This window comes from Bacteroidetes Order II. bacterium (genome assembly GCA_016788705.1).
Taxonomy (GTDB): domain Bacteria; phylum Bacteroidota; class Rhodothermia; order Rhodothermales; family UBA2364; genus UBA2364.
Genome location: JAEUSQ010000027.1, coordinates 57,672 through 115,342 on the forward strand (window position 1 = coordinate 57,672; position 57,671 = coordinate 115,342).

Here is a 57,671-nt window from a genome sequence, read left to right on the forward strand (position 1 = left end):
CGTGGAAATACCATAATATGTGGTTTGCTTTTTAAACAGGTAACATCCCGAGAATGATCCCAATAAAATGAATAGAACTAATAACTTACGCATAACAACCTCCCCTATAGTTTAATGATGAAATGAGATTCGATGGTGGTTTGCACTACTTTAATCAACGACAATACAGCATGAAACGGACAGGCATTCTCGTTAAGTTACCATGAATCTATTAATCATGTAACCTTTTCGTAAGACAGGCCGTTACTTCCGCGAACTGCACCCTAAACCCTATGCTTAGACAACGGCAAAAATTCCAGAAATTGGTTGAACGGCATAAGAACCGCGTGTTTTCCTTTGCGCGGTATTACTTAGGCAATGCCGAAGACGCCGAAGATGTTACACAAGAAGTTTTGTTGCGTCTGTGGCATCATGGGATGGATCTGGAAGAAACGGTTTTAGCCGCTTGGCTAACCCGTGTAACCAAGAATGCTTGTGTGGATGCTTTGCGAAAGCGTCAAACATATCAGGCAGCCGTCACAACCGATACGGAGCATGTTGCCCATTTGTTGATTGCCGACGAAGCACCTGCGCCGGATAAGATGTTGGAGGCAAAGCAAATCCGACAACGGATTGAAGGGGCGCTCCAGAAAATCGGAGAACCGTATCGCTCCATTGTGGTTTGCCGAGAAATCCAAGACATGGCATATGAACAAATCGCTGAGTCATTGGATATTCCCCTGAACACCGTAAAAGTATATTTACATCGTGCCCGCAAAATGCTCCGAGAACACCTAACCACCCAATTGCCCTATGAAACCGTTAACTCTTGAACAATTGGAACAGATGGACGCTTACCTTGCAGGAGCCCTGTCCGATGCCGAACACAAGCATTTTGAACACTTACTGGCCGATTCCCAGGCACTGCGTGATGAATTGCAACTGATACAGGACATGCGGCTTGCATTTACCCGTTTACCGGAAATGACCTGCCCAGACCGGGTAACCACACAAGTAATGGCGGCAGTAGATCAGGAGTTAAAAGCGCATTATCAGCAACGCTTAAGGGCTTTCTGGCATGTTTTAGTTGTACCGACGTGGCGGCCAGCCTTGGCAGTTGCCGCTTTGGGCCTACTTGTCGTTGCTGTTTTGGTGTTCCGTAACCCCGCTTTTGGACCTACTTCGCCTAAAGTAGCGCAACAATCGGGCAAACTTACCCCCAAAACTTCTGATAATGAAGCGCATCGGAAACGTATTGCTCCGATGCCCACCGAAGAACTTGCGGCCAACCTTCCCCCAACAACGGAAGCCCCAGGTCCTACAATACGTCCGACCTCGTTAGGTCATACGAAGCGCACCGTTCGCCGCGCAACACGTAAAGCCAAAGACGTCCTCGTAACACCATCACCCCGTGCTGATGAAACATTTTCGGATGAAGATATTGCTCTTGCAAAAGACCAAGCGCAATGGATCATGGCGTTCCTCGGTACGGTTGCCAAAAAATCAGAATCCATCCAAGCACAATATATGGAAGACCATGTGGTGGAACCCGTAAGACTGGCCGCTGCCGCTCCTTTCGAAGTGCTCAATCAATAATATCTTGAACAAAGAACGTGGTACCCGTTTTTTGTGATGGCTCCATTTTACGGCACGCAAAGCGATGCCAACCATTTTTAGCGTTCCTTCAAAACAAAATACAATCATGAAAATCTTTAAAAACCGCCTCGTGCATCTGGTTGTTTGGCTAATTCCCTTGCTCGTTTTTGGCAGCACCACTCATGCACAACCCATTGATTTTGACGCTTTAGATCGGTTTTTCGACGAAGAACCCAAAATTGAAGTAACCCTAAAGGGTGCGCTCCTGAGAATGGGCGCCCGCGCTGCCGAAGCAGAAGATCCCGAAGCAGCGGCCATGATGCGCGATATTCGTGGCATTTATGTGCGTGGCTATCCAGTCAAGGGCCGTTCTATGGAAGATATCGGACGTAAAATGACCGGAATCTCGCGGAACCTAAAAGGCGAAGGATGGGATGTCGTAACCCGTGTACGCGACGAGGAAAGTAATGTGTATGTGATGGTGAAAGAAGGCCGAAACGACGATGTTCTTGGCATGTTGGTGATGGTGTTGGATATGGATGACAAGGAGCCTATGGCAATGTTCGTTCACATTGATGGCAAAGTGGATCCGGATAAAATCGGACGTCTAACGGGCAACTTGAACATCAATGGTATGGAATATTTCTCTTCCAGCGGTAGGAGATCACATAACAGATCCCCTTATGTCCGCAATGTTTGCCCCGACGACGATGAAGACTGCATAGAGGCACCCAAAGTCCCTAAAATGAAGGAACATTGCGAAGAGGACGAGGAGGGCTGCGTGCAAATGCCGAGACTGCCAAAATTCAAAGAAACCTGTAAAGACGACGAAGAAGATTGTATAGAAACTCCCAAACCAATCAGATTTAAGGTTTCGTGTGGAGATGACGAAGAAGACTGTGTACCCATGCCCGTTGCCGCTCCCAAACCGCCGTCGGGGGTCATGCCACCCAAGGCGCCAATGCCACCAGATAGTGCTTGCCCCGCTCCAGGAAAACCAGGATACAAAGCCTGCATGAAAGCCAAACGCGAGGTAGATCGTTCGCCCCTTAATGACAAGAAGCCCAAAGATCGGGGACAAAACATGAACTTTAATGACAACGACTGGGATCATCCCGCCGTTCAAAAAGCCCTACGATATGCCGGAATGGCCCTCAATATTGAAGATGGCTTCGATAAATTGCTACACTTGGCGGGGTCCCCGCTTTCCAACATGGCACAAGCCCCATCCCTGACAAATTTGCCCTATCTGCAATATTCCGACGTTTTATCGGAAGTGCTAGTACCCCAAGTCCGGCTGAATACCAGACCGGATGTACAGGTGCTGGAAGGGCTGAATGGCAATGTGAAGGTGCGGGTGGTTTATGATAAAAAGGACCGCACCATTACAATAGACCAATAATAAACCAGCCCTAATCTATGAAATTACGTTATTTAACTTTGGCTTTGCTGCTTCCTCTTCTTTCGGGCTGTTTGGGTTCTTCCCATATGCAACAGGTTCGTTGGGATTTAGAGCGCCAACAAGAGAGTGGGTCTTACCGCAAAATAGTGGGTGTCCATGCCGGACCTGCACTCTTGGGCTTGGCCCGTTGGATCGTTTCATGGACCGATCAGGAAGATGATTGGGATGCTCGGCGGATTATGCAGCACTTTCACCGCGCTTACGTCCGCGTTTATGAATTCCGAGGACGCCCCACGCAAGCCTCGCTACGAATGCCCAAGGCTTTACGCGACCTCCAACATGACGGCTGGGAAACAGCCCTCAGTGTTCGGGAAGAAGGCAGCAATGTCTGGATGCTGTATAAAGAACGGTATGGAAATGTCCGCGATTTGTATATGGTGGTAGTAGATGAAGAAGACTTGGTTATGATACGGGCCAAAGGAAATTTCAACGAATTGGTAGAAGAAGCCATTGCGACACAAAACCCTGCTTTTCGTCTTAAACGAAAGCAGTAATCAAAACTCCCAAAAGGCATTTTTGCCTCCTCAAAAGGATGTATGGCGAGACAGTACATCCTTTTTTTATGCTAAGACGAGAAGTCTCATCAATTCAACTTTTAGATCTTTCCATATTGCAGCCAAAAGCCCTCAACATATCGCTATCCTTTTTTATATATTGATCAGGCTTTCGAATCACCTTTAAGCTTGTAACCACATGAAATGGTGTCTCTTTCTCCTCGGCCTTTTATCCCTGCATTGCAACCAAGCCAACACTCCCAAATCCATTGGACAAACGAAGATAAAATTACCGGAGGGCTTTGAAATTAATGTATTTGCAGACAACGTGATCAATGCCCGCTCCCTGAGCCAGTCTCCTGATGGAACGTTGTTTGTGGGGACTAAGTCTGAAGGCAAGGTATATGCCCTACGCGACGAAGATGGCGACGGCGTTGCAGAAAAGCGGTACACCATTGCCAAAAACATGAATACGCCAAATGGTGTTGCGTATCACGACGGTGCATTATTTGTGGCGGAAATAGACAAGATTTGGAGATTCGATCATATCATTTCTCACCTTACCAATCCTCCGAAACCTGTTTTGGTGACGGACGAATTACCCGAAGAAACCCATCACGGCTGGAAGTTTATTGCGTTTGGACCAGACGGGAAGCTATACGTACCTGTTGGTGCACCCTGCAATGTTTGTAAAGAAGACGATCCTGTTTTTTCCAGCATCCTACGCATGAATCCTGATGGAACTGGCCGCGAGATTTTTGCAAGTGGCGTCCGAAACTCCGTTGGTTTTAGTTGGCATCCGGTTACAGGCCATCTATGGTTTACGGATAACGGGCGTGATATGCTGGGAGACGACTTGCCACCCGATGAACTTAATCATGCTCCTGTGGCGGGCCTTCATTTTGGTTTTCCTTTCTGCCATGCGGGTGAAATTAATGACCCAGAGTTTGGGAAAGAAAAACCCTGTGGTCCATCTTTTACTCGGCCCGTCCAGAAACTCGGCCCTCACGTCGCGGCCCTTGGGATGCGATTTTATACAGGGAACCTTTTTCCCAAAACCTATAAAAAACAAATATTTATAGCAGAACATGGTTCTTGGAACCGAAGCAACAAGATCGGTTATCGGATCTCTCTTGTCCGTTTAGATGAACGGGGGCAAGCACATTCCTACGAAACGTTTGCCGAAGGTTGGTTGTCGGATGATGTCGTCAGTGGACGCCCGGTAGATGTACTCGTTTGGCGGGACGGCAGCCTATTGGTCTCCGACGACTTTGGGGATAAAATTTACCGAATTATGTGGCGCGGATAATTCATCCTGCCAAAAACCTCGTTTCTAAAGCCCAAACTCCGCCTTAACCTCGGCAAAAGCCGCGAGGGCCAAATCGAGGTCTTCGTGGGTGTGGGCCGCAGAAACCTGCGTACGAATCCGTGCACTTCCACGAGGAACAACCGGAAAGAAAAACCCAATCACATAGACACCTTTTTCCAGCATCCGATTAGCCACCCGCTGCGAGAGGGCTGCATCACCCAGCATCACAGGGACAATGGGATGAACACCTGGAATAATGTTTAGTCCAATCTTTTCAAGCCCTTGTCTAAAATAACGTGTATTGTTTTCCAAACGATCCCGAAGTTCAGTGGAGGCTTCCAGAAGATCAAGCACCTTCAGCGAGGCAGTTGTAATGGCGGGCGCGAGCGTGTTGGAGAACAAATACGGACGCGACCGCTGGCGAAGTATTTCCACAATTTCCTTCCGACCACTCGTATAACCTCCGCTTGCTCCACCGAGTGCTTTGCCCAACGTACCTGTAATCACATCCACCCGATCCATCACTCCACAATGTTCGTGTGTTCCTCTGCCCATTTTTCCCATAAAACCAACGGCATGGCTATCATCCACCATAACCAAAGCATTGTATTGATCTGCCAAGTCACAAATGGCCGCTAAATTCGCCACAATGCCATCCATCGAGAATACCCCATCGGTTGCAATGAGTTTAAAGCGTGCCTGACTGGCTTCTTTTAATTTCGTCTCCAAATCATCCATTCGGTTATTTTCATACCGAAATCGCTGTGCTTTACAAAGCCGAATACCATCAATAATGCTGGCATGGTTTAAGGCATCCGAAATAATCGCATCTTCTTCTCCCAAAAGCGTCTCGAACAACCCGCCATTGGCATCAAAGCAAGAAGAGTATAAAATTGTGTCTTCGGTTCCCAGAAACTGTGAAAGACGGTTTTCTAATGTTTTATGGATGTCTTGTGTCCCACAAATAAACCGCACCGAAGCCATGCCATAGCCATGTGCATCGAAACTTTCCCTTGCGGCTGACACTACTTCGGGGTGATTCGCCAATCCTAAATAGTTATTTGCACACATATTCAGGACTTCCCGTCCATCGGCCGTCGTAATGCGGTTATTTTGTGGGCTTGTAATCACCCGTTCCCGTTTAAATAATCCAGCGTCATCTATTTCGGCCAGATTTTTTCTAAGGTGTTCAAAAAATGCTGTTCGCATGTTATGCCTCCCAATTAAGGATTACTTTTCCACTCAGACCAGCCTTCATTAAGTCGAACCCTTGTTGAAATTCGGTATAATGGAAGCGGTGGGTAATAATTCCAGAAATATCCAATCCACTTTGAAGCATTGCCGTAGTTTTATACCATGTTTCATAAATTTTGCGCCCATAAATGCCCTGAATGGTGAGGCTATTAAAAATCACCTTATCCCAATCTATGACGGTATGGTTTGGTAGAATACCCAAGAGGGCAATTTTTCCACCGTGCATCAGGTTGTCCACCATTTGCGAAAATCCAGCAGGGCTTCCACTCATTTCCAAGCCTACATCAAACCCCTCGCGCATGTCCAGCTCCTGTTGAACATCGGCTAAACTTTCGTTCCGTACATCCACAACTCGGGTAGCACCCAGTTTTTCAGCAAGAGACAACCGATACGGATTGATGTCTGTGACCACCACATGACGTGCGCCAGCGTGGCGAGCAATTGCAGCCGCCATACACCCGATGGGTCCAGCGCCTGTGATCAGCACATCCTCTCCTAACAATTCAAATGTTAGGGCGGTATGAACGGCATTCCCCAACGGATCAAAGCAAGAAAGCACATCAAGATCTAGCCCGTCGGCTGCATGCCAGACATTTGCCGAGGGAATGGCAATATACTCTGCAAAGGCACCGGTACGGTTCACTCCTACGCCCATCGTATTTTTACACAAATGGCGTCGGCCTGCTAAACAATTCCGGCACGTACCACAGACGATATGACCTTCTCCAACCACCACCTCTCCTACCGAAAAATGTTCCACATTGTCGCCACAATCTACGATACACCCAACAAACTCGTGCCCAATGGTCATGGGTGGTTTTATGGTTCGCTGTGCCCATTCATCCCATTTCTCAATATGCACATCGGTCCCACATATCGAAGACTTCATCACACGGATCAACACGTCGTTATCCCCCATCTGGGGCTTTTTCACCGTTGCAAGGGCAACTCCCGGAGCAGCGGTTGGCTTGATGATGGCTTTCATATTTTTCAGCACATTGGTTTAACCTATCCGGATGATTCCGGTGTTATAGGAAGATACAACATTTTATAAAAGCGCTTCCAGAACATCTTTGGAAGTTTTCTGGAACCAGCAAGGTATGTCAAAACCAGCAAAGTATGTCAAACAGCGGAAGAAAAAAACCAGCCCTTTATGAAAGAACTGGCTGAGAACTGTATGGAAAAGCCTCCCTCTGCTTACCAAACACCATGAGTACTCAAGGAACAACGGGTAAATTGGCCCGTTTCCAGCGTTGAAGTCCACCCTGAACGCTCATAACATTACTATACCCCCAAGCCACCGCCTGACGGGCTGCCGAGCCTGCACGAGAGCCTGTTTGACAGATAAACATGATGGGTGTATTGGTGTTGAGTGGTAAGCGTTTAGGGGAGATTTCGCGCAAGGGCAATGGACGTGCCCCTTGAATTTCTCCATGGGATTTTCGGTCAAACTCTTCGCGGATATCGAATAGGATGGTACCGGATTTTAATAATTCATAAGCATCGTGTACTGAAACTTCTTTTACCCTAAAAACCGTGAGTTTCAGGTTTTTGGGTTTGCTTGGTGGCTCTTTTGTTTTGAACCAATCAAAGATAGACATGGTATTGATGAAGGTTAGCGTGAAGGTATATAAATAAACCACAAATTGGGATTCAAAATTAACCGGGTTTACGCGCTTGTAAGACCCCATATCGCAAAAGCCCGGTCCGGTGCCCGCTCCATAAAAGCCGGAGCATCAACAGATGCCGAACAAAAGGCCACCCGGAGTGGACAGCCAGTTTAATGCTGCGCCAGCGCAGTGCAGGCCGCACAAAAGACACACCAAAAGGTGCAATAGCTTGGGTCCAATCTTCGGTCTGCACGTCCATCAGCCCTACGGTTTTTGCATGGGCGGCATATGTGGAAAGGGTTTCAAACGAAGGGGCAAAAAAACCCTTAGACAACTTTTCCAAAAGCCGCTGATCAGACCGGGCCAGTTGTGTATGGGCTTCTCTATGGGTCCACATAGACATCAGCAACATACCGCCGGGCACAAGCATTCTTGCACAGGATTCCATAAATTTTCGTTTATCCGTTGCATGTTCTACACTTTCTATGGCCCAAACAAGATCAAACTGACCTGGCAAATAAGGAGGATCCAATGCATCTCCTACATCAAATCGTACTTGATTTGCAAACCGCAACGAGGTGGCACGTTCTTGTGCCCGTTCCGCTTGGCGTTCACTGATTGTAAGACCCGTTACAAACGTCGCATTTAATTTTGTCAGCAAATAAATACTGCCCCCGCCAATTCCACATCCCAAATCCAACACCATTTTTGCTTGCGAGACCCCACCCCAATTCAGAATGCGTTCCATCATTTGCTCTTGTGCCGTCGCCACATCGGTACGATCCTGCTCAATGGGATCAAACCACGCTTGGTGCATGTGTTCACCATATACCCCTTCCCAAACAGAGGAAGTTGCATCATAAAATTGCGCAATTTGCCGATTTATTGGTTCATCGCCCATGCTCAAAGGGATAAGCGCGTTCAAACAAAAAAAACCACCAAGTAGGCAGACGGGCAGATGACGCCCACATCTAAGATCAGGTGATGTTAAAAAAGACTGACAGGCGCTAAAATACGGGAAACAGGTCTTATTCCCAACTTTCAAACATGCTTTTTGGGCTAATAGACCTCAATTTCATCTGCAAAAATCCATGCTTTTTCCCCCTCCCCTGGATGTCCGGGTGGGCAAGTTCCGATATTGGCTGCGCGAACACGAATATATCGGGTTCGACTTTGAACGTCTAGCTGAAAAGGAACCGAAGAAGCGACTCCGCTTTCTCCATCTTGGAGGTGTGAGAGTCCGGGCAATTCTCGAAAATGCTGACCATCTTCCGAAATGGAAAAAACAACCTGACGTGGCAGAAAAATCCAACTTGCCTCGTCTTTAAAAAAATGCATGGTCACCGACTGTATCAATTGTTCAGCACCAAGGTCTATGATTACCTCCAAATCATCCCCCAAAAATCCTTGCCAGCGGGCATCTTGCACCAACGAATGCGCTTTTTCCCCATCTACCAAGGCAGTCAAGCCACTACCCGGGTATTGTGAACTAAAGGGTCTGGTATAGGTTGTATTGCGCATAAACGCTTTATGAACCATAATGGATTTTGTGGCTTCATTCACCAATAGGCCATTCATAACCACCCCACTCCGTAAAGTCATACTTTGTGTCACGGGAATAGGTGCCATATAAGGCGGGCTGTTTTCTCCAAGCGTCGTGCCATCAGTGGTATAAACCAATTTGCCTTGTCCCAAGACGGATACGACTTTAAGGGTCAATCCACCTGGCTCTGGTGTTGGCTCTGGAATGATTTGTGGATCGGGATGTACTTGAATCAAATCGAACCAAGCCGTACCTGCCGAAGACAACGATAAGAACGCATCCTCCCGAACAAACCGAACACTATCTTCAGGCAAACGGATGGGCATCACATATTTTTGCCACAACGAAGAAAGGCGAAACGTCTGTACTCTGTCTCCCATTCCTAAACGAAATATACCTCCATTGCCCGCAAGACGATCGCCTTTGGCCCATATACTGAGCAGATAACTTTGTCCACGTTCAATTCTAACAGGAAAAAAGCGAAACGTTATCCCTTTTCCCGTTTTTGGGGTAGTAACCCGGAACGACCGATCCCCGTGGAGTGCGGTTCGGGTATCCAGAAAATACGGACTGCCTCGTTCTTCGCCTACTTGTGCATACAACGCATCCGGAGTAGCCGGATTGGTTGCGGTTTCAAAACTTGGATCAACCATAAGATTTCCCGGATGCAACCCAATTTGCTCCGTTTTTTCGGCTAAGGGCAATAAATAAACCCTGGTTCCATAAGCATCTATCATATCTTCCAACACAGCATCCTGAAATACCACTTCGCGATGCGCAAACAATACTTTGGCTTTTCCGTTCCACATAATTTGGGGAATCCGAATACGCATATTTTTGGGTTTATTCTCCAAATTCACGACCAACACCAACCATTTTCCTTGATGACGGATCGTACGGATAGCCAACTGAGGGTCTTGGGTTGCAACCTCGGCAGGCGCTAAATCGGAGAGTAGAAACGGGGTCAATTCCATTACCTCTCGTGCCACAGCTCCTGCTTCGCTCCAGACATCGGTAGATTTCGGAAAACCATTCAATCCATGCCGGATAAAGTACTGAATACCCGTTGCACCACTGATAAGGGCTAAATACGTCATGGCGCGTAATTCTTGGCGGGTAGGCTCTCGCTGCCACCACTCTCCCCCACCAAACGACTGCGGCACCATCCACACAGGTTTCTGATACCGGAAATCCCGGATAAGTTTGTCGGCAAAATCTCGCACCTGTGTAATAGGCTGATTGGGAATGGGGTAAGGGTCCGCCATCACGATGTCCATCGCAGCAGCATATTCAATAGGCTTATTTACTTCATTAAATACAATAGAAACAGGATGATATGGATCTATAGATTTGATGAACTCATATAACTCTTCTAGTGGTTCCGGTGGGATTTGTACAGCAGAAGGTTCATCGGCAATATACCATCCCAATAAGGCCGGGTGTTTCCGGAACGCTTCGATTTCGGCCCGGAGTATTGCTTTTTTTTCTGCTGCCGATGGTGTATCTCCGCCCAAGCCCACACCGCCACCGCCAGCCACCGATAGTAAGTTGTAATGTACTTTCATTCCGAGTTGGGCGGCACGGTCCATATATGCCTTGCGTTCTTCCCTGGTTGCCCGCTCAATTTTTTGGTATGGCGAAATCATGTTGAACCCTTTTACCGCTTCTTCCTCAGCCAAAGTGGGCTGTACCGGAGAATACAAATAAAACCCAAACGGAAACATTGGAAGTCCCTCACTCCAAACAGCCCCTGTCAGGCGATCAATTTGTACAGCATTAGGCTCATAGGGCAATTTGGTCAATGTGGTCTTACGCACCAGACGGCGACGGTCGGCAAGCGTAATCGTGACATTCAATTCCGTTTTTGTTGTGGGAGAATACGCCAAGACCAAGTTTACTTGTAACACTTCTGGCCGGATCCGCTGTGAACCACGAGACAAAACCCGCCCCTCGGCAACAACAGACACGGTTTGAATCTGCACCGTTGTATCCGGCATTACCACCAACAAATGTCCTTCCGGCTCGTTCATATAAAATGAATAACGTGTAAAGACCTGTAAAACAGGCTCGGCGGCGGATTGAGCCAATACAGTTCCACCCCAGAAAAGACAAAAAAGAATGTATTTAAACATGTGGCCTACAAAAGACAGTTGGTAAAAATGTGGTTGGTGGGTTTTGATGCCCAAAACAGGCGGTAGGTCAAACGGAATACCGGGTAACCCACTAATATATAATCCACAGCAGCATGATCATGACTGTAGCCTTAAAAAAACAACCTATTTTCTTCTTCTGGTGTTTTCTGCCCTCGTGGTGCGCATTGCATAAAACCACCCAATTAGCTTAAACTGTTGATATAAAAACTTATACTGTCGGATTTTCCCTCCCTTCTGGTCGTATCTACCCCTAATGCGTTGCATTATCATTCATGTGGGTTAAACATTGAGCACTCTCACACTTCAGGAGGCTCGATCTCGAATGACTAAAGTGGCGAATACGTCACCGCATCCTATCTCGGGCAATCACTTCCGCTCCAGTAGTAAGTTAGTGGGAAAGGCTGTTCTTTATTGAGCAGCCTTTTATTTTTTTGTGAGAGGTTATGTTTGCACATCCATTGGTGTCGCACAGAAGACACTTCCCCAAAAACACCTTTCTACATTTGAATTAAGTGGGTTAAGAAGTCCAGAGCCGCTTTGGTTCCGGACTTATTTTTTTACCTTTAACTAAGATTCGCAAAACCTGATTACGCCGTTGGTTACTTTTAAGACATGAACAAAGATTTTAAGGAATGGCCAGGCGTTTCCATCATTATTCTGAATTGGAATGGGCAAACATTGATGGAAACTTGCTTACCCGCTGTTTTGCAGACGGATTATCCGGCATTTGAAGTGGTGGTGGTAGATAACGCCTCCACCGATGATTCGCTCAGTTGGTTACTTCGCACATATCCGGACGTGAAGATTATTGGAAATCCCGAAAACTGGGGCTATGCACGGGGTAATAATGTCGCCATCTACCAAACAGAAAAGCCATTTTTGGTATTATTGAACAATGACGTTGAAGTACACCCTCAGTGGCTCCGAGAGATGATGGTGGTGATGCGCCAAAGTCCAGATATTGCCGCAGTGCAACCTAAATTGCTCCATTTTCACAACCGGGGGCAATTTGAATATGCGGGAGCTGCTGGTGGCCATTTGGATGATCTTGGCATCCCGTTCACTCGTGGACGCATTTTATCGTTCATGGAAGAAGATAGGGGTCAATACAACGATATTTCGGAAATTTTTTGGGCTTCCGGAGCAGCCTTGCTATTACGTCGGGCGGCCTTGGCGCAATCTGGTTTATTGGATGAAGCATTTTACATGCACATGGAGGAAATTGATCTATGTTGGCGGCTAAAGCGTTCTGGATTCCGAATTATGGTTGCACCTAAGGGGGAAGTTTACCACATTGGAGGCGCAAGCCTGCCGCAAGGGAGTCCAAGGAAGTTGTATTATAACTTCAGGAATAGTTTGTTGATGCTCTACAAGAACCTACCCAAAAGCCGTTTCTACCTCATTTATCCCTTTCGCCTTTTTCAAGACACATTGGCATTTTTCCGGTTATTGTTTTCCTCGCATATCGAGGCAATGGCTGTTTGGAGGGCACACCGAGATTTTCTAAACTTACGTAGAAACTATTCACCACCAAGCCCAAGCGAAAGCATTGTACTGCCCTCTTTACGGGGCTCGGTTTTGTGGGACGCCTTTATCCGGCGGCGTCAAACGTTTGCTTCCATCCCAAAATCGCACTTCAGACGATAAAGGATTAAACATATATAATATATTTTACATATTAAAATCCAAATTCATTCTTTACTATATATTAATTTTATTAATTTTTTCTTATTATTTCGTTATATAATTAAACACTCACGGTTGGAATACACTCCTACAAAAAAATGTTGCCCGGCCACAAGAGCCAGGCAACATTTTCATTTTTTGACAAGGGTTACTTTACCCTTTGACAGAACCCAATGTGAGGCCCGATATCAGGTAGCGACTTAACGCGAGGAATAAAACCACCACCGGAACCGAGACCAGCAAGGCGCCCGCTGCATAAAGACCCCACTGTGTTTGCATTTGCCCCTGGAACATTTTCAACCCCACGGGCATGGTAAACATTTCTACGTCTTGCAATACTTGTGCTGCCACAATATATTCGTTCCAAGCCGTCATAAAAGAAAACAGCGCTGTAATGACAAGTGCTGGCGCCGCCAGTGGAAGGATCACCTGATAAAACGTTTGCCATGGCGTACACCCGTCAATACGTGCTGCCTCTTCCAAAGCTACCGGAATAGTATCGTAATAACCCTTCATTTGCCAGATACAAAAGGGGAGCGCCGTAGCTGAATAAATAATAATACACCCCAAATAAGAATTAATCAGTTTCAAATTGATCAACATGATGTACATGGGGAGAAGCAGCATCGTAGCAGGGAACATTTGTGTCACCAACAATCCCTCCATATACGCTTTGCGGCCTCGAAATTTAAACCTTGAAATGGCATATCCGGCGGTTGACGCCAAAGCCACCCCTGTAAAGGTAACCACGACCGATACCATAAGCGAATTAAAAAGCCAACGCAAATAAGGCGTCTCGAAGAGCAACTTCTCATAATTTTTCAGGGATGCCCCTTCCGGAATAAACGCCAACGAGGTAGAAAGCAGTTTATCGGACGGACGCAACGAAATGGTGATGATCTGAGAAAGCGGGTATAATGCGATGAAGGCAAAAAGCATCAACACGCCATAAGCGGCAATCATCGAAAGAATACGTCTGGTATGCGGATTCATAACGACCTCCTACGATCAATAAACTTCATTGGATTGTGCTTTGCGCAACACCAGCCGATTGAAGGTGAATAAAATCATGAATATTACCATCGAAAATGCAGCAGCCCATCCAAATCGGTACATATTAAAAGCAGCTTTATAGACATAAGAAACTAAAATATGGGTCTGATCATTGGGTTCTCCAGAGTTAGATACCAGCCAAACCACATTGATATTATTAAACGTCCATACCGTACCAAGCGTGATGGCGGGCAACATGACGGGCTTGAGTAAAGGAGCTGTAACCGCCCAAAACTTACGCCATGCCGAGGCCCCATCTACATCTGCCGCTTCATACAATTCTGCCGGAATGGATTGCAAGCCGCCCAAAGCAACCACCATCATAAACGGGAAGCCCAGCCAAATATTGGTAATGATGACGGCCATAAATGCTTCGAAGGGCGAGGTGAGCCACGTTACCCCAGTTTGGGAAAGCCCAAAATACTTGAGCAACAAGTTAATTGCACCATATTCATAGTTAAACATACCACGCCATGTGAGGGCCACAATATACTGGGGTAGCGCCCAAGGGATAATTAAAATTACCCGCCAGATGGGCTTCAATTTAACAAACTTCTGATTGAGGATCACGGCCAAGAAGACCCCAATCCCCACATGGAAAATCACGTTTACCGCCGTCCAAAGGACAGTTTTAAGCAAAATCTCCCAGAAAAGAGGTTCCCGAAAAACCGAAAGGTATTGCTGTAAGCCGATGAGCCGCCAATCATTAATGTGGTAGATATTTGCATTAGACAACGACAAAAACACATTATAGAAAAACGGATATGCTACAACAGCCAGTACCAAAACTGTAGCAGGCCCCATGAGAAACACGAGGAACCAATTGTAGCGGGCCTTTTCGCTTAGGTTAAACATGAAGGTTTGAATTGATGCTGAGCAGGGATAAAACCTTATTTACCTCAAAATGTTTTAAGGCTTTCTAAGTATGAGGACAATTGCAAGGCGCGGGATTTGACCACATCTACCCGTTCGCTCATGCGAACAGGTACCCACATGGTGCCCTGCGTGGGATAAAAATCATTGATGAAGGCAAATTCTGCATCTCGGAATGCAATCCATTGCCGTTGCAAGTTGCGGAGTTTGGTTTGCTGTGCTGGTTTCAGGGTAGCCAAAAGGCCGTTATAGGAAGTATTCAACAGGCCGTCCCATGCGCGATAGGCTTCGTCCAAGCATTGGATCATCCCAGCAGTAGAAGGATTTTTTTCTAAGCAAGTATTTAACTTGATATCAATTGGATGTTCATCTGCTTCTCCGGATAAAGTTGAAGCGGCTTCGTCGGCAGACGGTGGTTTTGCAACCGGTTTAGTCACTTTGGGGGCCGCAGAAGGTTTTGCGTTAGGCTTTGTGGAAGGTTTGCTCGTGCTCTGGGCGAGAATTGACGCGGAGGCCAAAAACAGAACACATACGATGTTCAAAATAAAACGCATAGAAATAACAGTTTAATTGGTTGTGGGTATAAAAAATAAAGGTTTTACAAATACGTGTCTTCAATGAGCTTGCTACATTGGGCCTGCATTTCCTTCGCGCCTTTACGGGCAGAAATGGCGCCACTCATCACCAATTGATATGGTCCCCGCATACCGTCCCAAATTTGCCGCAATCGCGGGTTTGTGGGCGTGGGGCGGCTTTGTTTGTATTGTGCAATGGCACCTTTTAGTAAATCAGGCGGATTGGCAGTTACTTTGTCAAAAACAGATTTATACACCGGAATGGTAGAGAGTTTATTCACCATCTCCGTTTGCACATCCGCACCCGTAAGAAAGGAGATCACCTTGCGCACATAGGGCATTTTGTCGGGGCCAACATTCACGTTAATGGAATATCCTTTGGTCATAACGGTGGGGGTTGCCCACAATTGGGTTTGGTTGTTAAAGGGTAATTTTGCCAGACCAAAGTCTAAATTGGCATCTTTGTACCCTCCCCATGCCCACGGCCCATTAATCACCATCCCTGCTTTTCCTTCTTTAAACAGCGTTTCGGCGGTGTCGTAATCAATTTCTTTCGGGATGATTTTATGCTTATCCCTAAGGTCCAGAATAAACTGGATGGCATTGGCCGTTTTATCGTTGTCTAACGTTGGGTTGCCTGTTTTTTCATCAATGACCCACCCCCCAAAAGCGGTCAGAAAGGGCACAAAGAAAAATGGTTCCCGATAGTTCCAAACGATGGCATATTGATCTGGATTTCCGTCCCCATTGGTATCCTTGGTTAGTTTTTTACCCAAGGCAATCAGTTCATCCAAGGTTTTTGGTGGATTCGGAACCATTTTTTTGTTATAAACAAGGGTCAGGTGGTTGCCTACTTGGTCTGCAACCGACCATTTCTTGCCTTCATATACCGCAGCGGCGTCGGGTGTATATCGGTTCCAAAATGTGGTATTAAAGACACTGTCTAAGGGTTGAATCGTTTTGGTTAGGCTTAACACCCCAATATTATCAGACGGGCCATAGAGAATGTCCGGGCCAGTTCCGCCCATGGCTGCAATGATGTAATTACTCCGTAGTTCTTCGTTTTCCTTCCACAAAATTTCCACCTGATGATCTTTGTTCAAGGCATTGTACCGTTTCACCTGCTGAATCATCAGATTACGTTCAGAGAGGTCTTTTTGGTGCCATACCCGAATGCGAATAGGCCCATCTTGTTTGCGCGAGACTGTTGAGAAGCCCAAAAAAATGAGGGCAAACAAGACACAAACCCCAATCAGATACTTTAGCATAAACAGTTTGTTTTTAAATGGAAAAACATCTCTTTGCAAAATCAAGATAATGTCAAGGGCCGGATTTTGAAAGTACAAAAACAGCACCTGATTCCGGAGGTATCTGGATGGTTAGCCAGCCATCCCGCAACGAGGCGCCAACGGTTTCGCCCGGAGTAACAACAGCAGGCACCTGAATTTTCCGATAGTTCTTGGCCATTACTCGGATGGTGTGGGGCGACTGACTGGGATTGACCACGACTACGGCTTGGTCGCCCGCAGGATCTTTCCGACCAAAAGCAAAGGCAGGTTGGGCATCATTCACGTAGAGGATCGAAAAATCGCCGTTTGAAAATACTGGAAAGCGTTTACGAAACGCAATCATACTTTGATAAAAACCAAAAATAACTTGATCGAAGCGGTTGGGGTCTGGCTTTCGGGCTATTCCACGCGGATCAATGACTTCGTCGTCATAGTCCAGATCCGCCCAGAGCATGGGTTTTCGGTCATCGGGGTCGTCGCCACCCCACATACCCGCTTCGGTTCCATAATAGATCATGGGCGCTCCCAGCATGGTGAACCGAAAAAGTTCGATTAAGCGTTGACGGTGCCGCTCTTGTTGGTGGGGTTGCCGAATTTGGTATTGCGGCATCCATCTTGGCGAATTGGCGCGATCGTATGGCTCTTTGTCTGCATTTACAATCATAGAGGCCAATCGGTCGGTATCATGTGAATCCGTAAGATTTTGCATGGCAAACGGGCGATCTCCCGCATACTCGGTCACATGTTTCACTAGGCGCTCGGTGAATTCAGTGGTTTTAATCCGTCCATCAATCAGATAGTCGTGTACGGGGATCGCAAATCCTTCATAGTTCATGCTTGCAGTAAACCCGCCATCGGTCACCAAAGAGTGGGCTTTATGCCAGACCTCGGTGATGGTAATCGCATTGGGATTTAGTTTCCGGACGTGTGCATTCCAGTCGGCCCAAAACCCTACTGGCACTTCGTCTGCCACATCCAAACGCCAGCCATCAATGCCATCTTTAGGGTTCCCATCTCCGTTCGGATCCATCCAACGATTGGTAATCGCAAAAACATGTTGCTTCACTTCTGGATGCAGGTCTTTTCCATCGGGCGTATCGGCAAAAACAGGCAGAGCCTCTACATCCCACCAACCTTTATATTTAAATTCATTTTCGGGTGTGCCTGGGTTATCAAACGATTTGACCATGTACCAATCTTTATATGGTGATTTTTCTTGTAATTGAACCAAATTTTTAAACGCAAAAAAATCACGTCCGGAGTGGTTAAATACACCATCTATAATCACCCGGATGCCCCGTTCGTGTGCTTCGTTCACCAAATGAAGGAACAGTTTATCTGCTGCGGTCCACTTCCAAGTGGCAGGATCTGCGGTTTCCGAAGCGATCAGCGCCAGATCACCTTGGGGATCGGGGCCAAAATATGGTTCGATATGATGAAAAGAGGAGGCATCGTATTTGTGCATAGATCGGGCAAAAAACACCGGATTAAAATAAATCCCTGTTATCCCCAATTCCGAGAGGTACGGAAGTTTGTCTAAGACCCCTTGCAAGTCTCCGCCATATCGCCGCTGGAATACCATAGGATCATAGAAACTTTTGCTTTCCAGTTCCCACCCCACCCGTTCATACCAATCCCCTGTCCAGCGTGCAGGCTGCCAAGAAGCAGGTGCGATATCATGATATTCGATGGATTCGCGGACAGGCTGATTTTTTGAATCGCCGTCCCGAAATCGTTCCGGAAAAATCTGGTACCAAATAACTTTTTTGGCCCATTCCGGCACCTGGGTTTGTGCCGAGAGGGGAAGGGGCAGGCAAAGTAAGAAGAAAAATAATTTTTTCACAAAAAAGTGGGTTTAAGGGCTATTAGGATTATTTAACCAAGGTCAGTTTTTGTGTTTTCACCACATTTCCTGCCTGAAGCCGCGCCACATACAAACCACTTGGCAGCCCAGAGGCATCAAAAACAATGCGATGGCTTCCCGCTGCATACAAACCTTGGGCAACCACAGCCACTTTTCGGCCTACGGCATCAAACACTTCAAAGACCACTTCGGAGGTGCTCGGAAGGCTAAATGAAAGGGTTGTAGATGGATTAAAAGGGTTTGGATAATTGGGCTGGAGGGTAAAGTCATCCGGAATTTGTGCCGTATCCACCTCGGTTGCTACACGGATAAGGCCAGGTTCTGGGGTAGGTAGTAGCTGGGTGGTATAAATCCGGAATTCACCCGGCAAGAGCGAAATGCCTTCTTGGGTATTCGTTACGTTCAGTGCATTCCCGCTAAAGAAATCGTACCATGTTCCTGTTTGCTGAAAATTGGGGTTTACCGACATGGTGGTCACGCTAAAATTGGCCACAATGGTCGCCTTCATGGTGGGGTGGGTCAGGTTGATGCGTTTAACGGGTTGACTCAAGGATTGTGTAACCACGGTTGTGGGATCATGGAATACCGGATTGGCGCGTCGCATATTAATAATGGCTGCCCATGTTTTGTATAAGCGATACCGGACCTCGTCTTGGGCATAAGTCCAGCGTACTGGTTTTTCGCCGGTGCGGCCATTGTAGTCTATAGCAAAATCATAGCCCAATTCACCAAATTGCCAGATCATTTTGGGGCCTGGAACGGTAAAAAACAGGGCCCCAGCAGCTTTCATGCGCTCAATCGCCACCCATAAGTCCTTGATCTTGTAATCCCCTAATGCATTGCCATACAACAAATTTTTGACCATCAGTCGTTCTTCGTCGTGGCTTTCCATATATGAAATCAGGTTGGCCTTGCTCCATCCCCGTTGTCCAAAATAGGCCCACTCAAAATTGGATTTTCCGCCATCATGGTAGCCCATCGTCGCTTCATTAAAGTTTCCATTTGCATTGCCCCAAAGCATCATCCCAGGCCTATCGGCAGTGGTTCCATATTCCGCCAGTTCTTTTTCCTCGCGGTTTTCTGCAAAGTGTTCTAAGATGACATAGGCGGCAGGATCGGTATTCCAAATGGCGTCAGCCATTCGTTTGAGGATACGTACCCGTGAGGCATCATAATTACCCATCGTCGCCTCGGTACTGACGGTTTGGGTAAACCCTTTTGAAAGATCAAATCGGAAGCCATCTACCTTAAATTCATTGAGCCAATAGGCATTTGCTCGATCCATCAGTTCTTGCATTTGCCACGCTTCGTGATTGGCATCATTAAATACATTGTAGGGATGTTTTGCGGTCGTATTTAGCCAATAGTTATCTGTGGTAATGGCCGCAGAAGGGTCTCCTTTGGGACTTGTATTATATAATCGAGCAAATGGCGAAGATCCGGTTTGGTGATTATATACCACATCTATGATCACCGCCATATTTCGTTTATGGCACTCGTCAATCAGTTTTTTAAGGGCCTCGGCAGTGCCATAATACTTATCCGGCGCAAAATAGAACTTAGGGTTATAACCCCAAGATAAGTTGCCATCAAATTCTTGGACCGGCATCAGTTGAATCGCATTGACTCCCAGTTTTTGCAAATAACCAAGGGTGTCAATAACCGACTGATACGAACGTTGGACCGTAAAATCGCGTATCAACAGTTCATATATGACCAACTCACTCTGCTTCGGACGTTGGTAGCCTGTCGCGGTCCAGTTATAGGCCGCTTTATTCGTTTGAAGCACCGAAACGTCGTACTCCGTTTTACCTGTTGGATATGCTTTGAGGCCCGGATAGTTGGAAGACGAAATAAAGCCATCATTGGAGGGATCCAGAATTTTGGTGGCAAAAGGATCCGCCACCTTAATTTTACCATCCACATAGTATTGATACGCATATTCTACACCGGGCGTAAGGCCAGTAATTTTCAGCCACCAATAAACCCGATCAACAGCCGTAGAGTCTTTTTTCATCAGATACTCTGGACGCACTTCCCAATTGTTAAAGTCTCCGATCACATACACATATTCTTTCTTCGGTGCGTATAAGACAAAGGTGGCTTCGGTAGGTGCCCCCGGATGGTAATTTATGCCCTCCACCATACCGCTCGGACGCGGCGCTTTGGTAACAACGGGCTTAGCCTCGGCTTTCAACTCGGCAGTGGCGGTCTTGCCATCGGCATCCGTAAAGGTAACTTTAAAACCCGTGCCACCGAGGAGCGGAGCCGCAGGTACATACCTAAAAATCCCTGTTGTGGCCTCAAAATGTGTCAAGCCGTCGGTATAAGCAACCCCATTTATTTCATAGTCTATTTTAGTAATCGTTTTTGACGAGAAAAGTCCCGCAGAAAAAGCCTTGACTTGTCCCGCAGTATTGACTTCGCGAGCCGGTTGGAAAACCATTGGATTTGTGACGTCCAACACCGAGTTATTGTTATCTGCTGGGTTGATTTTGGGGTTAAGGGGGTCAGAAATCCAAGCATTACTTGTACCAGACGTATTCAGATGTAGGTGCATCTTGTACATATACGACTGTCCGGCAATGAGCGAAATGGTCTTTTTATAAAACGCACCGGACGCATCTAAGTCCATCTGCGACACGGCCCCTGCTGCAATCACACCCGAAGCATTTGGCCCCCAATTATTAAATTGTCCCGGAACAAAAACCCGAACGGGCGGGGCAGCATTCGGCTCCGGAATGTAGCGAAAGGTCACATTGACCGTTTGTCCGGCGAGGGTCCACGGAGCGAGAAGCAGAAGGCATAAGCCAAGCCAACGTTTTAGCATAAAATATGGGGTTTAAAATTCTCTGATAGAATGGTCTTTGGGTAAATATAAGGTAAAATCGCTTAAACGAGAAAGCGCTTACACCTGTCAATTATGGAGATTGTGACAAATGAAGTAAGCGCTTGCACTATGAGTTGATTCGGAAGGGCTTTTGCAAAAACCCGTTAGACAATAATGCGAAAAGAAGATAAGTCTCTGCCCTGAAACTACCAAGACGCGATGCTCCAGTTCTTCAGAGTGCTTTTATTGATACGATAGGTAGTGGCCTGTTTTTGACTTTTTCCGAGAAGCGACTTGACCTCCCCTTCATGCTTTATTCAATGATTGGTGTAACAAATTTATACCCCACTCCTTTTATGGTCTCGATGCGCATCTCACCGATCTTACGGCGAATTTTTCGGACGTGTACATCTACGGTTCGTACCACTACATAGACATCACTCCCCCAAATTTCCTCCAGCAGGTCATCACGGGTAAATACCGTTCCCGGATACGAAGCAAGTAAAAACAGGAGTTCAAATTCTTTCTTGGGAAGTTTGATCGGTTTGCCTTGCAAGCGAACCACATATTCTTCTCGGTTGATTTCAATATCCGGAAATTGCAGGATTTGTGGGCCATCCGTCGATTTCCGGGTACGCCGCAAAACAGCCTGTACCCGACTCACCAGCAAACGCGGAGAGACGGGCTTGGTCAGGTAATCATCCGCTCCAGCTTCAAGGCCCAACACTTCACTTTCCTCGTTCATCTTTGCTGTAAGCATGATAATAGGCGTATGTGCAATAGGTTCTTCGGCCCGAATGGCCTTGCAAACAAAAACACCGTCTAAACCAGGCATCATGATGTCTAAAATCACGAGATCGGGTTTTATCTTGCGCGTTTTTTCCAATCCCTCGGCGCCATTAAACGCCAATTGGGTGGCGTATCCGGCTTTGTTCAGGTTATACTTTAGCAATTCCAATATATCCGGCTCGTCGTCTATGAGCAAGATAGTGGCTAACGCTGTACTGTGTGGGCGTGCTGGCATGAAAAAAGGGGGTTATAAGGGGTAGGGGTGCGGCGAAGCAAAACACGAAGACGCGCTACCAATCGTGTAAAAGAAATCGGCTTTTGCAGATACGCATCTATTCCACTGTCTAATGCCTCGGCTTCGTGACGAATGGCTTCGTGCGAAAGTGGTAACCGCGATGGGCCTACCAGCGCCAATATCGGAATACGATACGCATCTAATACAGCCCGAAACTGGGGGGCTTTCCGGATAAATTCCAGATCAAAAACCTCCATCTCTAATAAGATGACACAAGGCTCCGATGACCATTGTCGGGCTACCCGTTCTTCTCCATGCCGGATATGATGAAAAACAAAGCCTTCGGCTACCAGATACTCCGTTTGTATCGGGTTCCGAAGATTGCCGGCAGGGACATAAAGAATGTTTCCAGACATGAAGGGTTTGCGTCATATTTTACGTGAAGATAGCCTTCCGAGATTGCGAAATGATTAGCCACATATTACCCTTGCGTTACCGAACACACAGTATTCCTACCTGTGGCCATTAGTAAATTGATTTTTTATGTATTTCATATGGACTTCTTACCAGAATTATTTGTAAACAACCGCACTTGGGCCGCGACGCTTGCGGAACAAGACCCCGACTTGTTTGAAAAAATGGCCACACAGCAAAATCCAGAAATTCTCTGGATCGGTTGCTCCGATAGCCGTGTACCCGCTAATCAGATTGTTGGCCTGTTGCCCGGCGAGTTGTTTGTTCACCGAAACGTGGCCAATATGGTGCATCATACCGATATGAACTGCCTCTCGGTCATGCAATACGCCATCGAAATGCTACACATCCGCCACATCATTGTGTGCGGCCACTATGGATGCGGAGGTGTAAAATCGGTTGTAGATTCAACCCGTCATGGACTGATTGACAACTGGTTACAGCCCATCAAAGAAGTATATAAACGACATGAAGCCCTTTTTCCGCCAGATTTATCACACAAAGACCGGATCAACCGTCTATGCGAATTGAATGTCGTGGAGCAAGTGTACAATGTAAGTCAATCTACCGTCGTGCAAAATGCATGGGAACGTGGCCATTCTCTTACCTTACACGCCTGGATTTATGGTCTTCACGATGGCCTCCTGCGCGACCTTGGCATGTGTATTGCCAACCAAGAAGAAGTGGAACCGCTGTATATTCAAGCACTCGAATTACTCGAAGCAGCAAATGTAGTAGTCCCCACCGAATCTCAGATCAATGAATCTTTGATCAAACAAGAATCCCTTTCTTCAACCTCGAATCATTGACCCATGACCATCCATCCTGCTCAGATTACACTTAAAATAGCCACCTCTTCTGAAGACTTCCGTTCTGCCCGCCAGCTCATTGAAGACTATGCCCGCTTTTTAGATGTGGATTTGTGTTTCCAGAACTTTGCCCAAGAATTGGAAGGATTATCCACCATGTATGGCCCACCTGACGGCTGCCAACTGCTCGCCTTCCACGATAACCAATTGGCAGGTGGCGTGGGCCTTAGGCGTTTTAATGAAGAATGGTGTGAAATGAAACGCCTTTATGTGTATCCTTCATTTAACGGTTTGGGAATCGGCACGTTGTTGGTAGATGCAGTGATTGCAGAAGCCAGACGCTTAGCTTATAAACAAATGGTCTTAGATACCATTCCTAAACTGGATACCGCCTTGCAAATGTACTTTAGGCGTGGATTTTATGAAATACCGCCCTATTACAACAATCCATACCGCCACACTACCAAGGTGTACTTTCTGGCATTATCACTTTAGAAATACACCCAAAAAGTATTCGCTTTCAGGATAAAAAAATAGGCGTCTGGGTAGAATACATTACTGTTATATAACGCCAAAAACCATCTATTTATTTATCAATAAATTTTACAATACTTGTTGTTTTTTTGACCAATAAAAACATTATGTTTATTCGGTTTTTTGAAAAAAGAGCACCTTGCTTAGGTATCGTATAATACTACTTTTGCGATTCATCTACTCGTCTGGTATTGTACGTCCGCCACTGCGCTTTAATACCATTACGGCACTTGCAAACCCGCCTCTTGCCTATGAACGGTGCCATCGCCCGATGTTCGTAGAGCGTCATGATTTGGGCTTTACCATGATTTGACAGGAAGGATTGGGTTGTCTGCATCCGTTTTTTGGCGACGCCCTGAGACAAATCCTGTATGCTGGTCGTTACCAATTTTACAGAGACCCTAATTCCTGAAACGGGGGAAACAGTAGAAAATGATTGACTCGTCAGAACGAATGAAAATGTTTTTTTAATTCCTCATCATCTTATCCATGATTTTAATCATCCATTACACTTATCAGATCCACTATCTTGCCCTGTAATTAATTTCTAATCATCTTACACAACAACAATGGATAAGAACAGAGAAGCCCTCGTCGCATTTTACCGGAAAGGACTCACCGTCAACGCCGAAACCACACCTACCGCAGTATTGACCGCAGTTTTAGCCGATGATTTCATTTCTCATGGCTCGGTGGAAAGCAAGGGAAAACCACAACTTATCGGACAAGTAGAGTTCTTCTGGAAACTCATCCCGGACTTAAAATGGGAGCCACAGGACATTGCCAACGATGGCAATAAATACGTCGTGCGCAGTTTGGTCAGCGGCACTCCGAAAGGCGATTTTATGGGATTGCCAACAGACGGCACAAAATCATTCCAAATTATGTCCATTGATTTTCACACCGTCATTGATGGCAAACTGACTTCCGTGCATCATTTGGAAGATTGGGGTACGGCGATGAAGCAATTGAAAGGGTAACAGTTGACCTTTTTTGACCGAAATGGGAGCGAGCTAAGTTTTTTTAAAAATGAACGCACAAATCCAAGCCACCCTCGACCGCCTCCACGCTGAAGCCGCCAGAAACCTGCCTGCTATGTTTCTCGCACTTTCAAAAGCCGTGTTTCGCCCTTTACAACCGGAGGACATGAAAAACGCCTACATCGCCGTCAGTCGGCAGCAGGGGGAACTGATGTACCGCACCATCCTCGACAGCGGCTACCGCCACATCGTGGAGTACGGCACTTCGTTTGGCATTTCCACGATTTACTTAGCGGCGGCGGCAAGGGAAACGGGCGGCAGGGTCGTCACCACCGAACTGCTGCCCGAAAAAGCCGAAAAAGCACACCAAAACTTCGTGGAAGCGGGCGTGGACGACCTGATTGACATCAAAGTAGGTGACGTGATGCAGACCCTCAGGGGTTACGACGAACCGATTGACCTGCTTTTCCTCGATGGCTGGAAGGAACAATACCTGCCGCTGGCGCAAATGCTGGAACCCAATTTTACCCAAAACGCCCTGCTCGTCGCCGACAACCTCGGCATGGAAGGCGTGAAACAGTACCTCCAATACGTCCGAAACTCGCCGAAATACCGCTCCCAGACCATCGGGACGGACAAGGGCGGAACGGAATTCACGCATTTTATCAACAACTGAATGATCCAACCGAAAGTACCCATCTGGATTTACGCCCTGCAAACGGTGCTTTGCCTCATCCTGCTTGAACAGGCCGTTTCTTACTGGCAAATGAACTATTGGGGTGATTTCGCGGTCACGGCCAGTCAAAAACGGGAAATCCTCGAACTGGCGGGTCGCACCACTGCCATGTTTTTAGTGGGCGTGCTTGTCATGCTGAGCCAGAACCCACACTATTTTGTGCCGCTTTTCCTACTGAATATTTTCAGGGAAACACAGGAGACCTTCATTGATGCGATGTACGAAACCGACACGTACCCGTGGGTCAATATTTTGGTACATGCAGTGATTATTGCGCTGGAAGTGCTGGCATTGGTGAAGGTGTATAAAATTTCGACCACACACAAATTCCATAGACAATGCACAAAGGAAGATTAGAAGCATTCAGTGATGGTGTTCTGGTAATTATTGTTACCATTATGGTGTTAGAACTTAAGGTGCCTGAAGGCGCAGCATGGCAAGATTTATGGCCGCTTTTACCCAAATTTTTAAGCTATGCCCTCAGTTTTTTGATGGTGCTGATTTACTGGAATAGCCACCACCATCTCATGCAAACGATTAAAACCGTAAACGGTAAGATCATGCTGGCAAATGGACTTTGGCTTTTTGTGATTTCCTTGCTTCCTTTTGCTACTTCCTGGATGGGCGAAAATGATTTTCAGTCAAATCCTGTTATTTTACAAGGTGTTATCTTCATTCTGGCAGGATTCGTGAGCCGGTTTTTATCCTTAATGATTATTAAATCGGAGGGGTCAGATTCTATTTTAGCAAAATTACAAAACGATAACTGGAAAGGTACCATTTCTTGGATTTCGTACTCCATTGGAATTACTTTAGCTTTTTATTATCCAGGTGTATCTGCTGTTATTTATTTTTTTGTGGCCTTTATGTGGCTGGTTCCCGACAAAAGGATCGAACACTTTTTGAAAAACAATTAGCAAATAATTATTGGAGTTATTATCTAATATCACCAGAAAAATGGCAACTAAAACAACCCTCATCACGGGCGCCACCGACGGCATTGGCAAGGCCCTCGCCGCGAAACTTCTTGCACAGGACTGGGACGTGACCATCGTGGGCCGGTCGCCCAAAAAATGTGTCGAGACCGTGGAAGAACTGAAACGCCTCACAGGGCGCAACCACATCTCCGCCATTGAAGCCGACCTCAGTTCGATGCAAAAAACGAGCGAAGTCTGCGACCGCTTTCTGGCGGCGCATACTTCGCTCGACTTGCTGGTGCTGAACGCCAACGCCATCGCCAACGAGCGCATCATCACATCGGAAGGAAACGAGCAAAACTTTGCCATCGGCTATTTGTCCCGCATTTTGATGCTTAAAAAATTAGAAGAAACACTGGCGAATACGCAGGGAAGCCAAATCCTTTCGGTCATCGGGTTGGACGTGCAAAGGCTTGATTTTGAGGACATTACAATCGAAAAAGATTTCAACGGTCGCAAAGGACTGACCCGCTGGCAATGGGCGATGAACCTTTTCGTGCAGGATTACGCCACCACCGGAGCAGTGCCCATCAACCTCTATATGCCCGGTCTGGTGAAAACCAAAATTCTCTCAAACGAGCCGCAACCCATGCGGGCTTTCGTCAAAATTATGAACCTCATCATCGGGCTGACACCCGAAAAAGCCGCCAACAACGTGTTGAAAGTGGTGGATGACATTGCCCAAAAGCACAAAAACGGCGCAACCTACGCTTGGGCAAAAGAGCGTTCCGCACTGAAATTGGATACACAGCTAGGCGATTTGGAGCGGTTGGAGGGGTTGACTAAGGAGATTTTGAGGCAGTATTTATAATTGTCCGTTTCTTTGCATTTTAAAAAATGAAACCCGATATCCAACGCTACGCCTTCAAGGAAGAAGCCAAAATCGGCTTCGAAATCGTGGATTTGGGCGAGGTGTATGCCCGCCACAAAGCCCAGGTAACCGTGCCACACCGCACGGATTTTTACCATATCCTATGGCTGAAAGCAGGTGTGTCGCAACATTTTGTAGATTTCCAAACCGTTGATATTGAGCCTAATACGCTGCTTTTTATCAACAAGGATGCCGTCCATGCTTTTGAAAACGTGGAACAGGTATCGGGAAAGGGCATTATCTTTTTGGATAATTTTTTCTGCAGCAGCGAGCAGGATGCGCAGTTTCTCCATAATTGTGTTTGCTTCAATAACTTCCGCACGATTTCGAGGCTGAATGTGACGCAGGGTTGCACCGATTTTAAGGCTATTTTTGCAATGATGAACGAGGCTTTCCAGAAGCCACCGGAGCCATTTCAAATTGTTTTTCTGCGCAATCTGCTGCATAATTTCCTCATACTTTCCGAGCGGTTTTTGCGGCAGCATAGCGATTTCCAAGCATTGCCCGCTGGCATTGACATGGACATATCGGCGGCTTTTCGCAACCTGCTCAACGCCCATTTTATAACTGAAAAAAACGTAGGCTTTTACGCCTCGCAACTCAACATCACCGAAAACCGGCTTTACCACGCCACCCAGTATATTTTGGGCAAAAGCCCCAAACAGGTCATCAACGACCGCCTCGTGCTGGAGGCCAAGCGGCTGTTGGTCAACTCTGCCAAGCCCGTCAAGGAAATCAGTTTTGAGCTCGGTTTCGGCGAGCCGACCAATTTCAACCAATTTTTCAAAAAAAACGTGGGGCTAACGCCGGGGGAATGGCGGATGGCAAATGGGTGGGTCCAAGATCGGTTACAACGATAGTCTTCAGTAAAGTACTTATACTTTTTATTAATATTATTCTTAACAGATTAAGATCAAATCTTATCATTTTTAAGCGATCCGCCGGTCACACCGTTAGTGATGCAAACGCCCGTAGCAGACCTTCGAAGCGTTGTAGCATCAAAAAAGCCGACAACCCCATTGCTGCGGTAGAAAGAACCAAACTCCACTGGCGAATTTTCAGGCGCGTGTATGTTAGCACCAAATAGCCCAGCCCCATGGCAATGGCGACGATCACAATTTGTCCCACTTCTAACCCGACATTAAAGGAGAATAGCGGCAACAAGATGCTTTCTTCCTCGCCAAGCAAGTCTCGTAGAAAATTTGAAAACCCCAAACCATGGATCAGACCAAACGTAAAAGCCATGGTGTATTTCCATCTAAGCGGGGGCAATATTTCGGTGTTCCGAGGTTCGGGCATCACCACATTCATAGCACCTGTAATGAAAATGGTGAGGGGAATGAGAAACTCAATCAGTGCGGCATCAACCTGAACAATGCGCAAAGTGGCCAACGCCAAGGTAACCGTATGCCCCAGTGTAAACGCCGAAAGCAATATCAAGATGCGTTTCCAATCTCGAAAGGTATAAAGGGCAATCAACGAAATCACAAAGAGGATGTGGTCGTAGCCTTGCACATCGGCAATGTGCTCGAAGCCCATCCGAAGCCATACAAAGAAGGTAGTGAGCATAGGAATTTTGAAAAAGTGTACAACGGGTGTAAAGATACGACGATTACACCGCACCCTGATCCTTTTATTTTTAAAGACCTCTGGTGGTTTATCTGGGATTCCATAGCCAAGTTTGTTAATGAACTTTTCATCCTTCTTCCTTCCATACTAATGAGCCAAACGAAGCATCCCTTTAAAAACAAAGGCTCCAAAAATCAATGGCCTTATTTATTTAAGTCATAATATTGAATATACACCCAGTACTTTTCATCAAAAAAGCCATATGCCTTATTTATTTAATAAAATAGACAACAACACTAAACAATCAAAGAAGTGGAAGCGTTTTCCTAATTTTCTTTTTCTGAATATTTGCTTTTAGATAAATCTTAGTGCTTATTTACCAATACCTATTACTTTATTATGCAATATAGGTCTATTACCAAAATAAGTAAAGAACCAATCAATCATACCATACCTGGGGTTGGCAGAACGAAAAGACATGATGAAAAAAGGACTTCCAAGTGCACGCGGGCTTTATCATCCCGAATTTGAAAAAGACAGTTGTGGCGTAGGTTTCATTGCCCATATAAAAGGCGAAGCCAGTCATCAGATTGTAGCAGATGCCAATCAGATGCTTATCAACATGGACCACCGTGGTGCTTGTGGTTGCGAGGCCAATACAGGCGATGGCGCGGGCATCCTGACGGCCATTCCAGATACATTTTTTCGAAAAGTAACGGCTTATTTGGGCTTTGACCTTCCGGAAAAAGGACGATATGGGACAGGTAATTTTTTCTTCGGGCATATGGAAGGAGAACGGCAACGAATGAAAGACGTTGTGGAAGAGATGGTTGCCCGTGAAGGTCTCGTCTTTATTGGATGGCGAGATGTCCCTACCGACCCGATCCGCGCCGATCTTGGCCCAACCGCCCGCTCACACCGCCCTTATACAGAACAACCTTTCATTGGCGCACCAACAAGCATGACCTCCGATGCCTTTGAACGTAAACTTTACCACGTCCGCAAGCGCATCACCAATCAATTACGGTTGATGGAGGAGGACTTCTATGCGTGTAGCCTCTCTGCACGTACCATTATTTATAAAGGCCGACTAACACCTGAACAGGTGGTGCATTATTACCCCGACCTTGCAGACCTTGACTATGAAAGCCACCTCGCGATGGTACACAGTCGGTTTTCCACAAACACCTTTCCCTCGTGGGACCGTGCCCAACCAAAGCGCATGATGGCCCACAATGGCGAGATCAACACCCTCAAAGGGAATGTGAACTGGATGTATGCACGTCAGGGGCAACTAAAATCCGATTTAATTGACACCTCCTTGGCTCAACCCATCTGCGAGCCAGATACCTCGGATTCCGGAAATTTTGATAACGTATTAGAATTATTGGTACTTAGTGGTCGATCTCTTCCCGAAGCCATTGCTATGATGATTCCAGAAGCTTGGGAAAACCACGAAGGCATGAGTGCTGCCAAACGTGCATTTTATGAATATCATGCCCATCTTTTAGAGCCGTGGGATGGTCCTGCCTCCATATCTTTTACCGACGGGCGGTACATCGGGGCAGTATTAGACCGAAATGGCCTGCGCCCAAGCCGCTACTACGTTACCAAAGACGACCGGGTGATTATGGCCTCGGAAGCAGGTGTACTTCCCATTGCCGCAGGTTTAATTCAGGCCAAGGGCCGCTTACAACCTGGCCGCATGTTTCTTGTGGATTTTGAACAAGGGCGCATTGTGCCCGACGAAGAGCTCAAAAAGCAACTTGCAGAAGCGCAACCTTATAAATCATGGTTACGCGACCAACAAATCACCCTTTCAGAAATTGTGGCCACTACCGACTTTGACACGATTCCAGCCACCACAGACAACCTAACCGCCCGGCTAAAGGTCTTTGGCTACACCACCGAACACCTAAATTTCATCTTGAAGCCAATGATTAAAGCAGGTTCCGAACCACTTTTCTCTATGGGAAACGATGCACCTTTAGCCCCATTGTCGCACCGAGACCGCTTGCTCTACGACTATTTCCAGCAACATTTTGCCCAAGTAACCAATCCCCCGATTGACTCTACCCGGGAATACCTGATCATGTCGCTCCAGTGCTATGTTGGACCACAAGGCAATCTGTTGGCGCCTTCACCAGAATCCGCTCACCGATTGCGATTAGACGACCCAATCTTGTCTAATGAAGAAATGGCTGCCCTCAAAAAGATGAATCATCGTGGTTGGACTTCTTCTGTAATAGACATTACGTATCCAGTTTCCGAGGGCGTAAGAGGGTTGGAACAGGCCATTGACCGAATTTGTAAAGAAGTAGAGCGTGCCATCTGGCAAAACCATAGTGTCGTGATTTTATCCGACCGCCTCGCTTCCCGAAACCGGATTCCAGTTTCGTCTTTATTGGCCTCATCTTCGGTTCATCATCATCTGATCCGTACCAAATTGCGTACCCGTGTAGCCCTCATCTTAGAAACGGGTGAAGCACGCGAAGTACACCATCATGCGGTGCTTTTGGGATACGGCGCAGATGCCATAAACCCTTATCTTGTCTTCGAATCGGCGATGTCAGAATACGAAAAAGGTGCTTTTGGCCACGAAATGACCAAAGAGGGTCTTGTTATGTCTTATAAAAAAGGCGTGAGTAAAGGAATCTTGAAAGTTATGGCCAAAATGGGCATTTCAACCCTGCAAAGTTATAAAGGTGCACAGATTTTTGAGGCCGTAGGCTTAAATAAAGCCTTGGTGGAAAAAAGTTTTTCAGGAACCATTAGCCGGATCGGCGGCATTTCTTATGAAGAATTGGCCGAAGAAGCCCTCCAGAGGCATCGGTTGGCATTCCCCGAACAACTGGATGCCTCCCAACTTGATAACCCCGGCGAGTATCACTGGCGCAGCAACGGAGAACGTCATATGTGGACTCCCGAAGCCATTGCGCACTTACAAAAAGCAGCCCGTACCAACAGCCGAGACGCCTATTATGCTTTTGCCAAGGTCGTGGACGGCACAGCGGAAAACGCCAGTACCCTACGAAGTTTATTGCGCTTTAAAGCGGGCGCCACAGCCATTCCACTACATGAAGTAGAGCCCGCTTCCGAGATTGTCAAACGCTTTGTGACCGGCGCCATGAGCCTTGGCTCTATTTCAACAGAAGCGCACGAAACCTTGGCGGTTGCGCTCAACCGACTCGGGGGAAAATCAAATACGGGCGAAGGGGGGGAGGATTATTTCCGGTTCGAGGCTATGCCCAACGGCGACTCCAAGCGGAGTGCCATTAAACAAGTGGCTTCCGGTCGGTTTGGGGTCACCATGTGGTACCTACACAATGCCGATGAACTACAAATCAAGATGGCCCAAGGGGCAAAACCTGGTGAAGGGGGCGAATTACCAGGCCATAAGGTGAGTGAATACATTGCGTCTGTGCGTCGCTCCATGCCCGGCGTTGGGCTTATTTCCCCACCACCCCACCACGATATTTATTCCATAGAAGACCTCTCGCAACTCATCCACGACCTAAAAAACGCCAATCCCCGTGCCCGGATCAGCGTCAAATTGGTCTCGGAAGCTGGCGTAGGAACCATTGCCGCAGGCGTTGCCAAGGCCAAAGCAGACCATATCCTGATTTCCGGACACGATGGCGGCACGGGGGCTTCGCCCATCAACTCCATCAAACATGCAGGGTTACCGTGGGAGTTAGGGCTCGCAGAAACCCACCAAACATTGGTGATGAACGGGTTAAGAAGCAGGGTTACGCTCCAAACCGATGGGCAATTAAAAACAGGACGTGATGTGGTGATCGCAGCCATTTTGGGCGCGGAAGAGTTTGGATTTGCCACGGCGCCGCTCATTACCATGGGGTGTATTATGATGCGGAAGTGCCACCTGAATACCTGTCCGGTGGGAGTGGCTACCCAAGACCCGGTTTTGCGTAAGAAATTTAAAGGACTTCCCGAACACGTCGTAAACTATTTATGGATGGTGGCCGAACATGCCCGCGAGATTATGGCTTCATTGGGCGTGATATCCATCACGGAATTGGTAGGCAGAGTAGAATTGGTCGAAGAAAATCCAGACATTCGGCATTGGAAAACCAAAACCATTGATTTATCGGCCCTATTGGTTCCAGCCGAATCCCTCTATGGCAATATGCCCGTGGTTTGTTCCGAACCACAAGACCATGGACTGATGAAGTCCATAGACAATACCTTAATTGCGCTCGCATTTCCTGCTTTGGAACAAGCCAAACCCATTCGGCTTGCCCTACCCGTAAAAAACACCGACCGTGTAATCGGCGCCATGCTGAGCAGCGAAGTTGTCCGGCGTTTTGGGGAACCCGCCTTGCCAGAAGATACCATTTGGATTAAACTACGCGGTTCCGCCGGACAAAGCTTGGGCGCCTTTACCGTCCAAGGAGTTACCTTAGAAGTCGAAGGAGATGCAAACGACTATGTAGGCAAAGGCCTTTCTGGCGGAAAAGTGGTGGTTTATCCGGATCGGGTGGCCACCTTCCGGCCTGAAGAGCATATTGTGGTGGGCAATGTCTGTTTTTATGGCGCAACAAGTGGGGAAGCCTATATTCGTGGACAAGCAGCGGAGCGGTTTGCCGTCCGTAACTCCGGCGCAAAAGTGGTGGTAGAAGGCGTGGGCGACCATGCTTGTGAATACATGACGGGCGGCCGCGTAGTCATTCTTGGCCCTACGGGACGTAATTTCGCCGCTGGAATGAGTGGTGGAATTGCTTATGTACTGGACTCTGTGGGCACGTTTGAAAGGCATTGCAATACCGAACTGGTAAATTTGGAAGGGGTTACTGAACCAGAAGAACTCATGGAACTGCACGAGTTGATTTCGCGCCACCTACAATATACTGGCTCCACCATTGCCGAAGAAATACTAAACCATTGGCAGGCAAGAGTCAGGCAATTTGTCAAAGTGATGCCAAGAGACTATAAGCGGGTTCTTTCTGCCCTAAAGCAAAAACAATCTATACTTGCCTAAAAACCCTTTGCACCAATAGACCAAACGAAAATAACTACATGGGAAAGCCAACCGGATTTATTGAATTTGCCCGAAAAACCATCCCATATCGTCCACCTCTTGAACGGATTCAAGATGCCAAGGAGATATACACCCGCACAGACGAATCTGCCCTGATTACACAAGGAGCCCGTTGTATGGATTGTGGCATCCCGTTTTGCCATTCCGAAACGGGATGTCCGGTGGATAACCTAATACCGGAATGGAATGATTTGGTGTTTCGAGGCGAATGGAAAACAGCCCTCGACAGGTTACATAAAACCAATAATTTTCCAGAATTTACGGGCCGTGTTTGTCCTGCACCCTGTGAAGGCTCTTGTACACTGGGCATCAACGAACAACCGGTAACCATCAAAAACATTGAACAATCCATCATTGACCGTGGTTTTGCAGAAAGTTGGGTCACCGCTACGCCACCCCGATTCCGGACAGAGTTTCGGGTTGCAGTAGTGGGAAGCGGCCCTGCTGGACTGGCTGCCGCCGATGAGTTGAACAAACACGGACATACCGTGACTGTGTTTGAACGCAATGACCGAATAGGCGGACTGTTGACCTATGGCATTCCAAACATGAAATTGGACAAAGGTGTAGTGGAACGACGGGTAAGACTATTAGAAGCAAGTGGGGTACACTTTGTGACCAATGCCAATATTGGGATAAACATAGACCCACAGACGCTGCGTAATGATTTTGATGCGATTGTATTGGCCGTAGGCGCTACTCGGCCCCGTGACTTATCTGCTCCTGGCCGTGAATTAAAAGGTATTCATTTTGCAATGGATTTCTTGGAAGCCAATACCAAACGGCTCTTGGATGGCGAGGCGGCAACCAGTCCTTTCATTGATGCAAAAGGCAAAAAGGTCATCGTAATTGGGGGCGGGGATACCGGAACCGATTGCATTGCAACCTCCGTCCGACATGGGGCCACCTCGGTGGTAAATTTCGAGATAATGCCCAAACCGCCGAACGAGCGTGCCGAAAGCAACCCATGGCCAGAGTGGCCGCGTATCTTCCGTGTGGACTATGGGCATACCGAGGCCGAAGCCGTTTTTGGCGAAGACCCACGTACCTATACACTTGTTACAAAAGGCTTTATTGGCAATGAGAATGGCCAAATTATTGGAGTAGAAACCGTCAATATTGCCTGGGAGGGCGGCAAACTGAGCGAGATTGCTGGAACCGAAAAAGCATGGGAAGCTGATTTGGTCTTTCTCTCTATGGGATTTTTGGGGCCGGAAGCGACGCTTGCCAAGGCATTTGGTTTACAAACAGATGCACGATCCAATTTTAAGGCGGCTTTTAAACGCCACGAGACTTCGATACCGGGTATTTTTGCCGCTGGCGACTGTCGGCGTGGCCAATCTCTGGTAGTTTGGGCCATCCGCGAAGGCCGTGAAGCCGCGCAAAGCGTCCATCAATACCTCACCAAAACCCTTCAATTTGCCAAGCCCGTTGAAGCGGTTGCCGTATAAGTTTCTACAGACTCCTCTTTCTTACACCATCTAAAACTAGGGCTAAGAGCCGCCGGGACATCCGTCGGCTTTTTTTGGGACTTGGAAAATATACCTATCAGGACATATAGAATCGTAAAAGAAACCAACCATCGAACCTACCAGCTGCATTGTTTCATAAGGGTAGTATTACAAATTGCGAAACGCTAAACAAGTAGAAAACCCTTGTGACCCAATAATTTGTAAACGGGTGGCTTAACGCCGTATTTTGGAAATCCACACCACCACATGCTTAAACATCATGCAACAAGCCTTTCAAGCGCAGGCCCCCCCTTCCGAAATACTTCGGAAAAACGGCTTTCCGCTCCATCATATCTCGGCTTTTCTCGCGACCTTATCCGACGACCGTTCGCGGATTCAAGCAATCGCTCAGACCCAAACAGAGGCGTTAACGGGTTATTTTGTCCCAGGAAGATTGGAAATTTTGGGCAAACACACCGACTATGCCGGCGGGAGCAGTATTGTTTGCGCCATAGATAAGGGGTTCCGAATATATGGCTACAAAACCGATGGCGCCGCGATCTATCTTCATCATTTAGACGAAAAGAAGAGCCTTTCCATCAACCTTTCCCATTGGTCCCCCGATCCTATTGGCTGGTCGGCTTATGCCCTTGCCGTTATTCGGAGACTCACCTCCAACTTCGGGAAATTGTCCGGCGGGCATCTTTTTTTCACATCGGACTTGCCTCAGGCAGCCGGCATGAGCAGTTCCAGTGCCTTCATCATTTCTCTTTTAATGGTTTTGTCGGACCTAAACCAACTTCAAGACCATCCACTTTGGGTTAGCCAGATCAAGACAAAGGAAGATTTGGCCACCTATGCCAGTTGCATTGAAAATGGCACGAGTTTCGGTTCGCTCAGGGGCGAGAAGGGTGTAGGCACAAAAGGTGGTAGCCAAGACCATGTCGCGATCATATGTAGCCATTCGGGGCACTTGAATCATTTTTCATATGCCCCCACTCGCTTCCAAAAGGCGCTTCCAATGCCCGATCAATTTCAGTTCGTCATCGCACATTCGGGGGTTTTGGCAGAAAAAACCGGAGAAGCCCAATCCCTTTATAACCGTGCTGCGGGCCTGGCCAACGCCCTCGTTGAAACCTGGAACAAGCATGAACAAAGCCAATTTACCCATATTGGCGCCTTGATCCAAAGCCCGGCTTTTGACCTTTATACTCTCTGGAAACATCTTCTGCTAAAACGTGGAAAACCCTTCTCAGATATTGCACTCATGGATCGGCTGGATCATTTCATCGTCGAGTCCGAATTGGTACAGGAGGCAATGAGCGCCCTTGAACGAGACCAATTGGTGGCGTTTGGACGCCTGACCTTCCAGTCGCAGCACTATGCAGAGCGGTTTCTTAGGAATCAAATTCAGGAAACAAGTTTTCTGGTCGCGTCAGCCAAACGATTGGGGGCATTGGCTGCATCAGCTTTTGGTGCTGGATTTGGAGGGGCTGTATGGGCAATGGTACATACATTCGATGTTCCCATTTTCCTACAACAATGGGAAGCCACTTATGCCCATACATTTCCTAACCGGCTCGCACATTCTCAATTTTTCCCTATTTTACCAGGCCCCCCCGTGTTTGAATTGCCTTTATGATTTGTACCTTTAGGTTTGCTTAATACAAGACTTGTATGGGATTTTTTGACTTTATTCGCACCAACCATTCCGCACCTCTGGTTCAGCAATGTCTGACCGAAATGCAGGTAATGTTGGAAATTGCAGAAGAAATCTTTACCGCATCTACTGCTTATGCCTTAGATAACCAAGCCCTTAAAGTTGACCTGAAGGCACGGGACGATGAAATCAATAACCGAGAAATTGGCATTCGTGGCAGACTTCAAGAGCATTTTCATCAAGAACCCAAGCAAGACATCACCATTGGTCTCATCTTGATGAGCATTGTACAAGACGCCGAACGGGCGGGTGATTTGGGTAAATCCATTGCCAAAATGGCGGATCTGGCCCACCGTAATCGCATTGGGACACGGGTGCAAGAATTGCGTAACATCCGCAACCTCATTGCCCACATGTTTCCACAAATGAAGCAAGGATTTATTGGAAAAGATATTGAGGTCGCACGAGAGGTAATGAATCAGAACATCACTGTAAAAACCTTGACCTCGCAGTTTATGCGCAATCTGGCCAATGATTCCGAAATAACGGTGAACGAGGCAGTGGTCTTGGCAGGTCTTGCCCGCATGATTTCTCGCGTTTCAGCCCATTTATCCAATATTATGTCTTCCGTGGTCATGCCCTTTGACCAAATTCGGCGCGCCCCCAGTTGGAGTGAGGAACCCGAATGAACATCCCGAAACGATTACTTTGCTTGCGGTCAGCCAGTTTCTGGCTTCTGGCCCTCTTCTCTTCGGCTTGTTCCAATCAGCTGGTGCCTATTCCCGAAGAGGAAGAACCTTCTTTTTTCGTTCAAGGGGCCGATATTTCCTTCTTACCGGAACTCAGGTCTCATCCTATGACGACCCGATTTCAAGGCCAACCAGAAGACCCCTTGCTTACCCTCAAACGATCTGGTGTCAATGTTATCCGCCTTCGGCTATGGAAGCAACCTGCCGAAGAAACCTCTTCTTTTTCAACCGTCAAAAAACTAAGTGCTGAAATCAAAAATCTGGGCTTAAAAACCCTCATCAGTGTTCATTATTCCGATACTTGGGCAGATCCTGGAAAACAAACCAAGCCCCTTGGCTGGAAAAACATCACGGGCGAGCAACTGCAAGACAGCGTTTATGCCTATACCCGGAAAATTATGGAGGAAATAAAACCTGATTTTATTCAATTAGGAAACGAAATAAATGGCGGTTTTTTATGGCCGGATGGAAATTATGAAAACATTTTGGTCTTCAAATTATTACTTAAGAAAGCAGCTTTAGCAGTACGCCAAGTAAATCCAAAAACCAAAATCATCCTCCATTATGCCGGAATCGAATTTGCAGAATCTTTCTTCACAAAACTGTCTGATATAGATTATGACATCATGGGACTTAGCTATTATCCCATATGGCATGGAAAAGACCTAAACAAATTAAAAGAAGATTTGGCAAGACTAACTACGACAATGCAAAAATCTGTCTTAATTGCAGAAATGGCTTATCCCTTTAGCTTGGGTTGGAATGATTGGACGAACAATATTGTCGGTCTTGAATCTCAATTACTTTCTGGGTTTCCTGCCACTCCAAAAGGCCAGAAAGAGTACGTTTTAGCAGTAAAAAACTTACTCAAAGCAAACCCCAAGAGCATCGGATTTTGCTACTGGGGGGCCGAATGGATCAGCTTCAAGGGCAATCGTGCAACCAATGGATCTTCTTGGGAAAATCAGGCATTTTGGGATTTTAATAACGACAGTTTACCTGTCTTAGAAGCCTATCAATAATGTTTTATATTAAGGAATCTGAAAATAAATTAATATGCACGTTCCTTCCTGACTACTTTTTAATTCCATTTTTCCATCTAATTGACGAACCAATCCTTTGACCAAATTCATGCCAAGCGTCTGACGATTAAATAAGCGAACATCTTCTGGGATACCAACACCATTGTCCGTTACATTCAAGTAATAATAAGATTCTTTCTGATAAAAGGATACTTCTATTTTGCCATGAGACCTATTTTTGAAGGCATATTTATAACAATTTGTAATAAGCTCATTAACGATCAAACCTGTTGGTACTGCAGTATCAATGTCTAACTTAGAATTATCTATATTAAGATCAACAAAAATAATTTGACTTTCTAATTTATATGACAATTCTATATTGTTAATAAGAGTTGTAATAAAGTCTTGAATACTTAAAGTTGACAAGTCCTCTGACTGATATAAGTTTTGATGAATTAATGCAATTGAATACACACGATCTTGCCCTTCTTTCATAAGTTTTTTTGCTTGTTCATCTTTCATATTTCGGGCTTGTTTTTCAAATAAACCTGAAATAATTTGCAAATTATTTTTGACTCTATGATGAATCTCTTGAAGTAGCCTTTCTTTATCACCTAAAGAACTTTCCAACATTTTTTTTTGATCCACAATTATCTTATTATCATTTTTAATCTTATATATTATAATGATACCCACGAATAAAACAAGACCAAGTACAATCACAGCCAAGTTTTTTAACCACTGCTCTTGACGACCAACCTTGATCGCATCCTCTATTTTATTTTCATATCTTTCGGCATCTACTCGCATTTCAATTTGCCAAATCTTTCGTTTATCTTTTTGTTTTTCCAAACTATCCTCTATCACATTAACAAGTTTAAGAAACTTATACGCATTTAGATAATCATTTTTAATTTCAAAATAATTCACATTATTATAATAAAATGGAAGTAACTTAAAATAATTACCTTGATCATTAAAGCGAATATATTTCTGCAAGAGCCTCGAACGTTCTAAATATTTTTTTGCCTCCTCAACTTTATTTTGCCTTAACTTTAACTTGACAACAACTTGAAGTGCGTCGAACTCTGCTATGGTCTGACTAATTGAATTCGGGTCTTTATAATTATAGTTCATCTGATACAATTTATACCCTCTTTCGGCATAAAAATTTGCACTCCGAATATCATTTAACTCCATATAATAGGAAGCTATATCCAAAGAAGAAAGTCCTTGCCAAAATATCTTCCTCCAGTCTTGTGGGTTCTGATTAGCACCTATTACATGGTTTGCATTATAAATCAACTGAGCATACAAAATAGCCTTTGCATAATCTTTTTGGTTTGCATAAATGGCTTGAATCAGATTCAAAGTCAGCGTATAAAAAATCTCAGATGTACTTTGCGTATATCTAATAGATAGACTTAAACTCTCTAAGGCTTTTTCATAATCTCCCAACGAGTAAAAAGTTCTTCCCATATGATATAACATCCAATCACCATTATATAAATAAAAATTCTTGAACCCAAGCGCTTTCATGCTTGACAATTTTTTAAGATACGAAGAATACATTTCTTGTTCTTTCAATCTTCCATTAGCAAAATCATTTAATTCTAACGACATTTCTGCAACAATCCTTTCAACTTCAAACCCTGTATTTTGCTCTGAAATTCTAATAATTTCTTTTAACCCTTCAACAGCTTCAGTAACTGAATAGTTGAAAGGGTGCATGACATGCCCTTTTGTATATAACCAAAAAGCTAATAATTTTTTATTTCCTTTACGATCTATATATTTATAAATTTGTTCATAAGTATATTTATCATATAAATAAAAATTCTTAATAAATATCATCCGTTCTTCATCATTATCCAACTTATTAAAATCATGAATTGTTGATTTAATAAATGTATTCCCTTGTTGTGACAATATTTGAAGTGAAAAAATAAAAAATACACATAAAGAAACAAATAGCTTTTTTATACAGCCATCATAAAATCTACAATAAATATATGGCAGATGCATTTTTATTATATCAAAAAAATAAGATTTTTTCTAAAAAGAAAAAACTTTAAAAGCTACGTGACGTAAATTTATTTTACAAATACCGTACCATCGGATGCAATGTGAGGCATGGTGTTGGGAAAGTCCAATTTAGACAATCTCCGCAAGGTAGAAATGGCCGAATTTGACTTGTCTTTTGTTAAAATCCCACGTCCTGTAAGTACAAAAGGATGGATTTTCCCGCTTGAGAACCTCCCCTCGGCATCCAATTTCACCTCCAAGACCATCGTTTCCGCAGTAGGGCCTGCCAGTTGGAACCAGCCATAGGTAGCAAAATTACCGAGCGAATAGGCAATCAGGCGGTCTTTATACACCTCCATTCCGCGCAACACATGCGGCCCATGACCCAGCACCAGGTCCGCACCAGCATCAATAACGGTTTTAGCAAAAAGTGGTAAATTACCGCGGGCTTCTCCAAAAAACATCTCTGTTTTATTAGGAACACGGGTATTTCCAGAACCTTCTGCCCCACCATGAAACGAGACCACCACCAAGTCTGCTTTGGCATCTGCATCTTGTACCAGTTGGCGTGCGGCTTCCAATTCATTCACATTGGGTGCAACATTATTGTGGGCAAACCCAATAAACGCCACCTTTTTGCCTTTAATCTCCTTAAAAGTAGTTGCAAAAGACTGACGATCCCCACCTGCATGAAGAATGCCAACTTCATCCAACGTCTTACGTGTACTTAGACGGCCTGCTTCACCAAAATCATTCGCATGGTTATTGGCCACACTTAGCACATCTAATCCTGCATTTTTGAGGTGTTTTCCGTAGCGATTTGGCATTTTAAAGGCAAAACAATTCCCACTTTTTCCACACTTACCAGAGGCTCCTTCGTCAATTAAAGGGCCTTCTAAATTGGCAAAGGCGATATCTGCTGCCTGAAATAAAGGCGCAACAGGATCGAGTAGCCGAGCACCGTCTTCGGGTGGCATTCTGGTTGTATTGGGAAAAGTGGATCCCAGCATGATGTCACCTGCCGCAGCAATCGTAATTGGCTCCAAATTCTTAACAGGGGTGTTTGTAGCAACCGACCCATTGACTTTGTCTATTTCCTGTTTTTCATTTTTCGTACAACCCGCAAGAAACCAACAACAGATTAATAAACATGAGGTTCGGTATAATGTAGAAAATGTCATCAAAATATGGGGAAAATTTCAAAAAACGAGCATGTCAGTTTATCATCATTCCCTCCGAATAAATTATCCGGTGATGTGAGCGCAAATATAATAACTGGCATGATTTAAAGTTAGCATTTTTATACTGATCATACAACTTTTACGGACCTATCTTCCTTTATAAACCTGCAAACATACCAGCCCAATTTACATGTGTTCGTTAAAACTGAGATTCGCCATAAACGGAATTTCTTTGTTACCGTTGTTGGTAAACGCAATCGTTTGGTCTCCTGATTTAGTAGCATGATCCGAACAAGGGCCATCTTCTGCAAGATCGCGTACTTTTCCATTTACGGTCACGGTTACTTTTGTACCCAGGTCTGTATCGGGCATAATACATGTCATGAACCCTTTTTGTACAAAAGCCACATACGCCTTGGTTTCACCTGCGTCCAAAGTGATTTTCAGATCGGTATCAGAGGCACCTTTTGCCAATTTTATACGCTCAGACTGACTGCCCGTGGTTTCTGCCGACTCAATTTCGTCCGAAGTTTCATCCGGCACAGGTGTCTCTTCCTTGGGTACGGAAGACGTAGTGGGAGCACTTTCTGGTTTGGCTTCAGGCGCAGAGGCATTATTGCCACAGCCGGGAAGTACAAAAACCAAAAGCAAGAAATAAATATTTTTTTTCATCCGTTTTTGTATTTTTTTGATTATATAAATAACCGGTTTACACAATGTAAACATTCACAAAAAGAATTTGACAATCTGTCATCTTATAAATATTTACAGATGAAGGATCGCCAAGATTGATTAAAATAACGATATTACATCACTTTCTAAATACCTAAGTACAAGACTACAGAGTCATCATAATATATTTTTGTGATGTTTTTACGCTTAGTTAATGATTTTCAGAGCCTTGGATTTCATATTCATTTGGCTGTTTGAAACCACCATTCCAAGTGACACGTGTTGTTATCGAGGAATCAAGGAAGCAAGAATATCGCTATGTTTAAAGAAGTAAGGTACACTAAAACTTAGAATCTTGGCACACCTTATTTTTTATTCGCAACTAATTTTAGAAATAAGCCATTTCCCATCTTCTTTCATCATCTCCAATTTGCTGGCTCCTACAGTAGTCTTTACTTGACTTGTGCCAAGCCCAGCTACCTTAAGTGTACCCGTTGTATATTCTTTTGGATCCCAATCTTGTCCGCAGAATACCCTGTCGTAATCTTCACCCGATAAAGGGGCTACATTACCATTTTCGCTATCTTTTGCCCAAATCGCTTCGTATTTTTTCAGATACGCCATGTCATTGTCAATATAGGCTTGGCCGAGAAAACCGCTTTTCATCATTTGAGCGTGATAGGCAGCCACTTTTGGCATGTCCAATTTTGAAAACTTGCCTTTTGAGTCAACATATTCAATGGGATCAATACCCGACGCATACCATTTGTAAAAATTATGTACCGCATCGGTGATCGCCGCTAAGTCAGTATTTGGGTCAACCTTATTTTCACCTATATCAACCCGTTTATCAGTCGGCATAGTATCCTTGGGCGCTTCTTTACAAGCGAAAAAAGCACCCAAAGCGAGGTAGGTTATTGTTAGCTTTATTATTTTCATTGAACGAGGAATTTTAATAACTAAATTATTTACTATTTACAATTGATCTGCGGCCGATTCTTTCCATGCGCCTGTCGCGGCCGTCGGGATGGGCGTCATCTGTTGCCAGGATTGCGTCATGATTTGTGTGCGGGTAAATTTCTTCGCCGGTTTTACGGTATAGTCATTTACGGTTTCGGTCAGTTCTTTTGTGTCATTGGGAAACGAAAGGGTATGTGTTTTTTGCACGTTCCCCTTGCCGTCTTTCAAGGTATAGGTTACCTCGTGGTGGTACTCGCTTTGGGCGGTTTCTACCGTCATGGTGGCATCGTCTTTGGCGTAGGTAACGGTTTCCATCACGGTATCACCTTCCGAGTCGTTTATTTTCGCGGGTGTGCTTTTCCACGTCGCCAGATCGAAGTTCCCAAAATGCTCGAAGTTGATTTGCGGACTATTAAAAGGCGGGGGGGTGGTTTCCGGAGCTGGTTTGGACGTTTCGGCATCGGGTGGCGCCGGGGCTGGTTTTTCACCACCGCCACACGCGGAAAACAGGAGCGTACCCAGTAAAACAAGCACGGTATTGAGGCGTAAAGCCGTAAACATGGATTGCATAAAGAATGTAGGTTTGGGGTTAATACTCAAAAAGACGGCAGGCCCATGATGGTCTCAACACAAGCCTGCCGCAGAATAAAGCCGGATGGTTTACATGATGTCTAAATAAAGCGTCATTGTGATGGGCTTCCGGGTGGTGTTCTTCACCTTCAGCTTGTGGTTTCCGGTGTCCTGAATTTCGTATTCGTTAGGCTCTTTCGGACCGCCGCTCCAAGTAACATTGGTGGTACCGGGAGGAACCAGCGAGGCCACAATATCGCTATCCTTAAAGTCGTAGCCAACGGTAAAGCCCATCGTTTGACCTTTTCTTGCATTGATTACAAAGGTAATAGAACCGTTGGCTGGAATGGTACGTGTTAACATTGCGTCCGAAGCACCCCTTGCAAATTTGACCGTTTCAGTTTTGTTGGTTTGTGCAAATGCAAATCCAGCAAAGAGGAATAATACCGCCAGAATTGAATTGACTTTTTTCATTGTCTTAGCCTTTTAATGGTTTGGTTAATTTAAACGTGGTTGCTTTATTTTTGGAAGGGCTTATGGTTAATAATGTTTACCATTCCCTGCAAAAAATCTAATATTAAAGGTTTTTTTACTATTTCCAGTATTTGAGACTCTAATCAGGTATTTTCCAGAGTCATTGGCTAAAACCCGTAAGCCACCGGGTTCTGTTTCATGGTCAGAGGCCATGCTGGGATTTTGTAACGTAATGGCGATATTTTCGGATTGACTGCCAAGTGCAGAAACAATGATCGCTTGCCCACCTCGCACCTCAATCGAGTAGGTTTTAGAAGCATTTTTAGACAAAGTTACTGCAATGGTTTTTTCACTTTTTCCTTTACCAAATTTCACCACTTCTTGGGCGTACACATGGGAAAAGGATACAGTGAATCCTAAAAAAAACAAAACGATGAATAACTTTTTCATAACGACTATATTAATTGTGAAAGATGATTTTCTGTTTAAGGTCCGTAAAAACATTAATGATCTGTATCACCATATTGGTCGGTTTAGCCTTCTTGCCAAGTACCCACTGTGGAAGTGAGTAAAGGCTTTACTTGCTGCCAAGATTGATCCATGTTTAATGAACCCACTTTGGATGATAAGTTGCCTAATTTATGGAATAGTATTACCTTTTATTATGTGGTATTTCACTAAAACACCACATCTAAAGCTTTTAGAAAATAGCCCGTTTAAAATCTAAATGCAAAAAACAGGGACGAAACCTTAGTTTGGTGGGACGAACAGGCATACACACACTTATCACACATCTTTCTAGTCATCTCAGACTGCCAAAGACCGAACACAACATTAATTACGGCATCTAAATCACTTAAAATCAAGCATTCTACCTATCTTAGACCCATTCAACGGCAGAGACTTGTACAAATTCGTCCCACGAAAAGGTGGTTTCGTCCCAACCCACTTGCTTGCTTTGACACATTTCTGTATCATTATGCATTGGCAAACAGATGATGAAAGCCCCCATGGTTTGCCGTATCCAATCTATCTCCTGAAGTTAAATTTTGAGGTTTTGTCAAATATGATAGAAAAAAAACGAATACTTATCGTTGAAGATGAATTCATTACCATGGATATGCTTAGAGATATTCTTGAATCCGCTGGATATGAAATCTCTGGGGATGCCATGCGTGCATCGGAAGCAATTGATGTACTGGAACGATTCGAAACCGATATTGTGGTGTTGGATATTAACCTAAAAGGGGATAAAGATGGCATTTGGCTGGCGGAGCAAATTCGTAAACATTACCACATTCCATTTATCTTTTTAACGGCATACAGCGACCATATCACAGTGGACCGAGCATCCAACACCAATCCCTACGGTTATTTGGTAAAACCCTTTACAAAGGCAGATGTATTTTCTGCTTTAGAAGTGGCACTAAAGAACTATCAAAAGGAAATAAGTCCATTAGAGATCACAACTTACGACAAAACAGTTCACGGCTCTCTATTAATTAGCCAACATATTTTCATTAAAGATAATTTTTCTTATAAAAGAGTTAAAATATCTGACATTCTTTATATACAATCTTACAAGAATTATCTAGAAATTTATACCCTAAATAGACAAATAATGGCCAGAACCACCTTACAAAAGATGATGGATATGCTTCCAACAGAATTTTTCATTCAGGTTCATCGTTCTTTTATTGTAAATATACGTTTTGTTGAAGAAATAAATCCAAATATAATTACTATCAAAGATCACTTAATTCCCCTAAGTAAAAGTTTTAGAGATCGCTTTATAGATCATTTTAAATTCTTTGAATAGTTATGTTCATCTATTCTATTATGAAGTTAATAAATTATTTTACAACATCTATTCCATTGCCTTTTAAGTGAATTATGCGACGATTTAAGACCAGATTATCCAGCGTTAGTCGTAAAAGATAAACGGCAGCTGGTAAGGAGTCAGCGGGGATCCATTGCCACTCATGAAGTCCTTCTGGGCAAATTTCTTCGGTTATTTTTGCTACTTTAGAACCATTCAGGTCATAAACCTCCAAAAGAACTGGAGATGCATTTTCAAGATTGACTTGGATTGTTTTTATCCTTGAAGAAGGATTGGGAAAAACATAAAGAAGCGTAGATTTCTTAGTAGGAGTAGGCTGATCAGCCAAGTTATTGACCACAACATCTGGAGATTTTTTTCGATTTATCATGAGCATCACTTCTCCCGCAGACAATATTCCTTGCGTAGTTCCGCCGTGTTCCAATCGAACAACTTGTTGCATTCCTTTTTCCAAGTAAACAGACCCAATTTTTTGCCAACCATTCTTTTGGGCATCGGTTTGGTTGACTAAGGCACCCGTCTCACCCGTTTTTCCAAACACTTGATACCGTGCGTGGGTGGTTTGCGTGACATCGGCAGATTGATGGGCATACACATCGAACCATGCAGAGAATGGAACGAGAAAGGAATAGGCCATCTGTGCGTTTACTTCCTCACTTCCCCAAAGGGTTGTGTTTTTGAAACCTGTTTTGGGCAAAGCACTCCATGTGCCGCTTATTGGCGTTTTGAAGGCACTAAAAGTAGCAGGCGGACGAAATGCGCCTCCTTTTCGCCCCGGAACAAATGCTGGCTTGGCATAGGCGGTCTCTTTCAACAGATTGCCGAGCGCATTGTTCTGGGCGCGGAATCCTTCATAAAAGAAATAGACCTCGCCCAGAACTCCTTTTGCCCGGTTGGTTTCGATGAGCTTAGAAAGATAGTCTGCCGAAATAAGATATGACCCCACTTTCATCAAAACTCCTGCATAATATCCAGAAGAAGATGTGGTATTATAAGATAAAGACAGATTCAATTCTTTTGTATAATCATTGAAATTGTAGCGATAAAGTTGGGGAATCACCTCGTCGGCAAGACCATCCTTCATCCAAGTTGGGGAATCTTGTAAGTACTCGGCATATGCCCACGGATACAAACTAGGGCTTGCTGCTACGGTAAGGTGGGTTCCGTGTTTTTTTACGACCTCTCGGACGCTCCTGAACCACTCGTTTAACTTGTCTGCACGCCACCGCACCCATGCGGGGTCTTTGGGGTCATCGGGGGGATTTGCGCCACCGTGTTCTTTTTGATAAAGCGCTACAGTATAAGGCTCGTAACCACCTTCATAGGGCATAGCCGGAATTCGGTCGGAGTATTCGATACCGTCCACGTCATAATTCACCACCACCTCTTCGGTCATTTCTCGGATCAAGGCTTGCGGCCCCGGATGGATATTACTCATCCAGTCGAAGCCATTTTTTACAACCAATTTTCCAGTTTTATCGCGAAGTGCCCAATCCGGATATTTCTGAAGGATATGACCGCCATTCTGCGAATATGACGTAGAAAAGCCCATTTCGAACCAAGGCAGAACCTCCATTCCATTCCGGTGTGCCTCGATTACAATCCGTTCTAAGGCATCTCGTCCGGCAAAGCGAGGATGGATAGCGGTGCCAAAATATCGCTCAAAGACGGCACTTGGGTACAGCGGAAAGTCCCCGTTGGCACCATTTGAGTTCCAGACAACGGGCACGACAGTATTAATCCCAACCGAGGCCAAAAAATCCATCGCTTCCGCAATCCGCGCATCCTCGAACATGACCTGGCTGTCCACATTGGTAATTTTGACTGCACGCAACTCGCTAATGGGTTGGGCCTTCAACGAACCATTTGCCATATTGCAAAGCACCACCATAGAGAATACCCTTCCAATAGCGCATCGTATCCATTTTCGACAGATAAAGCCATTTAGCATGTTGAGCGTAACGGTATCTGATTTGCTTTTCGCGTAATCAATTGTTTCTATTATTCTGTATCCCTTCATAACTTTATACAAGATAAGGTATTAAGTGGCTTCGGCACCATAAAAAACACGGGGATCATTCGTCCCTCCAAATGGGATATTCGTCCCAAATGTTTTGACATCATTGAAAAATTTCGATACCTTTCCTTATCGGCCCAAGTATTCAAGTCCCTACAATCTTCTTTTTTTGAATGTTTGGCCACAAAAACATACCACGTCAGACATCTTTCTCGAAAAATTCTATAAGGCAAAAGAATCATACAATGGTTCCCATGCCTTGCCCTTTGATATATATATTAGATTGTTATGAAAAGCAACCTCTTAGTCGTCCTATATGTGTGGGCGCTAGGGAGTATGGTGGTTTTGCACGCGCAAACCACACCCCCAACCTCTCAAAGTGGGGACAAACGACCCGCCTTGGTACGTATGTCTGGCTCACTGGGGCTGAACGGAGACTTTTTCCGAACCAGCCGCGCCCGCCAAACGGCTCCAGATTTACTGGGGCGTGTTTATTCGGACTTTACCCTGCATTTGGGCAAAGTACAACTCCAGTCCAATATCCTTTATTCCAGCGAACAAAACCGGTTCCAGGAATCCCTAAACCAATTAGGATTGCGGGGACGCTGGCGTGGTTTATCCTTTTCGGTGGGTGACCATTACCCCACCCTTTCTACATTTAGCCTAAACGGTACAAAAGTAAAAGGGGCTTCTGCACAAATGGATCTTGGTGGTCTATTTATCTCCGGTAGCTGGGGGACGAACGGCGTTGGTAAACAGAAAGATTTGGAAAATGGCGGGAAATATGAAGCCTACACCCAAGATGTCCGTGCTTTGAGAATTGGCCTTGGCAAGCCTGATGGAACCCATTTGCACGTGGTGGTTTTCTCGGCAAACGATGACAGCACATCCGTCAATGGCAGGTTACAAACCATAAAACCTCAACAGAACCTTAGTTTGTCCACCTCCACTTCCATCAAATTATTTAAAGGCGCTTTTCAATTAAATGGCGAGGCTACAGGCTCTGCCTTTAACCCAAATCAATTTGGTTCCAAAGTTGATATCACCACCTTTTCTAAAGAACAAGGTATTCCAGAATCGGCCACCAATTTCCTCAGTAAGTTTTTTTCCCCAACCTCAGGTACCGCACTCAGTTATGCCCTAAAAGGCGATACCCGCATTCGGTTGCCTTTTGGTGGGCTTAATGGTTCAGGGCGATATATCGCCCCCGGATTTAGTGCGCTGGGTGCACCGGGGTTGGTAAGCGATGTTTTCGACTGGAGTGCTGGAGCCAATATTGGGTTGGCGAAAGGTAAAATCATTGCCAGTGGTCAATACAGCCGAAACCAGAACAACCTATCCGGGCTTTTGCTCAGCACCACCCAGCGGCACGTGTATTCGGCCAATCTCCAACTTCAACCAATCTCTTCGATAACATTGGTTGGTGGATTTCAGCGTATGGAAAGTAAAACCGAAGGAGAGATTCAGGCCGCATACGAACAAATGTTTACCAGTTGGAACCTTAGCCCAACACTAACCATCACCCGACCCAATGGCCGCTTCCATAATGTATCTCTAAATTTCACCCTGAATGAATTTGGCGCCCCGGCACTACCTCAACAAGGTGCGGCCAATTTCCGCAATATTGGTGGGATGGCTTCCTTAAACAGTATGATTGGAAAGGGCTTGTCTTTGCTGGCATCCGGAACCTACATGAAGGATTCGTCTGCCTTTTCCAATGGAACGACGCAAGGCATCAATGCTGGCTTGGTTAAACCCTTGTTAAACAAGAAATTACGTATCAGTCTATTGGGGAGTATCGACCGCAGCAATTTCCAAATGACCGGGGTCGAGAGCGCCACAGAGACCCTTCGTTTTGCAGGAAGACTCAACTCTACGTGGAACCTGACCCCTAAAGATGCTTTCCAATTTGGCTTTACAGGTACAAGGGTACAACTTTCCTCGCTTACGACTCCCGTTCGGGAAATTCGGAGCAATGCCGCCTATACCCGCACGTTTTAAAGATTAAGACTTAACCGCTCTTCAAATATGCGTAAAATACCTTTACTGGTCATTTTTTGGCTCTTGACCACTGTATCTGCCTCGGCACAATGGTCCCTAAACATCACCGGAATCCCTTATGTATCTCCGCCAAATCTGACACGAGATATTCTGGATGGATACCGCCAAACTGCACGGGTGAACTTGGTACATGGCGCTGCTTCGCCAGCAACGGTACAATTCCACCTCGCGGTGTACACGAGTTATAACAAGCTCACCCCAGTAAACGGCACCACGCCTGGCCTAAGTTCCATCCTTTCCACCATACAAGGACTTGCGGGTAGCTCGGTCAACCGCTTAATCGCTATCGCCAGTAGCGACCCTGTCACCCTGACAGGACCATTAACTTATAGCAAAACCTTTGAAGCCTTTTGGGCCGAATACAAATTTAGCAGTTCATACGCCCCTGAATTGGAATCCAAACTTAATGCTGGACAAATTATGGAAGGCACCCATGCCGTATATGTATGGGTTACTGAAGCAGGCGGCGCACCACTGGCTTATGACGGACGAATTTACACGGTCAGTACCCCCTCGGCCCCTACCCTGCTCTTTCCGGCGGATGGGCGGACGTTACTCGCTCGCACCACTCCAGATTTTCGTTGGACGCCCGTCTCCACATCCTATCCAATTCCGGTGGTGCTTTATCGGTTGCGGATTGTGGAAGTATTGAATGGACAATCGGCGGTCCAAGCCATGAAAACCAATCGGATTTATTACGAGGCCATAACCACAAATATTACCCAACACCGATACGACCTCTCCCTACCCGAATTATTACCCAATCGGACATATGCTTGGCAGGTAGAATCTTTGGACAGTACTGAAGAACCCCTTTCTTCGACCTATCAAAGTGAAGTTTTTACTTTTAAAACACCGGAAGACGGGGTCTCTGTACCAGTCACCATCCCAGACCCACCAAAAACCAAAGCCAGCATTCAATTGGTGACCCCTCTTCCCACGGCCTTTAACCAAGTGGCGGGTGCACCTTTAAACTCAAACTTTTTGGCAAAGGTTAGTCCAATTGCTTCTTGGTCAGATCTAAACTTAGAAATCATTCGCATCACAGACCCCAGTATAGACATACAAACGCTTCGTAATGCAAGCACGTTCGAATCGTATTGGCTTGCAGGCGACCAAGACGGCCCAACCCCTACAAGCCCCAAACGCATTGAAGTTTTGGAAGGACCTGTTTCATATGATGGTAGTGGCGCCCTTAAAGTAACCGGTTTAAACCTACGCCCCATTGGGGTTCCTTCGTATGCCGTTTTTCGTTATACCGGAAAAAATGCCCTCCATACTTCCGACATTCCGGATGTCCTGTATCCTGTATTAAAATCAGAAGTGGGCGTCGCCTATTTACCTGGTGCTTCACCCAACCCGCTTGAGCAAAAAATTGAAATACTGCGCCCTTCAATAGACAGCGTAACACCGCTCCAAGCTAAGGAAACATTAACCATAGAAGCGAAATTCACGCCAACCCAAACAGGCACGCCGGAGGGTGGCTGGCGTAATGTAAAGGTGCAAGTCATCTTACTTTCGGTAACGGGAGCGCCAACGGCCAATATGATCACCCAGGACAGCTTTGATGCTTTGGTGACCAAAGCCAAAAACGAGGGTGACTTCTCGTTAAGCGAAACAGTGCTTACCTTAGAAGAAACGGGCGAATTACGCTACACCAGTCCACCATTTCCAGAATTAGGAAAAAACTACTGGCTCGCCTATCGTTTGGTTGGCGAACTCGGTTCGGGTGCAAATACCAAGACCTTCACCTCTGCCATTGGGCGCATCGAAGTCCAGTCAATACCACGAACCCTAAGCTTAGCCGTTGATGGTTTCACGCCTCGCACCACCATTCGCCGCAGTTCACAAGACTTTAGCGTTCAAGCAAGCCCAGCAAATCTGCTTTCAGAGTCCTCTGTGAGTACCGTTATTTGGTATAAAGAAGTGACGGGCGCAGACAGCACAATGACGGGACGGCAACGGGCTTTTAATGAACTTAGCCGTTTATTCAGTCGCCCCAATGCCAATCCGTCCATTCCCTCGGACTACACCGAGTGGATGCACCCTATTGATGCCAGCACAGGAAATGGCACCATGCGCCTGCCCATTAAAGGTAAAAATGCAATAGTTGTTTATCGTTTGGTCTGGGACCTTGCAGGGGAGAAGCTCTACTCAGCCCCCATTTACCTTTATTATAATGGTAGTTTGCCGCAGTTTGATCCTGAAATCGTCCTCAATTCGCCCTCAACGAATCAGGTCAACCAAACGGCGGCGAATTCAAATGTGGTTACGTTTAGCGGTACGCTCGCGCCTTTCTACCCCAATAACAATGATCCCGCAAAAGGCATTTGGCAGGGAAATGATTTACGCATTGAGGCCATCCGCATTACGGACCCAAGCATCACCCCACAAACCATCACGACGCAAGCCAGTTTTAACAACTTACTTACCCAAGCAGAAGCTGGTTCTAATGTCCAACTTACCCGCCTTAGCTTCCCCACCACCCTTCAAGCCGATGGTTCTTTTAGCGCGGTTGCAAGCAATCTAACCGCCAATATCGGGGTTGATTATCGGGTGGTATTTCGGGTGAAAGGTGTACTTTCGGCTGAAATAGAAGATGAATCGCAAGACCAAACGGCCTTTTCGCCTTTGGGTTGGTATGAGGTCAAAGCCGTAGATCCGCTTGTTGTAAAAGTGGAGGGTCATACGCAAGGCGCAAGGGTTCAAGAAACCTACCAACGGTTTACCTTTACCTATGAAGAATCCAGCTATTCAGACCCACAGTTTGAAGGATGGTATAAAATCCTAAGCCCACAAGATTCGTCAGCTACGGCAAAGCGGGCGCTCATCAATACCTTAGGTGCAACCTTAGGCCCCCGGCCTGCCAGCCCTGCCTTGCCTGCTGGATTTACCCCTTTTAGCCTCCCCAGTTATACTGTTTTTGCGGGGAGTTACGAAGGTTCTTTTGGATTTCCAGCGGCCATCCTGAATGAAAATGCGGTTTTGGTCTATCGCATTAGCGTCAAAAACAGCAAAGGGCAGAAGGTGTACTCAAATCCCATCTCGCTTGTGTACCAAAAAGAAGAGCTACGATTAGAGGTGCTTACCCCAGTAACACAAACGCTCATGAGCATCAATGGCGGTAGCACAGTTGATTTTAAAGGAAAGTTGGTTCCTGCGGCGAGAAGTGGTAGGTGGAAAAACCCCTATCTGGTCTATTACCTTGTCTATGACCCGAACCTAAAACCAACGGATGTCAATACAAAACAAGAACTTGACCGTGTTCGTAATTTAGTAAATGAGGGCAGTTTGTCCTTTCCTCAGCGACCAGGAAGTAAATACATTAGCCTTTCCCCCAATGCTACGGGAGAAGTCCAAGTTTTAGGCGAAAGTTTCCCAGATATAGGACAGGATTATTGGGTACTCTATCAATTCGGCGCTACCTACGATAAAAACGGCAACAATATTAGCCTTGAGTCCACATTCGGCAAAATCCAAGTCAAGTCAAAAGGGTCTTTTTCCTTAAATGTATCTGGGTATCAGCCCCGTTTACAAACCGCTGTCAATACGTTGGACTTTCGTTTTGATTACAATGCAGACCTTTGGGGGGCGAATTACACCTTCCAACTCGAAGGTTTTTATAAAGAATTGTTTTCATCCGATGACGTAAGCCCCAGCAACAAAGACGCACTATTTAATACCTTGACAACGGCGATGGCACAAAACACCACGCCAGCAGGGTTTAGCACATGGAAACAAACCCTTAGCAATCCCGCCACAAAATCAGGTCAGATGATGCTTCCCAGCGAGTGGTTGGGCAATTCGATTGTAGGATTTAGGCTTAAAGCAAGCAATGGATACTATACCTTTTACACCCAGCCTGCTATTTTCGAGTACCAGCCAAGTGGTTTTAAGCCGAGGCTCTCGATCACACAGCCGATGGGCGCAGGGCCTTTCACAGCCACTGCTGGGCCTGATTTTGTATCGTTTACCGCTAAACCAGAACCTGTTTTTCCAGCGGAGGCAAGGGCCACAAAAGGAACCTGGGAAAGTATTACCTTAGAAACGGTCACGGTTTATGACCCAACCATCCCCAGTAATACCCTTAAATCGCACGCTGACTTTGAGGCTTTCGCGGCAAAAGGGAAGGGCTGGACGGCGTTTGACCACAAGGTGACCAGCTTTGAAGAAACCAAACAGCCTAGTGGCTATAGTGACTTCCAACAAACCGCCACCTTAGCCTTCCCTACCTATCGGTTTGCCCGTTTGGGACAAGATTATTGGGTAGCCCTCCGCTTTAAAGGCATTTTTGTTCGGCAAATCAATGGACTGCCCCAACGCACAACCTGGTATTCAGACATAGCGCATTACGAAATCAAAGAGCCAGAAACCCCCACGAGGCGCAATGGGATTACGCTTAAAAACCCATCGGGCATTCCAGTTACCAAAGCCTCCGAAGAGCCAATTGGCGATCATTTTGCCGCACAAGCCTATCCCACTGGAGGCTGGTCAAGATTGGTCTTGCGGATTATTTACTTAACAGACAAAAACGTAAGCCCCTCATCCCTCTTTGATGCAGGTAATTTTACCAATTATTTTACCAACTCACAGCAAACGGCAGAGATAAGGGTTTCAATGGACGCACAGGGCAATATTAGCCATGGCAACATAGAACTCCCCAACCTTGGCACCGACTTCTACGCTATTTATCAGTACGTTGGCAGAAGGGATGACTGTGGTTTGGACATTCCCTGCGGCTCGGACATTGGCATTGTGTATGTCCCCAAATCTATAGCCAAATTAAAGCCATTGGCTTTGCTTACCAGTCATGGGAGTGGACAAAATGACCGCGATGCAGGTACAAGCGAGTCCTTTACGGGCCAAATTAGCCCCTATTTGCCCGGCAATACCGACAATAGCAAAGGCGTTTGGAAAGACCTAAAGCTACAAGTTTTAAGCACCAAAGACTATAACACCCTTTTTGGTGAATTAGACCAACGTAAAAAAGAGGCCGCTTTTTATCAAGGCGCATTTACCAAACTGGTCAATAATGCCAAAGACCCGAAATCGGGGTTAAGCCTCACCGAAACGAGCATTACCCCAGACGCAAGTGGCAACCTGAACCTTTCGCAGCTTTTATCGGAACAGGGGCATGACTATTGGGTTGCGGTGCGGTTTGCAGGAACTTTTGTTTCGGAGCGAAACGGGGTCACAACCGAGCAAAACATGGCAACCTCTTATGCGCGGTTCTTGGTCAAGACCAAAGCCACGTTCAGCATTGCCGTCGAAGACTACAGTCCCTACATGGTTTTGGATAAAAAGACCCAAGATTTTAGCCTCAATTCTACCATCCTTAGTCAATTAAAAGAGGTCAAAATACATGTTGCCTATCAAATCATGCCCGATAATGCCGAGATGGCAATGTCTTCGGCGTTGAGAGAGCTAAAATCCGCAACGGAAGCGCTGATCTATAACAACGAAACCCTCCCTGCTACCTACAAAACATGGACGCAACCGTTTACGGATTTGGTGAATGGAAAAGACAAACTCGCCGTTACGGATACCACCTTGTTCCGTGCCGCTTTGGTCTATTGGGTGAGTGGGAAGTTTAACGGGGACGTTTTTAAGAGTAACCCTATCTTTTTGGATTTAAAGATTCCTCGCCCCGAACCTAAATATGTGGTCACCCAAACCATACCCAAACCAGACGCAACCACCTCGGCAGATGCAGGAAGTGTACAAACCTTCCGCATCAAAACCACCCCTTGGGATGTTTACAACGACCAAAAGGTCACCGACAAATGGGATCGGGTGAGCATGCAAGTGGTCTATGTTTGGGATGATTTCCCCACCAATGTCGTTACCACCCAAGAAGAGTTCAATAAGCTCTTTAACGAAAAAGAAATACGCGGCACTGCCGTGACCAAAATGCGGACGGAAGAAATCAATGCGCGTTGGCTCATCAATGGCGAATTGGAAGTGCCCTCTTATACGTTCCAAGAAATGGGGCGCGATTATTGGGCGGTGGTTCGCTTTAAAGGGGTCTATCTCAAAGGAACCAATGCGTTTGGAACGGGCAACAAAAACGAATCTTTCTCCAAACCCGTTCACTTCAAAATCAAGACCAAAGCCACCTTCTCGGCCAGTGTGAAGAACTATAAAAAACGCATGACCATCCGTCAACGGGAACAAGCCTTTAGTTTTGATGCAGACCCGCCGACGCTTTTGAAAAATGTGGCATTGGTTGGCTTATTTAAAAACTTAGCCCCCGAAGACACCACAGATGCCGACGTATTAGCCGCCTTCCGCAAAATGGAAGATGCGTTTGACGAAATGGAAGAAGATGCCGACGAATCTCCCGACGGCTTCCAATCTTGGACACAGCCCATCCCCAACCTTGC

Annotated in this window: 44 protein-coding genes (1 of these 44 only partly in view); 22 read left to right on the forward strand and 22 right to left on the reverse strand. The window is 45.8% G+C overall.

Annotation, left to right across the window (positions count from 1 at the left end; genetic code table 11):
* Positions 1 to 272 precede the first annotated feature (272 nt).
* The 5 genes from JNN12_07170 to JNN12_07190 all read left to right on the forward strand — a co-directional run bounded on the left by JNN12_07170 (position 273) and on the right by JNN12_07190 (position 4,840).
* A complete protein-coding gene (locus JNN12_07170; protein ID MBL7978105.1) occupies positions 273 to 812 on the forward strand; it encodes a sigma-70 family RNA polymerase sigma factor in 540 nt (179 codons plus the stop codon).
* A complete protein-coding gene (locus JNN12_07175) occupies positions 793 to 1,575 on the forward strand; it encodes a hypothetical protein (GenBank protein MBL7978106.1) in 783 nt (260 codons plus the stop codon). Before JNN12_07170 ends, JNN12_07175 begins: the two co-directional genes overlap by 20 nt.
* 106 nt (positions 1,576 to 1,681) lie before the next feature.
* Positions 1,682 to 2,977, forward strand: a complete 1,296-nt coding sequence (locus JNN12_07180; GenBank protein ID MBL7978107.1) for a DUF4252 domain-containing protein — start codon at positions 1,682 to 1,684, stop codon at positions 2,975 to 2,977.
* Positions 2,978 to 2,994: 17 nt separating this feature from the next.
* The gene (locus tag JNN12_07185) at positions 2,995 to 3,531 is read left to right on the forward strand and encodes a DUF4252 domain-containing protein (GenBank protein MBL7978108.1); all 537 of its coding nucleotides are present in this window, start codon (positions 2,995 to 2,997) and stop codon (positions 3,529 to 3,531) included.
* A gap of 199 nt (positions 3,532 to 3,730) precedes the next feature.
* Complete coding sequence (locus tag JNN12_07190) at positions 3,731 to 4,840, forward strand: sorbosone dehydrogenase family protein (GenBank protein MBL7978109.1); 1,110 nt, start codon at positions 3,731 to 3,733, stop codon at positions 4,838 to 4,840.
* 24 nt (positions 4,841 to 4,864) lie between these two features.
* Here the strand turns inward: JNN12_07190 and JNN12_07195 are convergent, their stop codons facing one another.
* From JNN12_07195 to JNN12_07215, 5 genes are all read right to left on the reverse strand, one after another.
* A complete protein-coding gene (locus JNN12_07195; GenBank protein MBL7978110.1) occupies positions 4,865 to 6,049 on the reverse strand; it encodes a glycine C-acetyltransferase in 1,185 nt (394 codons plus the stop codon).
* 1 nt (position 6,050) lies between these two features.
* Positions 6,051 to 7,079, reverse strand: a complete 1,029-nt coding sequence (tdh, locus tag JNN12_07200; protein ID MBL7978111.1) for an L-threonine 3-dehydrogenase — start codon at positions 7,077 to 7,079, stop codon at positions 6,051 to 6,053.
* 232 nt (positions 7,080 to 7,311) lie between these two features.
* Entirely contained in the window at positions 7,312 to 7,695 is a 384-nt protein-coding gene (locus JNN12_07205) for a hypothetical protein (GenBank protein ID MBL7978112.1), read from the reverse strand.
* Between the two features lie 58 nt (positions 7,696 to 7,753).
* Positions 7,754 to 8,605: a methyltransferase domain-containing protein gene (locus JNN12_07210; protein MBL7978113.1), complete on the reverse strand. Its 852-nt coding sequence runs from the start codon at positions 8,603 to 8,605 to the stop codon at positions 7,754 to 7,756.
* A 158-nt stretch (positions 8,606 to 8,763) separates the two neighbouring features.
* The gene (locus tag JNN12_07215) at positions 8,764 to 11,379 is read right to left on the reverse strand and encodes a discoidin domain-containing protein (protein MBL7978114.1); all 2,616 of its coding nucleotides are present in this window, start codon (positions 11,377 to 11,379) and stop codon (positions 8,764 to 8,766) included.
* Positions 11,380 to 12,012: 633 nt separating this feature from the next.
* On the opposite strand from JNN12_07215, the gene JNN12_07220 reads away from it, so the two are divergent.
* Positions 12,013 to 13,047: a glycosyltransferase family 2 protein gene (locus JNN12_07220; GenBank protein ID MBL7978115.1), complete on the forward strand. Its 1,035-nt coding sequence runs from the start codon at positions 12,013 to 12,015 to the stop codon at positions 13,045 to 13,047.
* A gap of 192 nt (positions 13,048 to 13,239) precedes the next feature.
* On the opposite strand, the gene JNN12_07225 is transcribed toward JNN12_07220, so the two are convergent.
* The 8 genes from JNN12_07225 to JNN12_07260 all read right to left on the reverse strand — a co-directional run bounded on the left by JNN12_07225 (position 13,240) and on the right by JNN12_07260 (position 23,010).
* Entirely contained in the window at positions 13,240 to 14,079 is an 840-nt protein-coding gene (locus JNN12_07225) for a sugar ABC transporter permease (GenBank protein MBL7978116.1), read from the reverse strand.
* Positions 14,080 to 14,094: 15 nt separating this feature from the next.
* Complete coding sequence (locus tag JNN12_07230; protein ID MBL7978117.1) at positions 14,095 to 14,994, reverse strand: sugar ABC transporter permease; 900 nt, start codon at positions 14,992 to 14,994, stop codon at positions 14,095 to 14,097.
* 44 nt (positions 14,995 to 15,038) lie between these two features.
* On the reverse strand, positions 15,039 to 15,566 hold the full coding sequence (locus tag JNN12_07235; GenBank protein MBL7978118.1) for a DUF1311 domain-containing protein: 528 nt from the start codon (positions 15,564 to 15,566) through the stop codon (positions 15,039 to 15,041).
* Positions 15,567 to 15,610: 44 nt separating this feature from the next.
* The gene (locus tag JNN12_07240) at positions 15,611 to 16,855 is read right to left on the reverse strand and encodes an extracellular solute-binding protein (protein MBL7978119.1); all 1,245 of its coding nucleotides are present in this window, start codon (positions 16,853 to 16,855) and stop codon (positions 15,611 to 15,613) included.
* Positions 16,856 to 16,907: 52 nt separating this feature from the next.
* Entirely contained in the window at positions 16,908 to 18,719 is a 1,812-nt protein-coding gene (locus JNN12_07245; protein ID MBL7978120.1) for an alpha-amylase, read from the reverse strand.
* A 28-nt stretch (positions 18,720 to 18,747) separates the two neighbouring features.
* A complete protein-coding gene (locus JNN12_07250; protein MBL7978121.1) occupies positions 18,748 to 21,570 on the reverse strand; it encodes a T9SS type A sorting domain-containing protein in 2,823 nt (940 codons plus the stop codon).
* A gap of 313 nt (positions 21,571 to 21,883) precedes the next feature.
* Complete coding sequence (locus JNN12_07255) at positions 21,884 to 22,594, reverse strand: response regulator transcription factor (protein ID MBL7978122.1); 711 nt, start codon at positions 22,592 to 22,594, stop codon at positions 21,884 to 21,886.
* The gene (locus tag JNN12_07260) at positions 22,564 to 23,010 is read right to left on the reverse strand and encodes a response regulator transcription factor (GenBank protein MBL7978123.1); all 447 of its coding nucleotides are present in this window, start codon (positions 23,008 to 23,010) and stop codon (positions 22,564 to 22,566) included. The genes JNN12_07255 and JNN12_07260 overlap by 31 nt, the downstream gene beginning before the upstream one ends.
* 138 nt (positions 23,011 to 23,148) lie before the next feature.
* Here JNN12_07260 and can point away from each other — a divergent pair, with 138 nt between their 5' ends.
* The 8 genes from can to JNN12_07300 all read left to right on the forward strand — a co-directional run bounded on the left by can (position 23,149) and on the right by JNN12_07300 (position 28,835).
* Positions 23,149 to 23,877 (forward strand): carbonate dehydratase, encoded by a 729-nt coding sequence (gene can / locus JNN12_07265; protein ID MBL7978124.1) that lies wholly within the window; start codon positions 23,149 to 23,151, stop codon positions 23,875 to 23,877.
* A 3-nt stretch (positions 23,878 to 23,880) separates the two neighbouring features.
* Positions 23,881 to 24,372, forward strand: coding sequence for a GNAT family N-acetyltransferase (locus JNN12_07270; GenBank protein ID MBL7978125.1), 492 nt, complete (start codon positions 23,881 to 23,883; stop codon positions 24,370 to 24,372).
* A gap of 608 nt (positions 24,373 to 24,980) precedes the next feature.
* The gene (locus tag JNN12_07275; protein MBL7978126.1) at positions 24,981 to 25,391 is read left to right on the forward strand and encodes an ester cyclase; all 411 of its coding nucleotides are present in this window, start codon (positions 24,981 to 24,983) and stop codon (positions 25,389 to 25,391) included.
* Between the two features lie 49 nt (positions 25,392 to 25,440).
* On the forward strand, positions 25,441 to 26,067 hold the full coding sequence (locus JNN12_07280) for a class I SAM-dependent methyltransferase (protein ID MBL7978127.1): 627 nt from the start codon (positions 25,441 to 25,443) through the stop codon (positions 26,065 to 26,067).
* Positions 26,068 to 26,484 (forward strand): hypothetical protein, encoded by a 417-nt coding sequence (locus JNN12_07285; protein ID MBL7978128.1) that lies wholly within the window; start codon positions 26,068 to 26,070, stop codon positions 26,482 to 26,484.
* Positions 26,466 to 27,044, forward strand: a complete 579-nt coding sequence (locus JNN12_07290) for a DUF1211 domain-containing protein (GenBank protein MBL7978129.1) — start codon at positions 26,466 to 26,468, stop codon at positions 27,042 to 27,044. The genes JNN12_07285 and JNN12_07290 overlap by 19 nt, the downstream gene beginning before the upstream one ends.
* A gap of 40 nt (positions 27,045 to 27,084) precedes the next feature.
* Positions 27,085 to 27,915 carry an SDR family NAD(P)-dependent oxidoreductase gene (locus JNN12_07295; protein MBL7978130.1) on the forward strand — a complete coding sequence of 277 codons (831 nt, stop codon included), beginning with the start codon at positions 27,085 to 27,087 and terminating at the stop codon, positions 27,913 to 27,915.
* 26 nt (positions 27,916 to 27,941) lie between these two features.
* Entirely contained in the window at positions 27,942 to 28,835 is an 894-nt protein-coding gene (locus tag JNN12_07300) for an AraC family transcriptional regulator (protein ID MBL7978131.1), read from the forward strand.
* An 85-nt stretch (positions 28,836 to 28,920) separates the two neighbouring features.
* On the opposite strand, the gene JNN12_07305 is transcribed toward JNN12_07300, so the two are convergent.
* Positions 28,921 to 29,544 (reverse strand): HupE/UreJ family protein, encoded by a 624-nt coding sequence (locus tag JNN12_07305; protein ID MBL7978132.1) that lies wholly within the window; start codon positions 29,542 to 29,544, stop codon positions 28,921 to 28,923.
* Positions 29,545 to 30,022: 478 nt separating this feature from the next.
* On the opposite strand from JNN12_07305, the gene gltB reads away from it, so the two are divergent.
* The 5 genes from gltB to JNN12_07330 all read left to right on the forward strand — a co-directional run bounded on the left by gltB (position 30,023) and on the right by JNN12_07330 (position 39,485).
* Positions 30,023 to 34,543, forward strand: coding sequence for a glutamate synthase large subunit (gene gltB / locus JNN12_07310; protein ID MBL7978133.1), 4,521 nt, complete (start codon positions 30,023 to 30,025; stop codon positions 34,541 to 34,543).
* 38 nt (positions 34,544 to 34,581) lie between these two features.
* Positions 34,582 to 36,054, forward strand: a complete 1,473-nt coding sequence (locus JNN12_07315; GenBank protein ID MBL7978134.1) for a glutamate synthase subunit beta — start codon at positions 34,582 to 34,584, stop codon at positions 36,052 to 36,054.
* Positions 36,055 to 36,334: 280 nt separating this feature from the next.
* Entirely contained in the window at positions 36,335 to 37,696 is a 1,362-nt protein-coding gene (locus JNN12_07320; protein ID MBL7978135.1) for a hypothetical protein, read from the forward strand.
* 35 nt (positions 37,697 to 37,731) lie between these two features.
* A complete protein-coding gene (locus JNN12_07325; protein ID MBL7978136.1) occupies positions 37,732 to 38,403 on the forward strand; it encodes a hypothetical protein in 672 nt (223 codons plus the stop codon).
* Positions 38,400 to 39,485 (forward strand): glycosyl hydrolase 53 family protein, encoded by a 1,086-nt coding sequence (locus tag JNN12_07330; GenBank protein MBL7978137.1) that lies wholly within the window; start codon positions 38,400 to 38,402, stop codon positions 39,483 to 39,485. The genes JNN12_07325 and JNN12_07330 overlap by 4 nt, the downstream gene beginning before the upstream one ends.
* A 9-nt stretch (positions 39,486 to 39,494) precedes the next feature.
* Here JNN12_07330 and JNN12_07335 read toward each other — a convergent pair whose 3' ends face one another.
* The 7 genes from JNN12_07335 to JNN12_07365 all read right to left on the reverse strand — a co-directional run bounded on the left by JNN12_07335 (position 39,495) and on the right by JNN12_07365 (position 45,820).
* Positions 39,495 to 41,513 (reverse strand): sensor histidine kinase, encoded by a 2,019-nt coding sequence (locus JNN12_07335; protein ID MBL7978138.1) that lies wholly within the window; start codon positions 41,511 to 41,513, stop codon positions 39,495 to 39,497.
* 68 nt (positions 41,514 to 41,581) lie between these two features.
* Positions 41,582 to 42,559, reverse strand: a complete 978-nt coding sequence (locus JNN12_07340) for a CapA family protein (protein MBL7978139.1) — start codon at positions 42,557 to 42,559, stop codon at positions 41,582 to 41,584.
* A 321-nt stretch (positions 42,560 to 42,880) separates the two neighbouring features.
* Positions 42,881 to 43,366 carry a hypothetical protein gene (locus tag JNN12_07345; protein ID MBL7978140.1) on the reverse strand — a complete coding sequence of 162 codons (486 nt, stop codon included), beginning with the start codon at positions 43,364 to 43,366 and terminating at the stop codon, positions 42,881 to 42,883.
* A 372-nt stretch (positions 43,367 to 43,738) separates the two neighbouring features.
* On the reverse strand, positions 43,739 to 44,305 hold the full coding sequence (locus tag JNN12_07350; GenBank protein ID MBL7978141.1) for a hypothetical protein: 567 nt from the start codon (positions 44,303 to 44,305) through the stop codon (positions 43,739 to 43,741).
* 36 nt (positions 44,306 to 44,341) lie between these two features.
* Positions 44,342 to 44,896: a hypothetical protein gene (locus tag JNN12_07355; protein MBL7978142.1), complete on the reverse strand. Its 555-nt coding sequence runs from the start codon at positions 44,894 to 44,896 to the stop codon at positions 44,342 to 44,344.
* Positions 44,897 to 44,986: 90 nt separating this feature from the next.
* Complete coding sequence (locus tag JNN12_07360; protein MBL7978143.1) at positions 44,987 to 45,370, reverse strand: hypothetical protein; 384 nt, start codon at positions 45,368 to 45,370, stop codon at positions 44,987 to 44,989.
* Positions 45,371 to 45,436: 66 nt separating this feature from the next.
* A complete protein-coding gene (locus JNN12_07365) occupies positions 45,437 to 45,820 on the reverse strand; it encodes a hypothetical protein (GenBank protein MBL7978144.1) in 384 nt (127 codons plus the stop codon).
* Positions 45,821 to 46,319: 499 nt separating this feature from the next.
* Here JNN12_07365 and JNN12_07370 point away from each other — a divergent pair, with 499 nt between their 5' ends.
* Complete coding sequence (locus tag JNN12_07370; GenBank protein ID MBL7978145.1) at positions 46,320 to 47,189, forward strand: response regulator; 870 nt, start codon at positions 46,320 to 46,322, stop codon at positions 47,187 to 47,189.
* Between the two features lie 34 nt (positions 47,190 to 47,223).
* Here the strand turns inward: JNN12_07370 and JNN12_07375 are convergent, their stop codons facing one another.
* A complete protein-coding gene (locus tag JNN12_07375) occupies positions 47,224 to 49,044 on the reverse strand; it encodes a family 10 glycosylhydrolase (GenBank protein MBL7978146.1) in 1,821 nt (606 codons plus the stop codon).
* A 471-nt stretch (positions 49,045 to 49,515) separates the two neighbouring features.
* Between JNN12_07375 and JNN12_07380 the strand changes: the two genes are divergently transcribed.
* Entirely contained in the window at positions 49,516 to 51,228 is a 1,713-nt protein-coding gene (locus JNN12_07380; GenBank protein ID MBL7978147.1) for a hypothetical protein, read from the forward strand.
* A 27-nt stretch (positions 51,229 to 51,255) separates the two neighbouring features.
* Positions 51,256 to 57,671, forward strand: partial view of a hypothetical protein gene (locus JNN12_07385; protein MBL7978148.1) — the 5' portion only. 4,717 nt of this gene lie beyond the right edge of the window; the window shows 6,416 of its 11,133 coding nt (coding positions 1-6,416); it begins with the start codon at positions 51,256 to 51,258; its stop codon lies off the right edge, out of view.

Bases quoted from the DNA above. Each gene is read 5' to 3' on its own strand.
- JNN12_07170 (MBL7978105.1), top strand. From the start codon at position 273: ATGCTTAGACAACGGCAAAAATTCCAGAAATTGGTTGAACGGCATAAG.
- JNN12_07175 (MBL7978106.1), top strand. From the start codon at position 793: ATGAAACCGTTAACTCTTGAACAATTGGAACAGATGGACGCTTACCTT.
- JNN12_07180 (MBL7978107.1), top strand. From the start codon at position 1,682: ATGAAAATCTTTAAAAACCGCCTCGTGCATCTGGTTGTTTGGCTAATT.
- JNN12_07185 (MBL7978108.1), top strand. From the start codon at position 2,995: ATGAAATTACGTTATTTAACTTTGGCTTTGCTGCTTCCTCTTCTTTCG.
- JNN12_07190 (MBL7978109.1), top strand. From the start codon at position 3,731: ATGAAATGGTGTCTCTTTCTCCTCGGCCTTTTATCCCTGCATTGCAAC.
- JNN12_07195 (MBL7978110.1), bottom strand. From the start codon at position 6,049: ATGCGAACAGCATTTTTTGAACACCTTAGAAAAAATCTGGCCGAAATA.
- tdh (MBL7978111.1), bottom strand. From the start codon at position 7,079: ATGAAAGCCATCATCAAGCCAACCGCTGCTCCGGGAGTTGCCCTTGCA.
- JNN12_07205 (MBL7978112.1), bottom strand. From the start codon at position 7,695: ATGTCTATCTTTGATTGGTTCAAAACAAAAGAGCCACCAAGCAAACCC.
- JNN12_07210 (MBL7978113.1), bottom strand. From the start codon at position 8,605: ATGGGCGATGAACCAATAAATCGGCAAATTGCGCAATTTTATGATGCA.
- JNN12_07215 (MBL7978114.1), bottom strand. From the start codon at position 11,379: ATGTTTAAATACATTCTTTTTTGTCTTTTCTGGGGTGGAACTGTATTG.
- JNN12_07220 (MBL7978115.1), top strand. From the start codon at position 12,013: ATGAACAAAGATTTTAAGGAATGGCCAGGCGTTTCCATCATTATTCTG.
- JNN12_07225 (MBL7978116.1), bottom strand. From the start codon at position 14,079: ATGAATCCGCATACCAGACGTATTCTTTCGATGATTGCCGCTTATGGC.
- JNN12_07230 (MBL7978117.1), bottom strand. From the start codon at position 14,994: ATGTTTAACCTAAGCGAAAAGGCCCGCTACAATTGGTTCCTCGTGTTT.
- JNN12_07235 (MBL7978118.1), bottom strand. From the start codon at position 15,566: ATGCGTTTTATTTTGAACATCGTATGTGTTCTGTTTTTGGCCTCCGCG.
- JNN12_07240 (MBL7978119.1), bottom strand. From the start codon at position 16,855: ATGCTAAAGTATCTGATTGGGGTTTGTGTCTTGTTTGCCCTCATTTTT.
- JNN12_07250 (MBL7978121.1), bottom strand. From the start codon at position 21,570: ATGCTAAAACGTTGGCTTGGCTTATGCCTTCTGCTTCTCGCTCCGTGG.
- JNN12_07255 (MBL7978122.1), bottom strand. From the start codon at position 22,594: ATGCCAGCACGCCCACACAGTACAGCGTTAGCCACTATCTTGCTCATA.
- JNN12_07260 (MBL7978123.1), bottom strand. From the start codon at position 23,010: ATGTCTGGAAACATTCTTTATGTCCCTGCCGGCAATCTTCGGAACCCG.
- can (MBL7978124.1), top strand. From the start codon at position 23,149: ATGGACTTCTTACCAGAATTATTTGTAAACAACCGCACTTGGGCCGCG.
- JNN12_07270 (MBL7978125.1), top strand. From the start codon at position 23,881: ATGACCATCCATCCTGCTCAGATTACACTTAAAATAGCCACCTCTTCT.
- JNN12_07275 (MBL7978126.1), top strand. From the start codon at position 24,981: ATGGATAAGAACAGAGAAGCCCTCGTCGCATTTTACCGGAAAGGACTC.
- JNN12_07280 (MBL7978127.1), top strand. From the start codon at position 25,441: ATGAACGCACAAATCCAAGCCACCCTCGACCGCCTCCACGCTGAAGCC.
- JNN12_07285 (MBL7978128.1), top strand. From the start codon at position 26,068: ATGATCCAACCGAAAGTACCCATCTGGATTTACGCCCTGCAAACGGTG.
- JNN12_07290 (MBL7978129.1), top strand. From the start codon at position 26,466: ATGCACAAAGGAAGATTAGAAGCATTCAGTGATGGTGTTCTGGTAATT.
- JNN12_07295 (MBL7978130.1), top strand. From the start codon at position 27,085: ATGGCAACTAAAACAACCCTCATCACGGGCGCCACCGACGGCATTGGC.
- JNN12_07300 (MBL7978131.1), top strand. From the start codon at position 27,942: ATGAAACCCGATATCCAACGCTACGCCTTCAAGGAAGAAGCCAAAATC.
- JNN12_07305 (MBL7978132.1), bottom strand. From the start codon at position 29,544: ATGCTCACTACCTTCTTTGTATGGCTTCGGATGGGCTTCGAGCACATT.
- gltB (MBL7978133.1), top strand. From the start codon at position 30,023: ATGATGAAAAAAGGACTTCCAAGTGCACGCGGGCTTTATCATCCCGAA.
- JNN12_07315 (MBL7978134.1), top strand. From the start codon at position 34,582: ATGGGAAAGCCAACCGGATTTATTGAATTTGCCCGAAAAACCATCCCA.
- JNN12_07320 (MBL7978135.1), top strand. From the start codon at position 36,335: ATGCAACAAGCCTTTCAAGCGCAGGCCCCCCCTTCCGAAATACTTCGG.
- JNN12_07325 (MBL7978136.1), top strand. From the start codon at position 37,732: ATGGGATTTTTTGACTTTATTCGCACCAACCATTCCGCACCTCTGGTT.
- JNN12_07330 (MBL7978137.1), top strand. From the start codon at position 38,400: ATGAACATCCCGAAACGATTACTTTGCTTGCGGTCAGCCAGTTTCTGG.
- JNN12_07335 (MBL7978138.1), bottom strand. From the start codon at position 41,513: ATGCATCTGCCATATATTTATTGTAGATTTTATGATGGCTGTATAAAA.
- JNN12_07345 (MBL7978140.1), bottom strand. From the start codon at position 43,366: ATGAAAAAAAATATTTATTTCTTGCTTTTGGTTTTTGTACTTCCCGGC.
- JNN12_07350 (MBL7978141.1), bottom strand. From the start codon at position 44,305: ATGAAAATAATAAAGCTAACAATAACCTACCTCGCTTTGGGTGCTTTT.
- JNN12_07355 (MBL7978142.1), bottom strand. From the start codon at position 44,896: ATGCAATCCATGTTTACGGCTTTACGCCTCAATACCGTGCTTGTTTTA.
- JNN12_07360 (MBL7978143.1), bottom strand. From the start codon at position 45,370: ATGAAAAAAGTCAATTCAATTCTGGCGGTATTATTCCTCTTTGCTGGA.
- JNN12_07365 (MBL7978144.1), bottom strand. From the start codon at position 45,820: ATGAAAAAGTTATTCATCGTTTTGTTTTTTTTAGGATTCACTGTATCC.
- JNN12_07380 (MBL7978147.1), top strand. From the start codon at position 49,516: ATGAAAAGCAACCTCTTAGTCGTCCTATATGTGTGGGCGCTAGGGAGT.